At 74.6% G+C, this 56,750-nt stretch carries 48 protein-coding genes and 6 pseudogenes (2 of these 54 cut by a window edge); 34 read left to right on the top strand and 20 right to left on the bottom strand.

The features are described 5' to 3' along the window. A protein-coding gene (locus JKP76_RS17250; protein WP_200492071.1) for a DUF1801 domain-containing protein crosses the window boundary here: on the bottom strand, window positions 1-14 show its 5' portion. The gene continues 337 nt to the left of window position 1, outside the view; 14 of the gene's 351 nt are visible here — the first part of the coding sequence; the start codon lies at window positions 12-14; the stop codon falls past the left edge of the window. Between the two features lie 76 nt (window positions 15-90). Between JKP76_RS17250 and JKP76_RS17245 the strand changes: the two genes are divergently transcribed. The 7 genes from JKP76_RS17245 (at window position 91) to JKP76_RS21585 (ending at window position 7,980) form a co-directional block, all read left to right on the top strand. Continuing rightward, window positions 91-768, top strand: coding sequence for an A24 family peptidase (locus JKP76_RS17245; RefSeq protein WP_309229581.1), 678 nt, complete (start codon window positions 91-93; stop codon window positions 766-768). A gap of 238 nt (window positions 769-1,006) precedes the next feature. Further along, complete coding sequence (locus tag JKP76_RS17240; RefSeq protein ID WP_309229582.1) at window positions 1,007-1,231, top strand: Flp family type IVb pilin; 225 nt, start codon at window positions 1,007-1,009, stop codon at window positions 1,229-1,231. Window positions 1,232-1,432: 201 nt separating this feature from the next. Further along, complete coding sequence (locus tag JKP76_RS17235) at window positions 1,433-1,816, top strand: TadE/TadG family type IV pilus assembly protein (protein ID WP_200492613.1); 384 nt, start codon at window positions 1,433-1,435, stop codon at window positions 1,814-1,816. Then, the gene (locus JKP76_RS17230; RefSeq protein WP_200492069.1) at window positions 1,804-2,820 is read left to right on the top strand and encodes a TadE/TadG family type IV pilus assembly protein; all 1,017 of its coding nucleotides are present in this window, start codon (window positions 1,804-1,806) and stop codon (window positions 2,818-2,820) included. Before JKP76_RS17235 ends, JKP76_RS17230 begins: the two co-directional genes overlap by 13 nt. Window positions 2,821-2,825: 5 nt before the next feature. Continuing rightward, window positions 2,826-3,488 carry a Flp pilus assembly protein CpaB gene (locus JKP76_RS17225; protein ID WP_200492068.1) on the top strand — a complete coding sequence of 221 codons (663 nt, stop codon included), beginning with the start codon at window positions 2,826-2,828 and terminating at the stop codon, window positions 3,486-3,488. Next, window positions 3,485-6,157 carry an ATPase, T2SS/T4P/T4SS family gene (locus JKP76_RS21590; protein WP_309233032.1) on the top strand — a complete coding sequence of 891 codons (2,673 nt, stop codon included), beginning with the start codon at window positions 3,485-3,487 and terminating at the stop codon, window positions 6,155-6,157. The genes JKP76_RS17225 and JKP76_RS21590 overlap by 4 nt, the downstream gene beginning before the upstream one ends. Beyond that, complete coding sequence (locus JKP76_RS21585) at window positions 6,157-7,980, top strand: type II secretion system F family protein (protein WP_242471991.1); 1,824 nt, start codon at window positions 6,157-6,159, stop codon at window positions 7,978-7,980. The genes JKP76_RS21590 and JKP76_RS21585 overlap by 1 nt, the downstream gene beginning before the upstream one ends. A 3-nt stretch (window positions 7,981-7,983) precedes the next feature. On the opposite strand, the gene JKP76_RS17200 is transcribed toward JKP76_RS21585, so the two are convergent. Then, a complete protein-coding gene (locus tag JKP76_RS17200; protein WP_200492065.1) occupies window positions 7,984-8,319 on the bottom strand; it encodes a hypothetical protein in 336 nt (111 codons plus the stop codon). A gap of 191 nt (window positions 8,320-8,510) precedes the next feature. On the opposite strand from JKP76_RS17200, the gene JKP76_RS17195 reads away from it, so the two are divergent. The 4 genes and pseudogenes from JKP76_RS17195 (at window position 8,511) to JKP76_RS17185 (ending at window position 9,998) form a co-directional block, all read left to right on the top strand. Continuing rightward, entirely contained in the window at window positions 8,511-8,741 is a 231-nt protein-coding gene (locus tag JKP76_RS17195; RefSeq protein WP_200492064.1) for a hypothetical protein, read from the top strand. An 86-nt stretch (window positions 8,742-8,827) separates the two neighbouring features. Next, window positions 8,828-8,992 (top strand): annotated as a pseudogene (locus tag JKP76_RS21580) (alpha/beta fold hydrolase); the annotation flags it as partial. Between the two features lie 170 nt (window positions 8,993-9,162). Beyond that, window positions 9,163-9,501 carry an alpha/beta fold hydrolase gene (locus tag JKP76_RS21575; RefSeq protein WP_242472383.1) on the top strand — a complete coding sequence of 113 codons (339 nt, stop codon included), beginning with the start codon at window positions 9,163-9,165 and terminating at the stop codon, window positions 9,499-9,501. Between the two features lie 53 nt (window positions 9,502-9,554). Then, a complete protein-coding gene (locus tag JKP76_RS17185) occupies window positions 9,555-9,998 on the top strand; it encodes a ChaB family protein (RefSeq protein WP_200492063.1) in 444 nt (147 codons plus the stop codon). Window positions 9,999-10,018: 20 nt separating this feature from the next. Here the strand turns inward: JKP76_RS17185 and JKP76_RS17180 are convergent, their stop codons facing one another. Beyond that, window positions 10,019-11,311: a M24 family metallopeptidase gene (locus JKP76_RS17180; protein ID WP_200492062.1), complete on the bottom strand. Its 1,293-nt coding sequence runs from the start codon at window positions 11,309-11,311 to the stop codon at window positions 10,019-10,021. 29 nt (window positions 11,312-11,340) lie between these two features. Next, on the bottom strand, window positions 11,341-11,856 hold the full coding sequence (locus tag JKP76_RS21570) for a GGDEF domain-containing protein (RefSeq protein ID WP_242472253.1): 516 nt from the start codon (window positions 11,854-11,856) through the stop codon (window positions 11,341-11,343). A 775-nt stretch (window positions 11,857-12,631) separates the two neighbouring features. Between JKP76_RS21570 and JKP76_RS17170 the strand changes: the two genes are divergently transcribed. From JKP76_RS17170 to JKP76_RS17160, 3 genes are all read left to right on the top strand, one after another. Beyond that, window positions 12,632-12,814: a hypothetical protein gene (locus JKP76_RS17170; protein WP_200492061.1), complete on the top strand. Its 183-nt coding sequence runs from the start codon at window positions 12,632-12,634 to the stop codon at window positions 12,812-12,814. A gap of 70 nt (window positions 12,815-12,884) precedes the next feature. Then, window positions 12,885-13,580: an NADPH-dependent F420 reductase gene (gene npdG, locus JKP76_RS17165; RefSeq protein WP_309229588.1), complete on the top strand. Its 696-nt coding sequence runs from the start codon at window positions 12,885-12,887 to the stop codon at window positions 13,578-13,580. Between the two features lie 389 nt (window positions 13,581-13,969). After that, window positions 13,970-14,689, top strand: coding sequence for a hypothetical protein (locus JKP76_RS17160; RefSeq protein WP_200492059.1), 720 nt, complete (start codon window positions 13,970-13,972; stop codon window positions 14,687-14,689). Window positions 14,690-14,766: 77 nt separating this feature from the next. On the opposite strand, the gene panB is transcribed toward JKP76_RS17160, so the two are convergent. The 3 genes and pseudogenes from panB to JKP76_RS21560 form a co-directional block, all read right to left on the bottom strand. Then, window positions 14,767-15,597, bottom strand: a complete 831-nt coding sequence (gene panB, locus JKP76_RS17155; protein WP_200492058.1) for a 3-methyl-2-oxobutanoate hydroxymethyltransferase — start codon at window positions 15,595-15,597, stop codon at window positions 14,767-14,769. Next, a complete protein-coding gene (nadE, locus tag JKP76_RS21565; protein ID WP_242472251.1) occupies window positions 15,594-16,403 on the bottom strand; it encodes an NAD(+) synthase in 810 nt (269 codons plus the stop codon). Before nadE ends, panB begins: the two co-directional genes overlap by 4 nt. A 250-nt stretch (window positions 16,404-16,653) precedes the next feature. Beyond that, a pseudogene (locus JKP76_RS21560) lies at window positions 16,654-17,394 on the bottom strand (nitrilase-related carbon-nitrogen hydrolase); the annotation flags it as partial. 190 nt (window positions 17,395-17,584) lie between these two features. Here JKP76_RS21560 and JKP76_RS23045 point away from each other — a divergent pair. Further along, a pseudogene (locus JKP76_RS23045) lies at window positions 17,585-17,827 on the top strand (glutamine synthetase beta-grasp domain-containing protein); the annotation flags it as partial. A 97-nt stretch (window positions 17,828-17,924) separates the two neighbouring features. Then, window positions 17,925-18,935, top strand: a complete 1,011-nt coding sequence (locus tag JKP76_RS17145) for a glutamine synthetase (RefSeq protein ID WP_309233031.1) — start codon at window positions 17,925-17,927, stop codon at window positions 18,933-18,935. Between the two features lie 24 nt (window positions 18,936-18,959). Here JKP76_RS17145 and JKP76_RS17140 read toward each other — a convergent pair whose 3' ends face one another. Continuing rightward, window positions 18,960-20,822, bottom strand: coding sequence for a hypothetical protein (locus JKP76_RS17140; protein ID WP_200492057.1), 1,863 nt, complete (start codon window positions 20,820-20,822; stop codon window positions 18,960-18,962). Window positions 20,823-20,937: 115 nt separating this feature from the next. Between JKP76_RS17140 and JKP76_RS17135 the strand changes: the two genes are divergently transcribed. The 4 genes and pseudogenes from JKP76_RS17135 (at window position 20,938) to JKP76_RS17125 (ending at window position 26,661) form a co-directional block, all read left to right on the top strand. After that, the gene (locus JKP76_RS17135) at window positions 20,938-21,669 is read left to right on the top strand and encodes a type 1 glutamine amidotransferase (RefSeq protein WP_309229590.1); all 732 of its coding nucleotides are present in this window, start codon (window positions 20,938-20,940) and stop codon (window positions 21,667-21,669) included. Between the two features lie 4 nt (window positions 21,670-21,673). After that, a pseudogene (locus JKP76_RS21555) lies at window positions 21,674-23,374 on the top strand (bifunctional [glutamine synthetase] adenylyltransferase/[glutamine synthetase]-adenylyl-L-tyrosine phosphorylase); the annotation flags it as partial. After that, complete coding sequence (locus tag JKP76_RS21550) at window positions 23,313-24,770, top strand: bifunctional [glutamine synthetase] adenylyltransferase/[glutamine synthetase]-adenylyl-L-tyrosine phosphorylase (RefSeq protein ID WP_309233030.1); 1,458 nt, start codon at window positions 23,313-23,315, stop codon at window positions 24,768-24,770. The pseudogene JKP76_RS21555 and the gene JKP76_RS21550, both read left to right, overlap by 62 nt. A 94-nt stretch (window positions 24,771-24,864) precedes the next feature. After that, window positions 24,865-26,661, top strand: a complete 1,797-nt coding sequence (locus tag JKP76_RS17125; protein WP_200492055.1) for a hypothetical protein — start codon at window positions 24,865-24,867, stop codon at window positions 26,659-26,661. Here JKP76_RS17125 and JKP76_RS17120 read toward each other — a convergent pair. Further along, window positions 26,658-27,935 (bottom strand): glycosyltransferase family 4 protein, encoded by a 1,278-nt coding sequence (locus JKP76_RS17120; protein ID WP_200492054.1) that lies wholly within the window; start codon window positions 27,933-27,935, stop codon window positions 26,658-26,660. The genes JKP76_RS17125 and JKP76_RS17120 overlap by 4 nt on opposite strands. A gap of 319 nt (window positions 27,936-28,254) precedes the next feature. On the opposite strand from JKP76_RS17120, the gene JKP76_RS17115 reads away from it, so the two are divergent. From JKP76_RS17115 to JKP76_RS17100, 4 genes are all read left to right on the top strand, one after another. Then, window positions 28,255-29,223 (top strand): porin PorA family protein, encoded by a 969-nt coding sequence (locus tag JKP76_RS17115; protein WP_200492053.1) that lies wholly within the window; start codon window positions 28,255-28,257, stop codon window positions 29,221-29,223. A gap of 17 nt (window positions 29,224-29,240) precedes the next feature. Beyond that, the gene (locus JKP76_RS17110; protein WP_200492052.1) at window positions 29,241-33,563 is read left to right on the top strand and encodes an alpha-(1->3)-arabinofuranosyltransferase family protein; all 4,323 of its coding nucleotides are present in this window, start codon (window positions 29,241-29,243) and stop codon (window positions 33,561-33,563) included. A 95-nt stretch (window positions 33,564-33,658) separates the two neighbouring features. Beyond that, window positions 33,659-34,417 (top strand): aquaporin, encoded by a 759-nt coding sequence (locus JKP76_RS17105; protein WP_309229591.1) that lies wholly within the window; start codon window positions 33,659-33,661, stop codon window positions 34,415-34,417. A gap of 71 nt (window positions 34,418-34,488) precedes the next feature. Next, on the top strand, window positions 34,489-34,803 hold the full coding sequence (locus JKP76_RS17100) for a CDGSH iron-sulfur domain-containing protein (RefSeq protein WP_200492051.1): 315 nt from the start codon (window positions 34,489-34,491) through the stop codon (window positions 34,801-34,803). Here the strand turns inward: JKP76_RS17100 and JKP76_RS17095 are convergent. Continuing rightward, the gene (locus JKP76_RS17095) at window positions 34,691-35,854 is read right to left on the bottom strand and encodes an iron-containing redox enzyme family protein (RefSeq protein WP_242471990.1); all 1,164 of its coding nucleotides are present in this window, start codon (window positions 35,852-35,854) and stop codon (window positions 34,691-34,693) included. The genes JKP76_RS17100 and JKP76_RS17095 overlap by 113 nt on opposite strands. A gap of 75 nt (window positions 35,855-35,929) precedes the next feature. On the opposite strand from JKP76_RS17095, the gene JKP76_RS17090 reads away from it, so the two are divergent. The 3 genes from JKP76_RS17090 to JKP76_RS17080 all read left to right on the top strand — a co-directional run bounded on the left by JKP76_RS17090 (window position 35,930) and on the right by JKP76_RS17080 (window position 37,983). Beyond that, a complete protein-coding gene (locus tag JKP76_RS17090) occupies window positions 35,930-36,775 on the top strand; it encodes an SDR family oxidoreductase (protein ID WP_200492050.1) in 846 nt (281 codons plus the stop codon). A 23-nt stretch (window positions 36,776-36,798) separates the two neighbouring features. Then, complete coding sequence (locus tag JKP76_RS17085) at window positions 36,799-37,527, top strand: glutamine amidotransferase (protein ID WP_200492049.1); 729 nt, start codon at window positions 36,799-36,801, stop codon at window positions 37,525-37,527. 126 nt (window positions 37,528-37,653) lie between these two features. Next, window positions 37,654-37,983 carry a hypothetical protein gene (locus tag JKP76_RS17080; RefSeq protein WP_200492048.1) on the top strand — a complete coding sequence of 110 codons (330 nt, stop codon included), beginning with the start codon at window positions 37,654-37,656 and terminating at the stop codon, window positions 37,981-37,983. Between the two features lie 91 nt (window positions 37,984-38,074). On the opposite strand, the gene JKP76_RS17075 is transcribed toward JKP76_RS17080, so the two are convergent. From JKP76_RS17075 to glnA, 3 genes and pseudogenes are all read right to left on the bottom strand, one after another. After that, window positions 38,075-38,221, bottom strand: a complete 147-nt coding sequence (locus JKP76_RS17075; RefSeq protein WP_200492047.1) for a hypothetical protein — start codon at window positions 38,219-38,221, stop codon at window positions 38,075-38,077. 7 nt (window positions 38,222-38,228) lie between these two features. After that, entirely contained in the window at window positions 38,229-39,260 is a 1,032-nt protein-coding gene (locus tag JKP76_RS17070; protein WP_200492046.1) for a hypothetical protein, read from the bottom strand. Between the two features lie 415 nt (window positions 39,261-39,675). Further along, window positions 39,676-41,110: pseudogene (gene glnA / locus JKP76_RS24215) on the bottom strand (type I glutamate--ammonia ligase). Between the two features lie 161 nt (window positions 41,111-41,271). Between glnA and JKP76_RS17060 the strand changes: the two are divergent. Further along, window positions 41,272-41,697 (top strand): RDD family protein, encoded by a 426-nt coding sequence (locus JKP76_RS17060; RefSeq protein WP_200492045.1) that lies wholly within the window; start codon window positions 41,272-41,274, stop codon window positions 41,695-41,697. 30 nt (window positions 41,698-41,727) lie between these two features. Here JKP76_RS17060 and JKP76_RS17055 read toward each other — a convergent pair whose 3' ends face one another. Then, window positions 41,728-43,071, bottom strand: coding sequence for an ammonium transporter (locus JKP76_RS17055; RefSeq protein WP_200492044.1), 1,344 nt, complete (start codon window positions 43,069-43,071; stop codon window positions 41,728-41,730). A gap of 105 nt (window positions 43,072-43,176) precedes the next feature. After that, entirely contained in the window at window positions 43,177-43,911 is a 735-nt protein-coding gene (locus JKP76_RS17050) for a TetR/AcrR family transcriptional regulator (protein ID WP_200492043.1), read from the bottom strand. Between the two features lie 98 nt (window positions 43,912-44,009). Between JKP76_RS17050 and glnT the strand changes: the two genes are divergently transcribed. Genes glnT through JKP76_RS17035 form a run of 3 tightly spaced genes read left to right on the top strand, consistent with a single transcriptional unit; the run spans window position 44,010 to window position 46,968 of the window. Next, window positions 44,010-45,389, top strand: a complete 1,380-nt coding sequence (glnT, locus tag JKP76_RS17045; protein ID WP_200492042.1) for a type III glutamate--ammonia ligase — start codon at window positions 44,010-44,012, stop codon at window positions 45,387-45,389. Next, a complete protein-coding gene (locus JKP76_RS17040) occupies window positions 45,389-46,381 on the top strand; it encodes an alpha/beta fold hydrolase (RefSeq protein ID WP_200492041.1) in 993 nt (330 codons plus the stop codon). The genes glnT and JKP76_RS17040 overlap by 1 nt, the downstream gene beginning before the upstream one ends. A gap of 50 nt (window positions 46,382-46,431) precedes the next feature. Further along, complete coding sequence (locus JKP76_RS17035; RefSeq protein WP_200492040.1) at window positions 46,432-46,968, top strand: GNAT family N-acetyltransferase; 537 nt, start codon at window positions 46,432-46,434, stop codon at window positions 46,966-46,968. Window positions 46,969-47,051: 83 nt separating this feature from the next. Here the strand turns inward: JKP76_RS17035 and JKP76_RS17030 are convergent, their stop codons facing one another. The 3 genes from JKP76_RS17030 to JKP76_RS17020 all read right to left on the bottom strand — a co-directional run bounded on the left by JKP76_RS17030 (window position 47,052) and on the right by JKP76_RS17020 (window position 50,044). Next, a complete protein-coding gene (locus tag JKP76_RS17030) occupies window positions 47,052-47,813 on the bottom strand; it encodes a DUF4191 domain-containing protein (RefSeq protein ID WP_200492039.1) in 762 nt (253 codons plus the stop codon). 25 nt (window positions 47,814-47,838) lie between these two features. Then, on the bottom strand, window positions 47,839-48,813 hold the full coding sequence (gene lipA / locus JKP76_RS17025) for a lipoyl synthase (RefSeq protein WP_200492038.1): 975 nt from the start codon (window positions 48,811-48,813) through the stop codon (window positions 47,839-47,841). Window positions 48,814-48,895: 82 nt separating this feature from the next. Further along, window positions 48,896-50,044: a hypothetical protein gene (locus JKP76_RS17020; RefSeq protein WP_200492037.1), complete on the bottom strand. Its 1,149-nt coding sequence runs from the start codon at window positions 50,042-50,044 to the stop codon at window positions 48,896-48,898. 116 nt (window positions 50,045-50,160) lie between these two features. Here JKP76_RS17020 and JKP76_RS17015 point away from each other — a divergent pair, with 116 nt between their 5' ends. The 3 genes and pseudogenes from JKP76_RS17015 (at window position 50,161) to JKP76_RS17005 (ending at window position 55,235) form a co-directional block, all read left to right on the top strand. Then, complete coding sequence (locus JKP76_RS17015; RefSeq protein ID WP_200492036.1) at window positions 50,161-51,087, top strand: LLM class F420-dependent oxidoreductase; 927 nt, start codon at window positions 50,161-50,163, stop codon at window positions 51,085-51,087. 170 nt (window positions 51,088-51,257) lie between these two features. After that, window positions 51,258-54,174: pseudogene (gene leuS, locus JKP76_RS22720) on the top strand (leucine--tRNA ligase). A 32-nt stretch (window positions 54,175-54,206) separates the two neighbouring features. Beyond that, complete coding sequence (locus JKP76_RS17005; RefSeq protein ID WP_200492035.1) at window positions 54,207-55,235, top strand: GNAT family N-acetyltransferase; 1,029 nt, start codon at window positions 54,207-54,209, stop codon at window positions 55,233-55,235. Between the two features lie 9 nt (window positions 55,236-55,244). Here the strand turns inward: JKP76_RS17005 and lipB are convergent, their stop codons facing one another. Together lipB and JKP76_RS16995 are read right to left on the bottom strand one after the other, a co-directional pair. Continuing rightward, window positions 55,245-55,904 carry a lipoyl(octanoyl) transferase LipB gene (lipB, locus tag JKP76_RS17000; RefSeq protein WP_200492034.1) on the bottom strand — a complete coding sequence of 220 codons (660 nt, stop codon included), beginning with the start codon at window positions 55,902-55,904 and terminating at the stop codon, window positions 55,245-55,247. A 94-nt stretch (window positions 55,905-55,998) separates the two neighbouring features. Beyond that, window positions 55,999-56,750: the 3' portion of an FAD-dependent oxidoreductase gene (locus tag JKP76_RS16995; RefSeq protein ID WP_309233029.1), read on the bottom strand. The gene runs 391 nt beyond the window's last position; the window shows 752 of its 1,143 coding nt (coding positions 392-1,143); its start codon lies off the right edge, out of view; it ends in the stop codon at window positions 55,999-56,001.

The raw sequence follows: 56,750 nt of genomic DNA, 5'->3' as shown, positions 1-56,750 counted from the left end.
TCGGGGGAGTTCATGCGCCCACTGTGGCGCAGCCGGGGCCGCCGGGGAGCCTCCCGGACGCCGGGCAGCCGCTGTGCCAGGGTGGCCGCCGTGTCCGTGCTCCCCGCCGTCGTCCTCGGCGTCGCCGGCGTCGGGATCGGGACGGCGGTGGACCGCGCTGCGGCGCGCTACCCCTGGCCGAGCCGGCCGAGCGCGGCCGGCCTGCTCGGCCCCGGACCGCGAACCTCCCGCCCGCCGGTCGTGGAGGTCATCGCCGCCGCGCTGCTCGCGGTGATCGGGCTGCGCTTCGGCTGGTCACCGGAGCTGCCGGCCTACGCGTGGTTCGCCGCCGTCGGCCTGCTGCTCGCCCTCGTCGACCTGCGCGTGAAGCTGCTGCCCAACCGCATCCTGCTGCCCGCGACCGTCGTCGCGGTCGCCCTCCTCACCCTCGCGGCCGTGCTCGACGACGCCTGGCCGGACCTGTGGCGCGCCCTGCTCGCAGGCGCTGCGAGCTTCGCAGTCCTGCTCGTCATGGCGCTGCTCGCGCCGACCGGGCTGGGCATGGGCGACGTCAAGCTCGCGGGCCTGCTCGGGCTGGTGCTCGGCTGGTTCGGCTGGCCGGCCGTGCTCCTCGGATTCCTGCTCGGCTTCCTGGTCCAGGCGGTGCTCGGCCTGGCCCTCCTCGCCGTGCGGCGGGCCGACCGCGGCACCGAGCTGCCCTTCGGCCCCGCCCTGCTCGCCGGCACCGTCGTGGCGGTACTCCTGTCGGGGGACTGGGCCGGCCTGTAGGCGTTTCCGCACGCTCAGTGATCACGTTCGGTCACCGGAACGGGCGACGCAGTGTCACCGGTTCGGGCTCCTCGGTGGGGCCGCGACGGCCCCGAGCGCCCGTTCGGTGGTCCCCCCTCCGAGTGACGACGTCGGCCCAACCCCTCGTCGTGCGGCCGGCGGCCCCCGATCTTGGGGAAGCCGCGACCCCGGTCACCACGGCCCGACAAGTCGACGGCGGACCTCCTAGGAGATCACCGTGATCAACCCGTTCATCGCTCTGCAGCTGCTCGCCTCGATGGCCGAGGACCGCATCGCCGAGTTCAAGGCGAACGAGAAGGGCGCGACCGCGGTCGAGTACGCGCTGATCGTCGGCGCCGTCGCCGCCGTCATCGTCACCGCGATGGTCGCGTTCAAGGGCAAGCTCGAGGGCCTGTTCAACAGCATCAACGTCGGTGGCTCCGGCTCCACCACCGCGCCCTGACGTAGCGCCCTCGGGTCGTGGTCGGCGGCGTGCCCGCCCCCGTGCGAGCACGCCGCCCCACGCCCCCGCGCCGCCGCCCCCTGTCCCCGGGCCGGCGCAGCCCCCTCCGCCCCGCACCCCACCCAGCACAGGAAGGAGCCCGCGAGGTGTCCAGCCAGAACCGCACGCACGTGCCCCGGCCGGCGCCGGGTCGCCGCCCGCCTGCTCGGCGAGCGCGGTGCCGCCGCGGTCGAGTTCGCGCTCGTCGCGCCGGTGCTCCTGCTGCTGCTCTTCGGCATCATCGAGTTCAGCAAGGCCTTCAACAACCAGGCGACGCTCTCGTCGGCCGCCCGCGAGGGCGCCCGGTCGATGGCGCTCGGCCACACCGTGGCCGAGGCCCGTGCCGCCGTCCGAGCGACGCTGCCGGCCGGGTTCACCCTGCCCGACTCGCAGATCACCATGTCGCTGCCGTCGTGCACCACCGCCACCGGGACCAACCCGACCGTGACGGTGACCGTCCGCTATCGCCAGAACGTCGTCGCGGGTCTCGTCCGCGGCGCCGGCTTCGACCTCACCGGCAAGGCGGCCATGCGATGCGGCGGCTGACCCTGCGCACCCGCCTGGGCGACGAGCGCGGCGCCGTCGGCGTCATGGTCGCCCTCCTGCTCGTCCCGCTCCTCGGCTTCGCCGCCATCGCCGTCGACCTGTCGGCCGTCCAGTCCGAGCGCGCCCAGCTGCGCAACGGCACCGACGCCGCCGCCCTGGCCGTCGCCACCGACTGCGCCTGGCGGCCCGACTGCGGCGACGAGCTCGGCACCGCGACCGCGCTCGTCTCCGGCAACTCCGGCCAGGCCGGCGCGACCGTGTCGACGCCGACCGTGCAGCTCGGCCCCGTCGGCTCTCAGGGGCAGTCGGTCACGGTGACGGCGACCGCCCAGCAGAAGCACTGGTTCGCGCCGGTGCTGGGTCGCAACGCCTCCACGGTCTCCGCCGCTTCCACGGCGGCGTGGAGCGGTACGAGCCGGGCCACGGCGAAGCTCCCCCTGGCCATCGGGCGGTGCGAGTACGACAAGCACCGCTCGCGGCCCAGCGTGTCGATGGAGGCGAGCAACTCCGGCTGCACCGGCGCGGGGCAGGCGAACATGCGGTTCGTCTGGCTGGCCACCGACTCCGGCTCCGTGTGCCAGACCACTGCCAGCGTCGGCGCTCAGGTTGCTCGGTCGGCCGGCGGCGCCACGAGCATGCCCAGCGCCTGCGCGAACCAGAGCCAGTACCTGTTCGACCTCGTCGGCACCACGGTCCTCCTGCCGGTCGTCGACGACAGCCAGGGGTCGGCGACCAGCTATCGGGTGTACGGCTTCGCCGCCTTCAAGGTGTCCGGCTACGACCTCGGCACCGGCAAGAGCTGGGCGCAGATGAGCTGGTTCGAGCGGCTTCTCGCCATCATCGACTTCCTCATCCGGCTCTTCACGGGTCAGGGCGGCGGCAGCGAGAAGGGCCTCGTCGTCGAGGGCTCCCTCACCACCCACGTCCAGCTCTCGGACGCACGAATCCAGACATCGGCTCCCGACCTGGGTGCCCGGTCCGTCTTCCTCACGGAACAACGGTGATTGCCATGCAACGTCGAGTCCTCGCCGCGATCGCGGCCTTCGCGCTGGCCCTGGTCGGTGCGTTCCTGCTCATCAGCTACGTCAGCAGCGCCGACGACCGGGCCCGGGCCGACGAGCAGACCATCCAGGTCCTCGTCGCCCAGGCGCCGATCCCCAAGGGCACGCCGGCCAACCAGCTCGAGGCCAAGGTGGCGCTCCTGGACGTGCCGGTCCGGCTCGTGCCGGACGCCGAAGGCGCGATCACCGACCTCGCCGAGCTGGGTGACACCCCGTCCGCGACCGCGATGCTGCCGGGCGACCAGCTGACGAAGGCCCGGTTCGCCGGCGACGACGCCGTGGGGCAGACGAGGGACGACGGCCGCGAGGCGGTCAGCGTGACCCTCGACGTCCAGCGGGCCGTCGGCGGCAGCCTCGACGAGGGCGACCGCGTCGCGGTCTACCTGACCCGCACCGCCCCGGACGGCGTGAGCACCAGCGAGCGCCTCTACGAGGACGTCGAGGTGACCCGCGTGAGCGAGGTCGAGGCCTCGGGCGTCAACGGCGGCGCCGTGACGGTCACCCTCGCCCTCACCCCCGAGCAGGCCGGCGCCGTCGTCGCCGGCATGTACGACAACGCCCTGTGGCTGTCGATGGTCGACGCCACCTCCACCTCCGGGAGCGACAAGTGAGCCAGGTCCTGATCATCGGCGCGGACACCGCGCTCGAGCAGCAGTTCGCCCGGGCCACCGACGGCGACCTGGTCCAGCTCACCGTCGAGCACCTCGACGTCCACGGCGGGCTGCTGGCCCGCATGGAGGAGGCCGGCTTCCCCAACGTCGTCGTCCTCGGCTCCGACGTGGCGCTGGAGCGGGCCCTCGAGCTCGCCCAGGCGGTCGACCTGAGCCGCCCGGCGACCAGCGTCGTCATCGTCGCCCGGGCCGACGCCGACCTGTGGGTGACGGCGATGCGTGCCGGCGTGCGCGACGTCCTCGCCCCCGACGCGGGCCTGCCGGAGGTCACCGCCGTCCTGGAGCGCGCCGACGAGCGCGCCCAGACCCGGCTGCAGGCGACCCTGCAGGAGACCTCGCGGGTGCCCGACCACCGGCTGATCGTCGTCGCCTCGCCCAAGGGCGGGGTCGGCAAGACCACCGTCTCGACCAACCTGTCCGTGGGTCTGGCGCAGTCGGGCCTGGGCTCGACCGTGCTGGTCGACCTGGACATGCAGTTCGGCGACGTCGCCAGCGCCCTGGCGCTCGCCCCGGACTACACCCTGCCGGACACCGTGCACGGCGCGGCCAGCACCGACCCGCTGGTGCTCAAGACCTTCCTCAGCCGGCACCCCAGCGGGCTGTACGTCGTGGCCGGCAGTGACTCGCCGGCCTCCGGCGACGCGGTCTCCGCCGAGCAGGTCGCCCGGCTGCTGGAGACGCTGAGCCACGAGTTCCGGCACGTCGTCGTGGACACCGCCCCCGGCCTGTCCGACCACACGCTCGTCGCCCTCGAGCGCGCCACCGACCTGGTGCTCATGAGCAGCATGGACGTCCCCGGCGTGCGCGGGCTGCGCAAGGAGCTCGACGTGCTGCGCGAGCTGGACCTGGTGCCGGACCCAGCTGCACCTGCTGCTCAACATGTCCGACCCGGCCGGCGGCCTCTCGCTGGCCGACGTCGAGAAGGCCGTCGGCGCGCCGCTGGACGTCGTGCTGCCGCGCAACTCGGCGGTCACGCTGTCCACGAACACCGGCGTCCCGCTGCTCCAGGAGAGCAACCGCGACCCGGTCAGCCGCGGGCTGCGCCAGCTGCTGGGCCGCTTCCTGCCCGCCACCGAGGAGCGCGCCACCGGGCTGCTCGGCCGGCTGCCCTTCCGGGCGGGCTCGCGGTGAGCCTCACCGAGCGCCTCGCCGAGGCGCGCGGGGAGCAGGCGCTGGGTGCCGACCCGGTCCGGCTGGCCCGCGAGGCGGCGGCCGAGGAGGCGCGCAGCCTGGCGGCCCGCGTCGAGACGACCGCGAAGAAGCGCGGCGACGGCGACGTCGTCCGCCCGGCGACCGAGGTCGGCTCGCCGGGGGAGGGGCTCAACCGGCTCCGCGAGCGCGCCACCGTGGCGCTGTTCAACCGGCTGGGCGCCAAGCTCAACGACCCGGACCTGCCCGAGGAGCAGCTGCACGGCCTCGTGCGCGCCGAGCTGCAGCGGGTGCTCGCCAACGAGCAGACGCCGCTCTCGGCCGAGGACCGCACCCGGCTCACCGCCGACGTCACCGCCGAGGTGCTCGGGCACGGGCCGCTTCAGCCGCTGCTGGACGACCCGACGGTCAGCGAGATCATGGTCAACGGACCGGACATGGTCTACGTCGAGCGGGCCGGCAAGCTCACCCGCTCGACGGTCACCTTCGCCTCCGAGGACCACCTGCGCCGGGTCATCGAGCGGATCGTCTCCCGCGTGGGGCGCCGCATCGACGAGTCCTCGCCCCTGGTGGACGCCCGCCTGGCCGACGGCTCGCGCGTCAACGCGATCATCCCGCCGCTGGCGTTCGGCGGCTCGTCGCTGACCATCCGGAAGTTCGCCCGCAAGCCCTTCCAGGTCAGCGACCTGGTCGCCTTCGGGACGATGTCGCCGGAGATGGCCGAGCTGCTGCGCGCCTGCGTCGAGGCCCGCCTCAACATCATCGTGTCCGGTGGTACCGGCACCGGTAAGACCACGCTGCTCAACGTGCTGTCCTCGTTCATCCCCGCCAACGAGCGGATCATCACGATCGAGGACGCCGTCGAGCTGCAGCTGCAGCAGGAGCACGTGGTCCGGCTGGAGTCCCGCCCGGCCAACATCGAGGGCAAGGGCGCCGTCGGCATCCGCGACCTGGTGCGCAACTCGCTGCGCATGCGGCCCGACCGCATCGTCGTCGGCGAGGTCCGCGGCGGCGAGAGCCTGGACATGCTGCAGGCGATGAACACCGGCCACGACGGCTCGCTGTCCACGGTGCACGCCAACTCGCCGCGCGACGCGGTGTCCCGCCTGGAGACCCTCGTGCTGATGGCGGGCATGGACCTGCCGCTGCGCGCGGTCCGGGAGCAGGTCGCCTCGGCCGTGGACGTGATCGTCCAGATCAGCCGGCTGCGCGACGGCACCCGCCGGGTCACCCACGTGACCGAGGTGCAGGGCCTGGAGGGGGAGACGGTGACCCTCCAGGACGCCTTCCTCTTCGACTACTCGGCCGGCACCGACCTCAACGGCCGGTTCCTCGGCAAGGCCGTCCCCACCGGCGTGCGGCCCCGCTTCGCGGAGAAGTTCGCCGACCTCGGGATCTCCCTGTCGCCGCGCGTCTTCGGCGCCGGCACGGAGCGGCCGCGGGTGCGGGGGAACGCCTGATGGACCCCGTCGTGCTCCTCGGGGTGACCGCCCTGGTCGCGGCCCTGACCCTCTCGGTCGGGCTCGTGGCCGGGGGTGGTCGCGCCCGCGTGCCGCTGGTCCGCCTGGACCCGGCCGCTGCGCCCGCCTCCACCCGGCTGGCCGGTGCGCTCGACGACGCCACCGCGGTGGCCGACCGGCTGCTCAAGCGGCTCGGTCGCCAGCACCTGCTGGAGACGGCGCTGGAGCGGGCCGGCATCACCCGCCGGCCGGCGGAGGTCGTCGTCCTCACCGCCGTCGGCAGCCTCGTGGCCATGATGGTCGGCGGCGTGCTGGGCGGCCCGGCGCTCGCCGTGCTGCTCGCGCTGCTCGCGCCGCTGGTCGCCAAGGTCGTCGTCGGCCGCTACCGCAGCCGCCGGCAGGCCGCGTTCGTCGACCAGCTCGACGACACGTTGCACCTCATGTCCAGCAGCCTGCGGGCCGGGCACAGCGTGCTGCGCGCGGTGGACGCCGTCTCCCGGGACGCGCAGTCGCCCACGGCGGAGGAGTTCGCCCGCGTGGTCAACGAGACCCGCGTCGGGCGCGACATCAACCTCGCCCTGGAGGAGGTCGCCGAGCGCACCGGCAGCGAGGACTTCGCCTGGGTCGTGCAGGCCATCGCCATCCACCGCGAGGTCGGCGGCAACCTGGCCGAGGTGCTGGACCGCGTGAGCACCACCATCCGCGAGCGCAACCAGATCCGCCGCCACGCCGAGGCGCTGTCGGCCGAGGGGCCGGCTCTCCGGCATCGTCCTCATGTCGATGCCGTTCGCGCTGTTCCTGCTGCTCAGCCTCGTCTCGCCGGACTACACCGCGGTGCTCACCGGCACCGGCTCCGGCCGGGTGCTGCTCGTCGCGGCCATCTCCCTGCTGACCATCGGCGCCCTGTGGCTCCGCAAGACGGTGAAGGTGACGTTCTGATGCCCACCACGGTGCTCGTCGGCGTGCTGCTCGTCGTGGCGCCCGCCGGCTACCTGCTGTCGGTCGCGTTCGGCACCTCGGGCCGCACCCTGGCCATCGCCCGCCGCAACCTCACCCGCGGCCTCGGCGCCCGGGTCATCGAGGTCGGCTCGCTGGAGTCCCGCGGCACCGGCCTGGACGCGCTGCTGCGCGTGCTGACTCCGGACCGTGCGGCGGCGCGCATGCGCCGGCTCATCGAGCTGGCCGGCTTCGCCGGCGGCCGCAGCATGAGCCGCGCCCTGTGGGCCAAGCTGGTCGGCGGCGCGACCGGCGCCGTCGTCGGGTTGCTGCTGCTGGCGGCCTCGCCCGGCCTCTTCTCCCTCGTGGTCACGGCCGGCCTGGCCGCCGGCGGGTACCTCGTGCCCGACGCGATCGTGTGGGGCCGCGGCAAGGAGCGCCAGGAGGCGATCCGCAACGAGCTGCCCGACACCCTGGACCAGATGACGATCGCCGTGGAGGCCGGGCTCGGCTTCGACGCCGCGCTGGCCCGCGCCGCTGCCAACGGCAAGGGCGCGCTGGCCGAGGAGCTCAGCCGCACGCTGCACGACGTCACCGTCGGCCGCCCGCGCCGGGAGGCCTACAACGCCCTCGCCCGGCGCACCGACGTGGAGGACCTGCGCCGCTTCGTCGCCGCGGTCAACCAGGCCGACTCCTACGGCATCGCCATCTCCGACGTGCTGCGGGCGCAGGCGGAGGACCTCCGCGACAAGCGCAAGCAGCGGGCCGAGAAGAAGGCCATGGAGATCCCGGTCAAGGTGGTCTTCCCGCTGATGGTCTGCATCCTCCCGGCGCTGATGATCGTCGTCGTCGGGCCCGCGGTCATGGACCTCGTCCGCGTGCTCTGACGGTCAGCTGCGGGGTTGGGCGGGGTTGGTCGGGTCGCCGTGCGACGGCGGGTTGACCGGCGGGCCGGAGGTCGCCTCGGAGGCCTTGGACCCGCCCTCGGGCGCGGCCGGCGCGTCGGCACCGCTGGCCGACGGATCGCCGCCGGAGGGCTGCGCCCCGTTCCTCAGGCTGCTCAGCCGGCTCTCCATGACGCGGACGACCTGGAACCGGTTCCCGTGCGCCTTCTCGTAGTCGAGCAGCGTGGTCAGGTCCTCGACGCCCAGGCTCCGGATGCGGGTGGTCAGCGAACCCACGGGCAGGTGGTCGTAGTCCTTCAGCGGCAGATCGCGCTCGGGCACGTCTCGTCCTCTCGGCAGGTGCTCGTCCTCGGTCCCGGTCGGCCTACCCCCGGGCCCGGGATCCGACACGGGTGTGGGCCGGCGGCCGGTGGGTAGGCGGCTCCCAGGCGTCCCCGACGCACCCGCACCGGAGGAGGAGTCCCCGTGACCGACCCGCACCAGCCCGCGCCCACCGAGCAGCAGCGGTTCTGATGGCCACGCAGAAGCAGCCCAGCGCCGAGGCCCTCGACAACGTCACCGAGGGCAACATCGCCAGCCGTGCCGAGCTCCTCCCCGAGGAGGCACCGCTGCAGGGCAGCGGCATGGAGCAGGTCGCCGCCGAGCTCATCCTCGCCGAGTCGGAGGAGCGCACGGTCCACGCCGACCCCGACGACGCCCAGGGCGGCCACCGCCAGTCGTCCGACACCGCCGACCTGCCCTGACCTTCTTCGCCGGCTTCGCGGAGTCGCGGGTCGACGTCGGCGACGGCGTCGTCCTCCGGCTCCGCGCCGGCGGATCCGGCCCGCCGGTGGTGCTCCTGCGCGGACACCCGCGGACGCACACCACCTGGCACCGGGTCGCGCCGCTCCTGGTCGCGGCGGGGCGCACCGTCGTCTGCCCCGATCTCCGCGGCTACGGCCGTTCCTCCAGGCCGGCGACCAGCCCGGACCACGCGCCCTACTCGAAGCGCGCCATGGCCCGCGACGTCGTCGCGCTCATGCGCGCGCTCGGGCACGAGCGGTTCGCCGTCGTGCCGCTTGGTGGCACTGGTTCTTCTACGCCCAGCCGGGCAAGCCGGAGCGGGCCATCTGCGCCGATCCCGAGGCCTGGGACGGCTCGCTGGCGCCCGGGCGGGCCGCGGCGATGGGGGAGGAGAACCACGCCGACCACCTGGCCGCGATCCGCGACCCGGCCACCGTCCACGCGATGGTCGAGGACTACCGGGCCGGGCTCGGCGTCGACCGCGCCGCCGAGGAGGCCGACCGGGCGGCGGGGCGCCGGGTCGGTTGCCCCACGCTGGTGCTCTGGTCGGCGCGCGACGACCTCGCGGACCTGCACGGCGACCCGCGGGAGATCTGGGCGGGCTGGACGAGCGACCTGCGCGGGGGAGGCCCCATCGACAGCGGCCACCACATGGCGGAGGAGGCCCCCGACCGGCTGGCCGCGGAACTGATCCCGTTCCTGTCGGCTGAGCCGATGTGATCTTGGGCCCGTCCCGGGGTAGGGGGAGGCCCAGCACGCGAGGAGGAGAGGTCATGCCGAAGACCACCACGAAGGGCGACGCCAAGAAGTCGGAGCTGCCCAGCACGCTGCAGCGCTCGCCGAAGAAGGCGCAGCGCACGTTCGCCAAGGCGCACGACTCCGCGGTCGACGAGTACGGCGACGAGCGGAGGGCCAACCAGGTCGCCTGGGCGGCGGTCAAGCACTCCTTCGAGAAGGTGGGTGACCGCTGGGCGCCCAAGGAGGGCGGCAAGAAGGGCCCCTCCGACGAGCAGGCCAAGGGCGGCCGGAACACGCGCAAGGCGACCAAGGGCGGCGTCGACGCGAACGCGACGAAGGACCACCTCAAGGCGATCGCGAAGAAGCTGGACATCTCCGGGCGCTCGACGATGAAGAAGAAGGAGCTCGTCGACGCCATCCAGAAGGCCAGCACGAAGAAGACCGCGGACGCGCGGAAGAAGAAGAGCGCGAAGAAGTAGCGGCGCGGTCCCGGCCGGTCTCAGCCGGCCGGGACCAGCACCAGCGCGGTCTGCCGCGGGCCGAGGTACCGCACGCCGGCACCGGTGAGCGCGATGCCCTGCTCGAGGCCCATGCGGACGCACTGCCCGCCCCACTCGGGCACCGGGCCGCGGACGGCGAGCTCGAGCGCGTAGGCGGTGTCGGGGTGCACGCGGTGCTCGCCCGGCCCGGGGACGCCGCCCTGCTCGTCCCACTGCCCGATCGCGGGCCCCGCGCCGTGCCCGTGGACACCGACCGGGTGGGAGTAGACGTCGACATCGATGCCCGCCCGGGTCGCCGCAGCGCGGGCCGCCGAGAGCACCTCGTTGCCGGTGCGGCCGGGCCGCAGCTCGGCGACGGTGAGGTCCTGCATCCGGTTGCCGGCGGCGAGCAGCGCGCGCAGCCCCTCCGGTGCGGCGTCCTCGCCCGGCTGCAGCACGTAGGCGTTGTGCTGGGTGTCGGTGCGCAGCCCCAGGCTGCTCAGCCCGACGTCGCAGTGCACGAGGTCGCCCGGCTCGACGACGGCGTCGAACGGGACCGCCGGCAGCAGCGCCCCGCCCTGGTCGACCAGCGGCACCCCCGCGCGCTGCAGGGTGACCGACGGGTGGAACCACGGCTCGACGCCGAGGTCGTGCAGCCGCTGGCGCAGCCACCAGGCGACGTCGACAGCGGTCGAGACGCCGGGGGTGACGGCGGTGGCGAACGCCTCGGCGACGACCTCGGCGATGAGCCCATGGAGCGCGTGCAGCGCCTCGATCTCCTCCGGGAGGCGGGTCTCGAGCCAGGCGACCACGAGCGCCTCGGCCGGCACGAGGCGGTCGGCGTACGGGCCCAGCGCGGCGACCAGCCGGCCGTGCTCGCCGTGCGACAGGCCGTCGGCCAGCGCGAAGTCGGCGGAGACGTCGATGCCGATGCGCGCCGGTCGGGCCTGCTCGACGAAGCGGCGGACGACGTCCCACTCGCTGCCCGCCGGACCCTCGCCGGGCTCGGCGGGGAGGAACTGCCCCACGGGGTAGCGGGACACGGCGACGGGGGTCACGCCGTCGTCGCTGCGGTGCAGCAGGAGGACGGTGCGGCGGCGCGCCGACAGCCAGGTTGCCGGCAGCAGGGTCGCGAGGACCGGGTCCTCGTTGTACTCGCGGCCGGCCACGATCCACAGGTCGATGCCGGTGCGGTCCATGAGCTCGGGCAGCAGGTCGCGCAGCCGCTCGCTCAGCCACCGGTCGCGCACGCCGGCCTGGGCGCGCAACGGCAGGGGCGCCGTCCGCGTCGGGTCGGGCGCGAGGAGCGACATGCCCCTAGCGAAACAGAAGTTGGTGGAACCTACCGGTCGAGCACCCGGTCGCCGCCCCCGTCGTCGGGCAGGAGGGCGGCACGGGGGAGCGGAACGGCGGCGGCCACCCGGTCACGGCCGGCGCGCTTGGCGGCGTACATCGCGGTGTCCGCGCGCGCGACCAGCCGCCACAGCGCCGCCGCCGGGTCGTCGGGGACCTCCGGAGCGGCCACCGCCAGGCCGACGGAGGCGGTCGCGGCGTGCCCGCCGGTGCCGCGCGCCCGGGCGACCGCGAGGCGTAGCCGCTCGGCCAGCCCCTGCGCCTCGTCCGGCGCCCCGACCGTGCCCAGGACGACGAGCTCCTCGCCGCCGGTGCGCGCGAGCACGTCGGTGGGCCGGACCGTGGCGGTCAGGGCCCGGGCCACCGCGCCGAGGACGTCGTCGCCGGCGGCGTGGCCGAACTCGTCGTTGAGCCGCTTGAAGTGGTCGAGGTCGAGCACGACGGCGCACAGCAGGCCGCTCTCGCGGCGGGCGTGCGCCCACAGCCGCGACGCCTCCTCGTCCAGGTACCGGCGGTTGAACAGGCCGGTGAGCGGGTCCTGCCGGCTGAGCGTCTTCGGTGGCCTCGAGCAGCCGCTGCACCCGCCGGCGGAGCAGGAAGATCGCCGCGGAGGCGGCGTTCAGCATGGCGGCGCTGACCCCGACCTGGAGCAGGAGGCCGGCGGCGCTGTCGTAGCTCGGCCACAGCGCGGCCAGGCACACGGCGACGATCACGACCATGTGCACGGCCAGGGGGCGCGGGCGCAGGAACCACGCGGCGGCCAGCGCCGGGAACAGCAGCATCAGCGGGGTGGCGTAGCGCAGCGGGTCCTCGATGCAGAGGACGACGACCAGGTGCATCAGGTCGCCCAGCAGCACCAGGCCGAGGGTGTACCGCTGGCCCACCCGGCCGCGGACGGCGAGGTGCCCCGCCCGCGCGAGCAGCAGCAGCATCGTCGACCCGTAGGCCCAGCGCGCGGCGCCGTCGTGCAGCACGCCCTCGACGAGCAGGTTGACCGAGCCCATGACCGCGCCCAGCGACAGCAGCGCGGCGAGGGAGAGAGCGGCGACCCGACGGTCGAGGCCGGACGGCGTGGACCGCGCCGGCAGGCCCGTGCCGGGCAGGGGAGGCGGAGGGGCGACGCCGGTCACAGCTGCAGGATGCCTCATCCCGGTGACATTCCGAACACGGAGCGACACGGCACCGCGGCGGCCGCCCGATCGGGCCGCCGCGCAGGCGGCCCGAGCGGGGCGCGCCGCTCGGTGCCAGCATGGGGGCCCGACGAGCACGAGGAGGCACGCATGGCCGGGGGGCCCTGGTTCTACTGCCTGAAGCACGACACCGTCGAACCGCGCGACGGGTGCGCCGAGCGGCACCGGCTCGGCCCGTACGAGACCCGCGAGCAGGCCGAGCACGCGCTGAGCTCGGTGGCCGAGCGGGAGAAGCAGATCACCGAGGAGGACCGCGCCTGGGAGGGCGACTGACAGGGACGCACGTCGTCCCTGGATGATCGGTGCAGGAGCCGGGCCGTCCGGTGCCGCGGAAGGGGCTGACGTGACCGAAGGTCGTGCGGTGGAGGAACTGGTCGTCGGGATCATCGGGGGCACCGGGCCGCAGGGCCGCGGGCTCGGCGTTCGCCTGGCCGCCGCCGGGCAGCGCATCCTGCTCGGTTCGCGGGACGCCGAGCGCGCCGCGGAGGTGGCCTCCGACGTCGCCGCCCGCGCGACCACCGCGTCCGCCGGCGCCGAGGTGTCGGTGCAGGGCGGGTCGAACGCCGACGTCGCCGGCGCCGCCGACCTGGTGATCATCGCCGTCCCGTTCGACGGGCACGCCGCGACGGTCGCCGAGCTGGCCGCGCCGCTGGCCGGGAAGATCGTCGTCGACTGCGTCGTCCCCATGGGCTTCGACGAGCTGGGCGCCTACGTGCTCGACGTCCCGGAGGGCAGCGTCGCGCAGCAGGCGGCCACGCTGCTGCCCGACTCGCACGTGGTCGGCGCGTTCCACCACCTCTCGGCCCGGCTGCTGGAGGACCTCTCCAAGCCGACCATCGACGGCGACGTCATGGTCGTGGGCGATGACCGCACCTCCATGGACACCGTGCAGGCGCTCGCCGGCCGGCTGCCCGGCATGCGCGGCGTCTACGCCGGCCGGCTGCGCAACGCCCGCCAGGTCGAGGCGCTGACGGTCAACCTGGTCTCGGTCAACCGCCGCTACAAGGTGCACGCCGGCATCCGCGTCACCGACGTCTGACCCGGGTCGCCCCGCTCACTCTGCGGGCGCATTCCGGACGGTGCCGACGCGATCGCGCCCGCACCGTCCGGAACCCGCCCGCAGAGTGGCCGCACGGTCCTGTCCACAGGGCGAGCCGCCGTCCACCGATGACGCCGGCACCTCCGACGCGGGGCGACCGGCACCCACGCTGACGGCATGCAGACGTGGGACGTGCCGGACCTGCTCCTCCGCGGTGCCGCGCTCGAGGCCGGCTGGAGCGACGACGAGCTGCAGCGCGAGGTCGGCCGCGGGCAGCTGGCCCGGCTGCGACCCGGGGCCTACCTGCCCGTCGACCAGCCACCCGATGTCCGGCCGGACGGCACCGGCGGCTGGTCGCGGCCACTCTCGCCGCGCTGCGCCGTCCCGCGGTGGTCAGCCACCAGTCCGCCGCGGTGCTGCACGGGTTGCCCCTCTGGGGCGTCCGGCTCGACCGCGTGCACGTGACCCGCCGTCCGCCCGCCTCGGCGCACGTCGGCCGGCACCTGCACTGCCACGTCGCCCGCCTCCCCGACGACGACGTCGTCCTGGTGGGTGGGGTGGCGGTCACGAGCCCGCTGCGCACCGTGCTCGACCTCGCCCGGTCGCTCCCGTTCGAGCCGGCGGTCGTGCTGCTCGACGCGGCGCTGCACGAGCACGTGGTCGGGCCCACCGAGCTGGAGCAGGGGGTGGCCGGGCTCGGGCGTGCGCCGGGGACGCGGGCGGCGACCCGGGCGGTCCGGTTCGCCGACGCCCGCAGCGACAGCGTGGGGGAGAGCCGCAGCCGGGTGGTGCTGCACCGGGTGGGGCTCGGCCCGTCGACGCTGCAGCTCGAGGTGCGGACACCGCGCGGCGCCCTGGTGGGCCGGAGCGACTTCGGCTGGGAGAAGGAGGGCGTGCTCGGGGAGTTCGACGGGCGGGTCAAGTACGGCCGGCTCCTGCGCCCGGGGCAGTCGCCGGGCGACGCCGTCTTCGAGGAGAAGCGCCGCGAGGACGCGCTGCGGGACGAGGGCTGGGGCGTCGTCCGGTGGACGTGGGACGAACTGGTGCCCGGCGTCCTGGGGCCGCGGGTCCGGCGCGCCCTGGAGCGCGGCCGCCGCCGTCCGGGCTGACTCTGCGGGCGGATTCCGGACGGTGCCGACGCGATCGCGCCCGCACCGTCCGGAACGTGCCCGCAGAGTGGGGAGGGCTACTCGAAGGAGTGCTCCGGGCCGGGGAAGACGCCGCCGCGCACCTCGTCGGCGTACTCCCGGGCGGCGCGCAGCAGCTCACCGCGCAGGTCGGCGTACTTCTTCACGAACTTCGGCACCCGCCCGCTGTTGAGCCCGGCCATGTCCGGCCACACGAGCACCTGGGCGTCGCAGTCCACGCCGGCGCCGATGCCGACGGTCGGGATGGCCAGCTCGCGCGTCACCTCGGCGGCGAGCGCGGCCGGCACCATCTCCAGGACGACGGCGAAGGCGCCCGCCTCCTGCACGGCCCGGGCGTCGGCGAGCAGCTGCTCGGCACCCGCCCCGCGGCCCTGCACCCGGAACCCGCCGAGGGCGTGCTCGCTCTGCGGCGTGAACCCGATGTGCGCCATGACCGGGATCCCCGAGTCGTGCAGCAGCTTGATCTGCGGTGCGACCCGGACGCCGCCCTCGAGCTTGACGGCCTGCGCGCCGCCCTCCTTCATCAGCCGCACGGCGGTCTCGAAGGCCTGCTGCGGGCCGGACTCGTAGGAGCCGAAGGGCAGGTCGGCCACGATCAGCGACCGCTTCGTCGACCGGGTCACGGCCTTGGTGAGCAGCAGCATGTCCTCGACGGTCACCTGCACCGTGCTGGTGTGCCCGAGGACGACGTTCCCGGCGGAGTCACCGACGAGCATCACCGGGATGCCGGCCTCCTCGAAGATGGCCGCGCTGTAGGTGTCGTAGGCGGTGAGCATGGCCCACTTCTCGCCACGCTCCTTGGCCTGCTGCAGGTGGTGCACCCGCACCCGGGCCGTGGTCTTCCCGCCGTACAGCGGCGACTCCGTCATGCCTGAGCTCCTTCGCGCACGGTGGGCAGCGTCTCCCGCCACCGGTTGGTCACGGGCAGCCGCCGGTCGCGGCCGAACGCCTTGAGGCTGATCTTGGTGCCGGGGGCCGACTGCCGGCGCTTGAACTCGGCGGTGTCGACGAGCCGGAGCACCCGCGCCACCACCTCGGGGTCGTGGCCACGCTCGAGCAGCTCGGCCATGCCGAGGTCGCGGTCGACGTAGTCGGCGATGACGGCGTCGAGCACCTCGTAGGAGGGCAGCGAGTCGCTGTCCTGCTGGCCGGGTGCGAGCTCGGCCGACGGCGGCTTGTCGATGGAGTTCTGCGGGATGGGCTCGGTCTCGCCCCGCTCCCGCGCGGAGGCGTTGCGCCAGCGGGCGAGGTCCCACACCAGGGTCTTCGGCACGTCCTTGATCGGGGCGAACCCGCCGGCGGCGTCCCCGTAGAGCGTGGAGTAGCCGACGGCCACCTCGCTCTTGTTCGACGTCGCCAGCAGCAGGTGCCCGTGCTGGTTGGACAGCCCCATGAGCAGCGTCCCGCGAACCCGGGCCTGCAGGTTCTCCGCGGCGACGCCGGACAGCTCCACCGACGCCTCGTACGCGTCGACCATCGGCGCGATCGGGACGACGGAGTAGTGCATGCCCAGCCGGCGTGCGGAGTCCTCGGCGTCGGACAGCGAGTGCTCGCTGGACCACTTCGACGGCAGCCCGACCCCGTGCACCCGGTCGGCGCCCAGCGCGTCGACCGCCAGGGCCGCGACCAGGGCCGAGTCGATGCCGCCGGACATGCCGAGCACGACCGAGGGCATGCCGGTTCTTGTCGATGAAGTCGCGCAGCCCCAGGACGAGTGCCCGCCACACCTCCTCGGCGTCGCTGAGCGGCTCGACGACGGTCGCGTGCCGCCGCTCGAACGCGGCGACCGGCTCCTCGGAGACGACGTGCCGGGTGACCGTCATCGGGCCGATCCGGCCCTCGCGCCGCTCGGGCACCGACGAAGGGTCGAGGTCCAGGTCGATCGTCGCCAGGTGCTCGACGAACTGGGGGGAGCGGGCCAGCAGCGTGCCGTCGGCGGCGACCGCCATCGAATCGCCGTCGAAGACCAGCTCGTCCTGCCCGCCGACCTGGTTGCAGTACAGGACGGTCGCCCGCGCCTCGGCCGCGCGCCGGCGGACCAGCGGCAGCCGCAGGTCGTCCTTGGCCCGTTCGTAGGGGGAGGCGTTGGGGGAGACGACCAGGTCGACGCCGGCCTGGCCGGCGACCCCGCACGGCCCGCCCTCGACCCAGAGGTCCTCGCAGATCGTCAGCGCGACGTCGACACCGTGCAGCCGCACGACCGGCAGCTCGGTGCCGGGCACGAAGTAGCGCGCCTCGTCGAAGACGCCGTAGTTGGGCAGGTGCCGCTTGTAGTAGCGGACGACGACCTCGCCCCCGAACAGCAGCGCGGCGGCGTTGCGGGGCGCACCGCGGCGCGGGTTGGCATCGCCGGGCCGGTCGTCGTCGGTCGGCGGCTGGTCGACCGGTGCCGGCCCGCTGCCCTCGGTGTGCGCGAGGTAGCCGACGACGACGGCGATGCCGCCGAGGCCCCGGTCGGCCAGCGCGGCGGCCAGCTCCACCAGCCCGCGCTCGCTGGCGCGGGCGAAGGACTCGCGCAGGACGAGGTCCTCGGGCGGGTAGCCGGTCAGCGTCATCTCGGGGAACACCACGAGGTGCGCGTTCTCGGCGGCCGCCCGCGCGGTCCACCGCACCACGAGCTCGCTGTTGCCCTCGAGGTCACCGACGCGGGTGTCCACCTGCGCCATCGCCACCCGGAGCTGCACCGGTCCTTGATCGCTCACGGCGCACAGTCTGGTCTCGGACGTGCGACGGGGGCCAGGCGGGCCGTCCGCCGGGTGGGGAAGCGCGGGCCCGCGTGGCGTGCCGGGTGTCCTACGCCCCCCGTTGGGGGCAGGGTGGCGGCACGTCACATCCCGGAAACGAGCGGACGAGAGCATGGCGAGCATGGATCGACAGCAGGAGTTCGTCCTGCGCACCCTGGAAGAGCGCGACATCCGGTTCGTCCGGCTGTGGTTCACCGACGTCTCGGGCTACCTCAAGGCCGTCGCGGTGGCGCCGGCCGAGATCGAGGCGGCGTTCGCCGAGGGCATCGGCTTCGACGGGTCGGCGATCGAGGGCTTCGCCCGCGTCTACGAATCCGACATGCTCGCCAAGCCCGACCCGGGCACCTTCCAGGTGATGCCCGGGCGCGACGGCCGGCCCAGCGACACCGCGCGGATGTTCTGCGACATCACGCTGCCCGACGGCTCGCCGTCCTGGTGCCGACCCCCGGCACGTGCTGCGCCGGGCGCTGGCCAAGGCCGCGGACATGGGGTTCACCTTCTACACGCACCCCGAGATCGAGTTCTTCCTGCTCAAGGACCTGCCGACCGACGGCACGGCCCCCGAGCCGGCCGACACCGGCGGCTACTTCGACCTCTCCACGCACAACGTGGCCCACGACTTCCGCCGCGAGGCGGTGTTCGCGCTCGAGGCGATGGGCATCTCGGTCGAGTTCAGCCACCACGAGGTCGCTCCCGGCCAGCAGGAGATCGACCTGCGCTACGCCGACGCGCTGTCGATGGCGGACAACATCATGACGCTGCGGCACGTCGTCCGGGAGGTGGCGCTGGGTCAGGGCGTGCACGCCACGTTCATGCCCAAGCCGTTCACCGAGCTCGCGGGCTCCGCGATGCACACGCACTTCTCGCTCTTCGAGGGCGACCGCAACGCCTTCTACGACGCCGCCGACCCGATCCGGCTGTCGACGACGGCCAAGCAGTTCATCGCCGGCCTGCTCACCCACGCGCGCGAGGTCACCGCCGTCACCAACCAGACGGTCAACTCCTACCGGCGGCTGCTGGCCGGCACCGAGGCGCCGACGGCGGCCACCTGGGGCCGGGCCAACCGCTCGGCGCTGGTGCGGCTGCCCGAGTACAAGCCGAGCAAGGCGCAGTCGGCCCGCGTGGAGGTCCGGTCGCCGGACTCCGCCTGCAACCCGTACCTGACCTTCGCGGTCCTGCTCGCCGCCGGGCTCAAGGGCATCGAGAAGGGCTACGAGCTGCCGCCCGAGGCCGAGGACGACGTCTGGTCGCTCACCGACACCGAGCGCCGCGCGGCCGGCTACGAGGACCTGCCGGTCTCCCTCGGCGAGGCGCTGACCGCCATGCAGAGCAGCGAGCTGGTCGCCGAGACCCTCGGCGAGCACGTCTTCGAGTTCTTCCTGCGCAACAAGTGGGAGGAGTTCAACTCCTACCGGCGCAACGTGACGCCGTTCGAGCTGCAGCGCTACCTGCCGGGTCTCTGAGCGGGCCGGCGCCGTCGGGGCCGGTCAGCGGACCGCGACCTCCCCGACGGCGCCGAAGGTCAGGCACGCGCCGAACCCGTCGGTCCCGCTGGCCACCCGCACCGCGGGCACCGGCCCCTCCAGCCGGACGAACACCCGGCCGAAGCCGGCCGTCACCGGCGCCCGTACGACCGCGCCACCGCCCTCGGCGGCGACCTCGAGGACGCCGTCCTGGTTGGCGATGTAGTCCAGCTGCACCGTCCACACCCAGCCCGGCAGCGCGGCCCCGAGCGGCAGCGTCGCCGGTGCCCCCGGCAGCATCGGGTGGCCGCAGAGCGGGTCCGGTCCGGGCAGCACCGGGACGGCGGGCACGAGGACGGCGGGCACGAGGCGGCCGGCGCCGTCGAGCAGCTGCAGCTCGGTCGTCCAGGCGGCGAACGGCGGGCGGTCGGGCAGCGCGGCCAGCAGGCCGTGCAGCGAGTGGGCCGGCGGGGCCATGCCCGCCGTGACGAGCAGCGGGAGCGCCTGGTCCAGCAGAGGGGTGCGGCCGGCCGCGGCGAGCGAGGCCCGGGCGGTGGACAGGTACTCCCCGGTGCGGTTGCCCTGCCAGGCCTCGGCGTGGTCCACCGTCGAGCGCACCCCGCTCGCGACGAACGCCGCGGTCAGCACCCCGGTCAGCACGGCCGCGGTCACCGCGGGCCGGCGGATCCGGGGCGGCCGGTCGAACCGGCCCGGCGCGAACACGTCGCGGAGCGGCAGGGTGAGCAGCAGCGCACCGGCGATCGGCAGCACGACGGCATCGGCGGCGAAGTAGCGGTAGGCCAGCGGCACGACCTCCCCCAGGCCCAGGGAGGCCCGGCCGATCGCCGCCATCAGCAGCCCGGCGAGGACGGCGCCGGCGGTCATGGACCAGACCGTCACGGCGCCGCGCAGCCGCACGGCGGTCCAGGCGAAGGCCCCGGCGAGGACCACGCAGCCGGCCACCGTCGCCCGGTGCGGAGGGTTGGAGAGGGGGGAGCCGGCGTCCAGGAGGACCCAGTCCCAGGGCCCGCCGACCACCGCGGGCGCGATCGCGCGCAGACCGGTCGTGAGCGTGGCGACGACGTCGTCGGTGCTGCCGGCGCTCACGGGCGAGTGCTCGCGCGTGAGCAGGTAGGTCACCGCCCACACCAGGACGACGACGGCGGTGCCCGCCCACAGCGCCCGGGCCTGGCGCACCGCGGCCGCCACGGGATGGCGCGCGCCGTCGCGCAGGAGCACCACGACCACGACGACGAACGCGATGGGCGGCAGCAGCACCGCCTTGAGGTAGAACGCGAACGCGAAGGCGAGCGCCGCGGTGCCGCTCACGGCGTGCCGCCGCCGTCCGGTCTGCGCGTACCGCACGGCGGCCGCGACGTACCAGGCCAGCCCGATCTGCAGCGGGAGCGAGTTCAGCGCCGCCGCCCACCAGGTGGCCGCGCCCAGCGCCACCGGCGTGAACAACCCGAAGGTCAGGGGCACCAGCAGCACCGGCCGGTCCCCGACCAGCACCCACAGCACGCGCAGCAGGGCGAGGGAGGCCAGCGCCTGCAGCAGCACGAGGGAGACCGCGGCCGGCCACCACTCCAGCGGCGCGGCCCGCTCGGCGAGGCCGGCGACGAGGAAGCTGCCCGGCATGAGGTGGCCGTCGTAGTCCTGGAGCAGGAGCTCGCGCGAGAACAGCGGGAGCCGGTCGGAGAGCAGCTGCAGGTGCAGGTCGTCGCCGTAGAAGCTCCGCTGCGCGAACACCCACGTGCGCAGTCCCAGCTGGGCGGCGACCAGCAGCAGCGCGACCGGCAGCACCGACCGGGCGCGCCGCGGCATGACCGCGGCCGACGGCGGCCGTGCGACGGAGCCCGGGACCGCCCGGACCGGCATGGTGTCCACGGTGCCCCTCCCCGCCGGCGGCTTCCGGAGTTTAGGCCCGCCGCGGTGCCGGAGGGGGTCGGGAACGCACCCGTCCGAGCGGGGCCCGAGGGGATGCGCCGCTAATCTCGACCGCGTGGCCAGCCTCCTCGTCGTCGTCCCGAGCGAGACCGACCCGCCCGCCCGGCTGGGGGAGTGGCTGGCCGCGGCCGGCCTGACCCTCGACGAGCGGTACCTCGACCGCGGGGACGCGCTGCCCGGCACGCTGGACGGGCACGACGGGCTGCTCGTCCTGGGCGGCCCGCAGTCGGCGACCGACGACGAGGCCACCAGCCCCGAGCTCGTCGGACTGCGCGCGCTCCTGCGGCAGGCGATCGACGACGACACGCCCAGCCTCGCGGTCTGCCTGGGTGCCCAGCTGCTCGCCGACGTCGGTGGGGGCGCGGTCCGGCGCGGCACCGAGGGCCCCGAGGTCGGCGCGGCCCTGGTCGCCAAGCGGGACGCCGCCTACGCCGACCCGGTCTTCGGGCCGCTGCCGCTCACCCCCGACGTCGTCGAGTGGCACCACGACGAGATCGCCGCGCTGCCGCCGGGCGCCACGCTGCTGGCCAGCAACGCGCACTACGAGAACCAGGCCTTCCGCGTGGGCGAGGCGGTCTACGGCCTGCAGTTCCACATCGAGACGACGCCGGACATGGTGCGGGCCTGGGCGGCGGCCGACCGCTCCGGGGTGGCGGCGGCACCGGTGGACGCCGAGACGCTCTGCGCCCGCTCCGACGCCGTGCACGACGACCTCGCCGAGACGTGGGCACCGTTCGCCGCGCGCTTCGCCGACCTGGTGCGGGCGCACGCCCCGCAGGCGGGCTGAGCCCGTGGGACCCGAGCTGGAGATCCCGCGTCGCGCCGTCGTCCGGCTGGTGCGGTTCGGCTTCGAGGACGGCGAGCGGGCCGCCCGCGTGCTCTCCCACCCCGACCTGGGGCTGTGGGACCTGGAGCGCAACGAGCCCGCCGACCCCGAGGCCGGTCCCGTCGTCGCGGCGCTGGCCCGCGCCGGCGACCCCGACCTCGCCGCCCGCTCGCTGCACCGCCTGGTGGAGGCGCTCGACGAGGCCGACCCGCACGGGGAGTCGGCCGCGTCCCTGCTGGCCCGGCTGCGCGGCTCGGGGCTGCTGCGCAGCCGGCTGCTCGCGGTGCTGGGCGCCAGCTCCGGTCTCGCCGACCACCTCGCCGCGCACCCCGACGACTGGACGGTCCTCGACGCCGACGACTCCGGGCAGGCGCGGCCGACGCCCGCCGCGCTGGAGCAGCAGATGCTCACCGCGGTCGGCGCGGACCCCGACGACCCGCCGTGGGGCGTGCGGCTGGGGAAGGGCGCGCCCGACGCCGACCCCGCCCGGGTGGCCGCGCTGCGGCTGGCCTACCGGCGGGCGATCCTCTCCCTGGCCGGCCGCGACCTGGGCGACAACCTGGCTGCCGAGGAGGTCGCCGCCGAGCTCGCCGACATCGCCGCGGCGGTGCTCACCGCGGGGCTGGCGCTCGCCGTCGCCGAGCAGCCGGCCGACGCCGCGGCCTGCCGGCTCTCGGTCATCGCGCTGGGCAAGACCGGCGGCCGCGAGCTCAACTACGTGAGCGACGTCGACGTCGTCTTCGTCGGCGAGCCGGTGGACCCCGAGGACTCCGAGAGCGCCGCCCTGGGCAGCGCCACCCGGGTGGCCGCTGCCCTCATGCGGATCTGCCGCGAGGCGGCCTGGGAGGTCGACGCCGCGCTGCGCCCCGAGGGCAAGGCCGGGGTGCTGGTGCGCACGGTCGCCGGGCACTCGGCCTACTACGAGCAGTGGGCCAGCACGTGGGAGTTCCAGGCGCTGCTCAAGATGCGCCCGGTGGCCGGCGACCCCGACCTCGGGCGGGCCTACGTCGACGCGCTGTGGCCCATGGTGTGGCGCGCCGGTGACCGCCCCGGGTTCGTCGGCGAGGTGCAGGCCATGCGCCGCCGGGTGGAGGAGAACATCCCGCCCGCGCAGGCCGACCGCGAGCTGAAGCTGGGCCGCGGCGGGCTGCGCGACGTCGAGTTCGCCGTCCAGCTGCTCCAGCTGGTGCACGGCCGGGCCGACGCCTCGCTGCGGGCGGGCGGCACCCTGCCGGCGCTCATGGCGCTGTCGTCGGGGGGCTACGTCGGGCGGGACGACGCGGTCACCCTCATCGCCTCCTACCGGTTCCTGCGCACCGTCGAGCACCGGCTCCAGCTGCTCCGGCTGCGGCGCACCCACCTGCTGCCCACCGACGAGCAGCAGCTGCGCTGGCTGGCCCGGTCGCTGGGCTACAAGCCGGACGCGCGCGGCGGGGCGGTCGACGTCCTGCAGGCCGAGCTGAACCTGCACACCCGCGAGGTCCGCCGGCTGCACGAGAAGCTCTTCTACCGCCCGCTGCTGTCGGCGGTGGCCCGCGTCCCCGGCGAGCGGCTGCAGCTGGGCTCGAAGGCCGCCGGCGACTGGCTGCGCGCGCTCGGCTTCGGTGACCCCGACGCCGCGCTGCGGCACCTCGCGGCGCTCACCGGCGGGGTCTCCCGCTCGGCGTCCATGCAGAAGTACCTGCTGCCGGTGCTGCTGCAAGACCTTCGCCTCCTGCCCGAACCCGGACGCCGGGCTGCTCGCCTACCGGCAGGTCAGCGAGGCGCTGGGTGGCAACCAGTGGTTCCTGCGGCTGCTGCGCGACGAGGGCCAGGTCGCCGAGCGGCTGGCCCACCTGCTGGGGTCCAGCCAGTACGTCGCCGGCCTGCTGACCCGCACGCCCGAGGCGCTGCGGCTGCTCGCCGACGACGCCGAGCTCGAGCCGCGCGGGGTCGCCGCGCTGACCAGGGCGTGGGGCCTGGCCGCCGCGCGCGCCGGTGATCCGCAGGGCGGCATCCGGGTGCTGCGCGGGCTGCGCCGCCAGGAGCTGCTGCGGATCGCCTGCGCGGACCTCCTGGGCCGGCTCGACGTGCTGCGGGTGGGGGAGGCGCTGACCGACGTCGCCGTCGCCACCCTGCGGACCGGTCTGGACGTCGCCCTGCGCGCGCACGCCCTCGAGAGCGGCACCTCGGTCGACCAGCTGCCCGTGGACGTCGCGGTCATCGGCATGGGCCGGCTCGGCGGCGGCGAGATGGGCTACGGCTCGGACGCCGACGTCCTCTTCGTGCACCGCCCGCGGGCGGGTGCGGAGGAGGCCGCCGCGACGGCGACGGCCAACGCCGTGGCGCACACCCTGCGGAGGCTGCTCGGCGAGCCCGGACCGGACCCCGCGTTCGAGATCGACGCGGACCTGCGGCCCGAGGGCCGGCAGGGCGCGATGGCCCGCAGCCTGTCGGCGTTCCGCGAGTACTACGAGCGCTGGGTGTCGCTGTGGGAGGTGCAGGCGCTGCTGCGGGCGACGCCGGTCGCCGGCGACGAGGAGCTGGGTGCGGCGTTCGTCGAGCTCATCGACCCGATCCGCTACCCCGAGGGCGGCCTGGCCGCCGACCAGGTGGCCGAGATCCGCCGGATCAAGGCCCGCGTGGAGCGCGAGCGGCTGCCGCGCGGCGCCGACCCCGCGACGCACACCAAGCTGGGCCGCGGCGGGCTGGCCGACGTCGAGTGGACCGTGCAGCTGCTGCAGCTGCAGCACGGCGGCGAGCTGCCGGGCCTGCGCGTCCGGTCGACCGTGGAGGGGCTGGCCGCGGCCTCGGACGCGGAACTGGTGACCGCCGAGGACGCCGAGGCGCTGCGCGCGGCGTGGGAGCTGGCGACGCGAGCGCGCAACGCGGTCTTCCTCGTCCGCGGGCGGCCCAGCGACCAGCTGCCGCGGCCGGGGCTCGAGCTGGAAGGCGTGGCGCGGGCGTGCGGCTACGGCGCCGAGACCCAGCCCGGGCAGTTCCTCGACGAGTACCACCGGACCACCCGGCGCGCCCGCACCGTGGTCGAGCACGTCTTCTACGGGCAGGCCGGCGAGGGCTGACCGCGCCGGCTCCCGGTGTCCCCCGGTCAGGTGACCGCGAACCCGGAGCTCGCGACGAGGGCCACGCGGCCGTTCCGCGTGGCACGCTCCCGGGATGCGCGACGGGGTGGCGACGGAGGACCGGCGTGCCCGGCAGGCGGACCCGCTGCTCGTCGGCGGCCTCGTCCTCGTCGCGCTGCAGACCGTCGTGCGCGCGGTCCTGGTCCTGGGCTCGAGCCTGTGGCAGGACGACCTGTTCCACCTGAGCATGTTCCAGCGGTGGGGGTTGTCACGCGAGTTCCTGGTGCGGGAGCACAACGGCCACCTGGAGATCGGGCCGAACCTCGTCTACGCCGTCCTCGGCAGTGACCCCGGGCTCTCCTTCGTCCCGGCGGCGCTGCTCCTGCTGGCACTCCAGCTGACCGCGTCCTGCCTGCTGCTGGTGGTGCTGCGGCTCCTGTTCGGCCGGTCCCCGTGGGTCCTCGTGCCGTTCACCGTCTACCTCTTCACGCCCCTGGCGCTGCCGTCGGCGACCTGGCTGGCGGCGGGGCTGGAGGCGCTGCCGCTGCAGATCGCCCTGTTCACGGTGCTGATCGGCGGCGTCCGGGCCTACCGTGAGCGCTCCTGGCGCTGGGCCGCGCTCTCGGCCGTCGGCACGGCGACGGGGCTGCTGTTCTGGGAGAAGGCGGTGCTCGTCCTGCCCGCCCTCGTCGCCGTCCTGGTGCTCGTCGAGGAGGCCGGCACCCCGTGGTGGGAGAGCCTGCGCCGGGTCGCGCGCTCCTGGCCCTACCTCCTGCCGCACGCGCTCCTGGTCGCCGGCTACGTGCCGTTCTACCTGTCCGTCGTGGGCCGGTCCGAGCTGGCACCCGAGCCGGGAGCCGTGCTCTCCACGACCGCCGAGACGGTCTTCTCCATGCTGCTGCCCGGGCTGGTCGGTGGCCCGTGGACGGCGGAGGGCGCCGACGACACCGTGGCGGCGGACGCCGGCACGGTCCGGGCGGTGCTCGTCGCCGTGCTCGTGGCCGTCGTCGTCGCGGTCAGCATCTGGTTGCGGAGGGGGCGCGCGGTCAAGGCGTGGCTGCTGGTCGCCGGCTACCTGGCGGTGGACATCGCGCTGGTCCAGCTCACCCGCGCATCCGACCTGGCCATCGCCGCGCGCGACCCCCGGTACATCACCGACGCCATCCCGGTGGTCGTCCTGGGCTGCTGCGCGGCGTTCAGCGGGCCGCGGCGGGCGTCCACCGCACCGGCGTGGACCGGTCGGCTCGCCGGACGGGCGCTCCCGGCCGTGGCGGTGAGCGCGCTGCTCGTCGTCAGCTCGCTGGGCAGCAGCGCGCTGATCGTCGACGAGTTGCAGCACACCCGCGCGGCCACCTTCGTGTCCGACGTGCTGGAGACGATGGACGCCCGGCCGGAGGTGTCGGTGGTGAGCACGCTCCCGCCGGTGCACGTCACGATCTTCGAGTCCTTCGACCTCGACGCGACCCTCCGCACCGTCGGCGAGCCACGCCCCTTCGACCGGCCGGCGACCGAGATGGGGATGTTCGACCAGGACGCCGTCCTGCGCCCGATCACGCTGCTGGAGCCGATCCTGGAGGCGTCGGGACCGGTTCCGGGCTGCGGCTGGCCGCTGCCCGCCGGTGGCCAGGTGCTCGGCGACGTCCCGATCTGGTTCGGCCTCCAGGTGCTCCGGTTCGGCTACGACAGCCCGGCGGAGGTCACGGTGCACCTGGCGGTGGGGGACGACCGGCAGGACGTGACGGTCCCCGCCGGCACCGGCCGGGTCATGTTCGTCGTCACGGGTCAGCAGGGGCCGGTCGCGGTCCGGGCGTCGGGTGCCCCGGCCGGCACCGTCTGCGTCGACGACGTCGTCGTCGGCACGCCGTGGCCCGAGGGGCTGAGCGGGAACTAGTCCGTGCGCCGGGCCGCGAGCTCCTCGAGCGCCCGCGGGCCCCGGGCCAGCCGCGCCAGGCGCACGCGGCCGGTCACGGAGGCCGGTCCGGCGGCGTCGCCGGTCGCGATGCGGTCGAGGGCCGCGGCCAGGGGACCGAGGGCGGTGCGCGCGCCCGCGGCGGACGCGGAGCGGGCCGAGGCGGCCAGGACCGCGGCGAACGCCCGCGCGCTCGCCCCCCAGGCCAGCGAGGCGGCGTGCCGGGCAGCGGCGGCGCCCATCGCCTCCCGCGTGCTGCGGTCCTCGAGCAGCTGCGCGGTGGCGGTCACCATCTCCTCGAGGTCGTCGACCAGGACGCCGCTGACGCCGTCCACGACCGATTCGCGCAGACCGCCGGCGGACCGGTAGCCGACGGTCGGCACCCGGTGCCCGCCGGCCTCGTTGACCACCAGGCACCACCCCTCCTTGACCGAGGGGACCAGGTGCACCCAGGCCGAGGCGAGCCGCTCGTGCTTGGTCTGCTCGTCGACGAACCCGGCGAAGGTCACCCGGTCGGTCACCCCGAGGCGCTCGGCCTCGGCGCGCAGCTCCGGCTCGCACCAGCCCTCACCGACCACGGTGAGGGTCAGGTCCGGCCAGCGGTCGGCGAGCCGGGCGAGCACCGCCAGCGCGTGCTCGACCCGTTTGTGCGGCACGAGCCGGGCGACGACGAGCAGTTCCGGTGCGGGCGAGCGCGCGGACCGGACGGCGGGGGTCGGTTCGACACCGACCGGGACGATGTCGATCCGGGCGGCGTCGATCCCGAGCTCGACGAGCTCGGTGCGGGTGGCCTCGGAGACGGTGACGTACCGGGCCCGGCGGTAGAGGCGTGGTGCGAGGACCGACTCGATCCACCAGCCGAGCCGGCCGCCGACGCGGCCGAAGACGATCGGCCACTGCTCGCGGTGCACGTGGTGCACCAGCACCGTCACGGGCGCCCGGGTGACCAGCGTGCTGCCGAACGGGATGCCGTTCTGCACGTCCACCACCAGCCGCGGGCGGTGGCGCAGGACGTGGGACAGGGCCCGGGGGTAGACGGTCAGCCGGCCGCCGCGACGCACGATCCGGACGCCGTTCACGACCTCCTCGGCCGGAGCGCGCCCGTGCGCGGCGCAGAGCAGCGACACGCGCAGGCCGGCCGCGGCGAGGCCCTCCGCGATGCGGTGGACGTACCGCTCGGAGCCACCGCCCTCCGGATGGCTGAGGTCGCGCCAGTTCACGAAGAGCACGTCGGTGTCCTCGGAGGCCCTGAGCATTCGCGGCACGGTAATGGAAGAGAGCGCGTTGTCGAGCCGACGGTTATGTCTTTTCTCGGTACGGAATCCCGCATCCCCGAATGGGTGGCGCATCCATTGACTGAGAGCAATTGTGCGCTCACGCGGGGTGCACATTTCGCCCGCCTTCCGAGCTGCCGGGAATGCGCGCTGGTCAGGAGGGTGACGAAGGGTTCCCGCGCGCAGCGCCGCGTGATACGAACCCGACGTCGATGCGTCACGGGACCGGTCGGAATGGCTGCCGGGGTCCGGACAATTGCCGGACGGGCGCCCACGTGACCGTTCCACCAAGGGGAGCCGCATGGGGGCACGGGGAGCCGGGCGGGCCGTCGCCGTGCTCGGTGGCGTCGTGCTCGCCGTGGGTCTGCCGGCGTCGGCGGCGTCGGGGTCGCGGATGCCGCTGCTCCCCGTGGAGGAGGCGTACGAGACGGTCGTCGAGGGCTCCGACGTCACGCTGCTGGACCCCGTGACCTTCGAGCAGCGCACCGGCGTGGACGTGTCGGTGGAGGTCCGGGTCCACGACGACGCCGAGGCCGGGCAGGTGGACGACGACACCGCCGTGCGGGTGTCGGAGACGACGGCCCGCACCGCGGAGGGGACGCTGCTCTCGACGACGACCACGACGGCCTGCCTCGACCGGCGCACGCGGGAGGCCGTCGACTGCCCGGTGGAGGCGGTGGACGGCCGGCGCGTGGACGTGCGGGGGCTGACCCTCGCCTTCCCGCCCGGGGCCGCCGCCCAGGACCGGATGATGTGGGACGACACGGCGGAGGCCTCCTTCCCCGTCCGGCTGCTCGGCACCGAGCGCTTCCACGGGCTCGAGGTCCAGCGGTTCGAGCACCGCGTCCCCGAGCAGGTGCTCCGCGCGGTCACCGTGCCCGGGTTGCTCGTCGGCTCCCCGGAGGCGACGGCGCCGGCCGACGTCCTGTACGGGACGACTCGGTTCCTGCTCGTCGAACCGGTCAGCGGGGTCGTCGTGGCGAGCGAGGACATCCGGCTGACCCGGCTGCGGGGAGCCGACGGCACCCCCGGCGCGGTGCTGCTCGGCGGGGCGTTCGCCTCGTCGGAGGAGAGCGACGCCGACGCCGTGGCCCGCGCGCGGGCGGCGATCGGGCAGCAGGACGGCGCTGACGGGGTCCTCTCCTGGGCGGCGGCGGGCACGGGGGTGGCGCTGCTGGGCCTGGGCGGGCTGCTCGTCGCCCGCGGGCGTGCACTGCCGGCCGGACAGGTACCGGGCGGGGCCCTCGGGCACCCCGTCCCGGTGTCCTGAGCGGCGGCTCCCGCGACATGGCGACGATCCCCCTCGACGAGGTCACCGCACCGGCCGTGCCGGTCCCCGCCCCTCCGGCGGATCGGGCCGGGCGGGTGCGCCCGGGGGCGGGGGCGCTGCTCGTCCGGTTCCGGTCGGCGCTGGTCTGCCTCGGCTTCGTGGTCCTGGCGGTGCTGCAGGAGCCGGGGCAGGTGGTCGGCGACACCAAGCTCGACCTGGCGGTGGACCCCGTCGACTTCCTCCACCGCGCGTTGACGCTGTGGGAGCCGGAGGGCGCGGCCGGGCAGCTGCAGAACCAGGCCTACGGCTACTTCTTCCCGATGGGCCCCTTCTTCGCCGCCGGTCGGCTGATCGGCCTGCCGCCCTGGCTGGTCCAGCGGCTCTGGCTGGCGCTGCTGCTGAGCGTCGCCTACCTGGGCGTGGTCGTCCTGGCCCGCCGGTTGAGGATCGGGACGCCGGCGACCGCGGTGCTCGCCGGCGTCGCGTACGCCTGCGCCCCCCGGATGATCACGTCGCTGGGGGCCCACTCGGTCGAGATGGTGCCGATGGCGCTGGCGCCGTGGGTGGTGGTGCCGCTGGCCGGGATCGCCCTGCACGGCTCGGCCCGGCGCGCCGCGCTGCGATCGGGCCTGGCGGTGTTCTGCATCGGCGGGGTGAACGCCGTCGCCACGGCCGCCGCGCTGCCGCTGGCCGCGCTGTTCGTCCTGACCCGGCCGGCGGGGCCGCTGCGGCGCCGGCTGATGGCCTGGTGGGTCGTGGCGGTGGGCCTGGCGACCGCCTGGTGGGTCGGGCCGTTGCTGCTCCTGGGCCGGTACAGCCCGCGCTTCCTGGACTACATCGAGACAGCTGCGTCGACCACCGCGCCGACCGACGTCCTCAGCGTGCTGCGTGGCACCTCGCACTGGCTGGCGCCGCTGCGCACCTCGGCCGGGCCGGTCTGGCCGGCGGGGTGGTCGCTGGTGGGCGACGCGATCCCGGCCGGGGCCACGGTGGTCCTGGCCGCGGCGGGGCTGGTCGCGCTGTGCCGGCGTGACCTGCCCGAGCGCCGCTGGCTGGTGCTGGCGGTGGTGGCGGGGACGGCCCTGGTGTCGATGGGCCACCTGGCCTCGGTCGACGGGGCGGCGGCGGGGTGGCTGCACGAGGCCCTGGACGGACCGCTGGCCCCGCTGCGGAACGTGCACAAGTTCGACCCGCTGCTGCGGCTGCCCCTGGTGCTCGGCCTGGCGCACCTCGCGGCGGTGCTGGTGCGGTGGCCGGGCCGGGGCGCCGGGCCGGGATTGGGCGCCCGCTCGGCGGCCGCCGCGAGGTGGACGTCGCGGGCGCTCGTGGCCGGGCTCGTGCTGGCCCTGGTGGCCACCGTGTCACCCGCTCTCGCCGGACGTCTGGTCCCGCCGACGGGCTTCGAGGACGTGCCCGACCACTGGCGCGAGGCGGCGGAGTTCCTGGCCGCCGAGCAGCCCAGCGGCCGGGCGCTGCTGGTGCCCGGCTCCTCGTTCCCCACCTACGCGTGGGGGTCGGCCACCGACGAGCCGATCCAGGCCCTCGCGGAGTCGCCGTGGGACGTCCGCAACCAGATCCCGCTGACACCCGCGGGGCACATCCGGGTGCTCGACGCGGTCGAGGCGAGGCTGTCCCGGGGGGAGGGGTCGGCCGGACTGGCGCCCTACCTCGCCCGCGCCGGCTTCTCCCACCTGGTGCTGCGCAACGACCTCGATCCCGGTTCGTCGGGTGCGACGCGTCCCCTGCTGGTCCGGCAGGCGCTGGCCAACTCGCCGGGCATCACCGAGGTCGCCGAGTTCGGGCCGGTCCAGGGCGAGGAGGTGTCCGACCGGGGGGTCGTGGTCGACGCCGGGCTGGTCGAGCCGGCGCCCGCGATCCAGGTCTACGCGGTGGCCGACGTGGCGCCACCGGCCTGGACGGCACCGCTGTCCTCGGTGGTCGGCGTCCACGGCGGTCCCGACGCGGTGCTCGCGCTGGAGGACCGCGGCCTGGTGACCGACCGCCCGACGGTGACCGCGGGGGAGCTGGACGTGCCGGCGGGCCCGGTGATGCTCAGCGACGCGTGGGTCCGCCGGGAACGCAACTTCGGCCGCATCTCCGGCGCGACCTCGGCCGGCCTGGGCGTGTGGGACCCGCTGCGGCTGGACGCACCGGCGCGCGACTACACGGTGCCCGGGCTGAGCGGCGCCGAGTCCACCGTCGCCTACTTCAACGGGCACATCAGCGCCTCCAGCTCGGCGTCGGACGCGGACGGCTTCCAGGCCCCCCAGCTCGACGCCCAGCCGTGGTCGGCGCTGGACCGCAACCTGCTCACGGCCTGGCAGCCGGCGCCGTGGGCCGGTGCCTCCGCGCCGTCGTGGTGGCGGCTGACCACGACGGAGCCGTTCACCGCCACGGGCATCATCGTCCGGCTCGGCCGGCCGCTGGACGGTGCCCGCCCCGACCGGTTGCGGCTGACCACGGACGCCGGCGAGGTGACCGTGCCGGTGGCCGACACCGGGGAGGCCCAGATCCTCCCGCTGCCGGGCGGGGCGACCCGCTCGCTGACCATCAGCACGGTCGTCGACGAGGCGGACGGCACCCACGGCGCCGGCCTCTCGCTCGCCGAGGTGGCCATCCCCGGGGTCACCATCCAGCGGACCGTCGTCGCCCCCGGCATCGAGGAGCCGGTGCAGGTCTACGCCTTCGACGTCTCGGCGGGCACCTCCGGCTGCGTCGTCGACACCGGGGGCGCGCCCCGGTGCGCCGCCACCCTGGCCGACGCGGCCGAGGAGAGCCTGATCCTGGACCGGGTGTTCGAGACCGCCGGCGCCTCCGACCACTCGGTCGCCGTGACCGGGCTGCCCCGGCTGGGGCCGGAGCTGGATGCGCTGCTCGCCCAGGTGCGCGGCGGCCCACGCGCGGAGTCCGGCAGCGCGGTGTGGGACCCGCGGGCCAGCCCCGGGGCCGCCGTCGACGGCGACCCGCGGACCACGTGGCTGGGCGGGGTCGACGGCAGCCGGCCCACGCTGACGCTGACCTTCCCCGAGCCCCGCACGGTGGACCGGCTGCGCGTCGTCACCGACCCCGGCGCCCCGGTCTCGGTCGCGCGGGCGGTGACCGTCGACATCGGTGGCCTGCGCCGCACCCTCGAGCTGGACGCCGACGGCAGCACGCGGTTCGCGCCGGTGGTGACCGACCGCGTGTCGGTGACCCTCGAGATGCCCGACGTCCGGACGACGTACGACCCGCGCAACCGGTGGGACGTCGAGCTGGGGATCGGGGTCAGCGAGCTCGAGGTCGGCGGGCCCAACCCGGCGGCGGCCGCGGACGCGCCGGTCGAGTTCCCGTGCGGGACCGGGCCCGACGTGCAGCTGGACGGGGTGGTGCTGCAGACGGCCGCGACCACGACGCTCGGCGCGCTGCTGGCGGTCCGCCCCATCCCGCTGCGGATCTGCGGGGACGCCCCTGACGTGGTCGCCCTCGACGACGGGGAGCACCGGCTCCAGGCCCGCGCCGGCCGGCTGCTCACGGCGCAGTCGGTCACGGTCACGCGGGCCGACGGCGCGGACGAACCGGCGCCCGACGGCCGGACGGCTGTCGAGCGGACCCGCTGGGACGCCGAGCACCGCGAGGTGCGGGTCGGCGACCGGAGCGAACCGGAGCTGCTGGTGGTCCCGGAGAACGCCAATCCGGGCTGGGTGGCCCGGCTGTCGGGCACCGAGCTCCGCGCCGTGACGGTCGACGGGTGGATGCAGGGCTACCTGCTGCCGGAGGGCCCCGGCGGAACCGTCCGGTTGGACTTCGCGCCCGCCGCGGACTACGACCGGGCGCTGCTCGTCGGCGCCGTGGCGGTGCTGCTGCTCGTGCTGCTCTGCCTCCTCCCGGCCCGCCCGGTGGTCGTCCCTGCCGGCGGACGGCGCCGGTCGAGCGTCTCGACGGCGTGGACCGGTGCCACGCTGGTGGCCCTGGTCGCGCTGGGGATGGCGCTGGTCGGGGGCGCGGTCGGCGTCGTCCTGCTCGCCCTCCTCTGGGCGGTGGGCCGGAGAGCCGGGGCGCGCGCGGCCGCCGTCCTCGGCGCCGTGGCCGCGGGCGCACTCCTCACCGCCGGCCTCCTGCTCCTGGTCGTGCCCGACGGCACCGGAACGGCCCGGCAGGTGCTGGCGATCACGGCGCTGGCCGCCGCGGCGGCGGGCGTGCTCCCGGTCCGCGGACTGCGGCGGCTGGGGCAGGGCCGGGTCGGGACGGCGGTACGCCGGGTGGGCCGGCTCGGGGCGGGAGCGCTGCGCCGGGTGGGCCGGCTCGGGGCGGTCGCGCGGCGCCGGGTGGCGCGGCTCCTCCCCGCCAGATCGAGGACCTGAGAAACCTGCCGGAACCGGGCAGCAACTCCTGTCCTCGTGGGCTCCGCGGGGCCATCCTGGGCGCGCCCGCAGAGGCCGACCCCGGAGGTCCCGCCGTGCCACCGACGCTTCCCCGTTCGCTGGTCGCCGAGTTCCTCGGCACCGCCCTGCTCGTGTTCCTCGCCGTCGGTGCGGCGGTGGGCGGCATCGACAGCATCGGCGCCCTCGGCGTGGCGCTGGCCTTCGGCCTCACCCTGCTCGCGCTCGCCTATGCGATCGGGCCGGTCTCCGGCTGCCACATCAACCCGGCGGTCACCCTCGGCGTGCTGCTGTCCGGCGGGATGACCGCGGCCGAGGCCGGGGCCTACTGGGTCGTCCAGTTCGCCGGCGGCATCGCCGGCGCCGCGCTGCTCCAGCTGCTCACCAGCGACTTCGGCGAGGTCACCGACCAGACCGGCGTGCTCGGCGCCAACGACTGGGGCGCCACCATCAGCGGCGGCGGGGCGTTCCTGCTCGAGGTGCTGCTGACCTTCGTGCTCGTCGCGGTGGTCCTGCTGGTGACCGGCAAGGCCGCGGCGCCGGGCTTCGCCGGGCTGGCCATCGGCCTCACCCTCGCCGCCGTGCACCTGATCGGCATCCCGCTGGACGGCACCTCGGTCAACCCGGCGCGGTCGCTCGGCCCGGCGCTGTTCGCCGGCGGCGACCCGCTGGCCCACGTCTGGCTGTTCATCGTCGCCCCGCTGGTCGGCGCGGTGATCGCCGTCGGCGCCGTCCGCTTCCTGGCGCCCCCGACGCTCACCCCCGCCCAGGCCGAGGCCGGTACCGACGAGACCGGCGTCCAGCTGCCCGAGGAGCAGACCGGCCGGCGGAGCTGAGCCGTCCCCCGTGCGGGTCGCGCCGCCCGCCCGGGCGTGTGACCGCCGCGGGGGCGGGGCAGAGTGGGGGAGTGCCGAGCCCCCAGTCCGCCGAGTCCGACCTGCCCGACGACGTCGAACCGGGCGCCGACGACGCCGAGGGCGCGACGATCACTCCCTACCGCGACGGGCCGCTGATCGTGCGCGGCGACTTCCGGCTGCTCGACCAGGACGGCGGGGAGATCGACCCGGGGCGCCGCACGATCGCGCTGTGCCGGTGCGGCAAGTCCGGGATCAAGCCGTTCTGCGACGGCACGCACAAGCGGGCCGGCTTCTCCGCGCCCAGCGCACCGAGCCGACCCCGCCCCGCCGCCCAGCTCCGGGCGGAGCCGGACGTCCCGGCCTGACCGGACGTCCCGGCCTGACCGGGCGGCCCGGCCGGCTCAGGCGGCCAGCGAGGGCTCGCGGCGGAGGGCCGACCGGCCCGCCTCCCACGCGCCGAGCAGGTGACAGGGCGGCGACGCCGTCCATCGCCAGGGAGCAGCGCGCCCCGAACAGCACGTCCTCGGTGAGGGCGGGGTTCTCCGCGACGAAGGACCCGCACATGTCCACCGAGGCGATCTGCTCGTGCACCGCGTCGGCCTCGACGTGCTCGTCGTAGAAGACCGACGTCGACGGGCCGTAGCCCAGCCGGCGCAGCCCCGCGGCGTAGCGGCGGCTGGGCTCCGACGAGGTCATCTCGACCGTGGCCAGGTGACCGAGCGCCGCGCCGCGCCACCGCCGGTGCAGGCCGAACAGCGACATCGTGTTGACGTTGGCGAAGGCGACGGCGGGTGCGTCCTCCCACAGCGCGCCGTAGCCGGCGTCCAGGTCGAGGTCGCGCATCAGGCCGGCGAACAGCTCGCTGTGCATGCGGGCGGCCGATCCGCCGCCGTACTCGTCGGCCTGGATCTCGACCATCGCGGCCTTCGTCCGGCCGGAGAGCCGCGGCACGGCGAACGTGTGCGGGTCGGCCTCCTTGAGGTGGTAGACCGACCGCAGCACCAGGTACTCCCGCCACTGCTCGAGGCTGCCCTCGCGGGCCATGAACCTCGACAGCGACGGGCCGTCGTCCTCGGTGATGGCCCGGGTCAGCTGCACGTCGATCGGCTCGTCGGTGACCGGCACCGGCCCGACCAGGTGCCGCAGCGCGGCCAGGTGCCGGCGCTCCAGCCCGGCACGGAGCCCCAACAGCTGCGGATCCCACTCCCACGCGTCGTCGACCTCGTCGAAACCGCGGTAGTGCAGCTCGTAGCAGACCGCCAGCGACAGCTGCAGGTCCTCGTCGGCGAACGCGCCGGCCGGGTCGTCGGCCAGCCGGTCGGCGGCCGTCACGGTCCCGGCGGAGAGCGCGGAGCCGGAGGCCAGGTCGCGGACGAGGGACTCGCTGAGGGGACCGCGGGCAGCAGGCAGGTGCATGAGGTCGACCATGCCCAGGACCAGCGCGATCGAAGCCTTGCTGCATGTGATGTCCCCCGTGGGTAGGACCCCGCCATGCCTGAGCTCAGCGCGCGCGTCGTCGTCGTCACCGGAGGGAGCGCCGGCATCGGCCGCGCCACCGTGGAGCGGCTGGTCCTCGGTGGTGCGCGGGTGGTGACCTGCGCCCGGGACGGCGACCGGCTCGCGGACGCCGTCGGTGCCCTGCCCGGCGTGACCTCCGTGACCGCAGACGTGGCCGACGCCGCCGACCGGGTCCGACTGGTCGAGGCGGTGCTCTCCGAGCACGGCCGGCTCGACGGCGTCGTCCTCAACGCGGGGCTGGGCTGGGCCGGGCTGGTCGAGGAGATGCCGGGGGAGGTGGTCGAAGGCATCGTCGCGCTCAACCTCACCGGCGCCGTCGAGCTGACCCGGCTGGCGTTGCCGCACCTGCTCGCCGCCGCGCGCGAGCGGGGGAGGGCCGACGTCGTCGCGGTCTCCTCGGTCGCCGCCTGGGCGCAGGTGCCTCCGCTGACCGTCTACTCGGCGACGAAGGCCGGGCTCGCGGGGTTCGTGAAGGGGCTGCGCCGCGAGGTGACCGCCCGCGGTGTGCGGGTGCACACGGTGAACCCGTTCTTCGTCGAGACCGAGTGGCTCGCCCGCGGCCACGGGCACGCGCCGGTCTCCGACACCGACGCCGAGGGCCGGCTGTCCCGTGGCATCGCGCCCGGGCGGGTGGCGGACCGGATCGCGGACTGCCTCACCGCGCCGCGGTCGCGCACGATCTCGGTGCCGCGGTGGGCCGGCGCCGCCCGGCTGGGCGAGGTGACGCCGGTCAACCGGGTGCTCGACGCGGTGCTCTCCCGGCAGGCGGGCCGCATCCGCGCCGCCGCCCGGTCCGCGGTCGAGCGGCGCACCGGCTGAGCCGCCCCACCTACGATCCGGGCGTGCGGCCCTTCCTCCTGCTCTCCACCCGGCCCGAGGACGACGCCGCCGACGACGAGTACGCGGGCTTCCTGCGCGCGACCGGTCTGGCCGAGCACCGGCTGCACCGCATCCGCGTCGAGGCCGGGCCGCTGCCCGAGCTCGACCTGGACGGGTACGCCGGCCTCCTGCTCGGCGGCAGCCCGTTCAACGCCAGCGACCCGGAGCCGGCGAAGAGCGACGTCCAGCGCCGGGTGGAGCGCGACCTGGCCCGGCTGCTGGACGACGTCGTCGCCCGGGACGTCCCGTTCCTCGGCGCCTGCTACGGCATCGGGACCCTCGGCGTCCACCAGGGCGGCGTCGTCGACCGCACCTACGGGGAGCCGATCTCCGCCGTGCGGGTGCAGCTCACCGGCGCCGGCCGCGCCGATCCGCTGCTCGCCGGCATGCCCGCGTCGTTCGACGCCTTCGTCGGGCACAAGGAGGCGTGCCGCGTGCTGCCGCCGTCCGCGACGCTGCTGGCCGGCTCCGCTGGCTGCCCGGTGCAGATGTTCCGCGTCGGGCGCAACGTCTACGCCACCCAGTTCCACCCGGAGCTCGACGTCGCGGGGCTGGTCACCCGCATCCACGTCTACCGCGACGCCGGCTACTTCCCGCCGTCCGAGCTCGAGGAGCTCGTCGCCCGCGTCACCCCTGCCGTCGTCACCGAGCCGGCCCGCATCCTCGCCGCCTTCGCCGACCGCTACGCCTGACGGTTCGTGCACTCACCGTCGTCCGGGCGCCGGGATGACCGCGGTTCGTGCACACACCGCGGCCGGTCCGGCGGCCCTGCGAAATCGGCGCGAGATCGGATCGGTCCCGGTCTAGGGTGCCTCCTCATGCCCGAGACCGACGACGTCCTGACCTGCGATCTCTGCGGGGGCGCTCTCGACGCCGAGGACTGGGCCGCGACTGAGCTCCGCGTGGAGGTGTCCCGCGAGGAGGATGGCGAACTCCGCTACTGGGTAGCCGACTTCTGCACCCAGGAGCACGCGGCGGAGTGGTTCCGTCGTCCGCTGCCGTCGCCGCAGCCCCCGGCGCCGATCGAGCAGTCACCCTGGCGAGACCGGGCGGAGGCCGCCGGCTGCTTCGGAGCGTTGACGGCGGTCCTGCTGCTCGTCGTCGTGGGCGCCTGGAACGTGGTCGAGTGGGCGCTCGACCTCCTCTGAGCCGCCGATGGTTCGTGCACGAACCGTCGTCCGGACGGCGGGATGACCGCGGTTCGTGCACGAACCGCGTGCCCCGATCGGGCGGGGCGGGCTAGTCCAGAGCCAGCTGGACGTCGGTGTAGCTCGCGCTGACGTACACGTCGACCACGTCCTCCGGGGCCATGCTCCGCAGCGCGAACAGCTGCGACCCCTTCGCGCGGGGCTTCAGGTCGCCGAGCTGGGCATCGCTCAACTGCATGTTCAGGTCACCACCGGTCGCGCTGTACGCGTCGGGGTCGACGTCGTCGGTCTCGTTGAGCAGCCCGACGAGGTCCTCGAGCTCGACCTGCGTCCCGTCCTTCCCGACCACCGTCACGCCTCCGAGGTAGGTCTCCTCGGTGCTGTTGTTCGTCAGCTCCACCTGGACGAGCGTGACGTCGGCAAAGCGGCCCGCCGACGGCCTGGAGATAGGCCGCTACGTCGCTCGCGAGCGGAGCAGTGGCCGGCGCCGGCAGAGCCAGCGCGATCTCGACACCGTCCTCCGTCGTCCCGCTGTAGGCGCCCGGGCCACCCGTGTTGAGCGAGCTCGACGGCGAGTCGGCGGGGGTCTCCGAGGCGACCGGCGCGTCCTTCGCGACCAGGTGCGCCTTCTCGAGCTTCTCGAAGCCGGCGTCCATCGCCGCGCGGAGCGCCGGGACGTCGGCCTCCCCGAGGCCGCCGACGAAGACGCTGTGCATGTTGTGGCCCAGACGGTTGAAGCCGAGGGCGAACTCGATCGGGAACGCCGAGACCTGCCCCCTCATGCGGATGCCCAGGGTGTCGTCACCGTGCTCGGGCACGTCCAGCGTGCTGATCGAGAGCGTCACCGGGACCCCGTCGGCGGAGAACGTCAGCTCGTCGCAGTCGTCGATGATGCCCTTGAGCTCGTCGAGCGCGTCGGCAAGGGCGTCCTCGTCCTCGTTCGAGCTCACGGACTGGCTCAGGGAGGAGATGGCCTCCTCGCCGGCGTCGAAGCTCCGCTCCACCTCGGCGACGACGTCGCTGTCGTCGTCGTCGCCGATGCCGGCCTCGAGCGCGGCGGCGCACTCGGACGTGCCGAAGTCGGTGTCGTCCTCCTCCTCGTCATCGGTGGAGGAGCTGAGCACGTACCCCTCGGGGAGGTCGGCCGGGCTGAGGAGCACGGTCGACAGCTGCCCCGCCGTCAGGACGTCGCCGGGGCTGGACTCCTGTCCGGCGGCTCCTGATTCCGTGGTCGTACCGCCGTCGGAGCTGGAACCGCCGCAGGCGGTCAGGGTCACGGCCAGGACCACTGCCGCGGCTGCGCGACCACTGTGGACGGACAGCGCAGCGCTCGATCCGAGCGACAGGCGTCGGACGCCGCGAGGCCGCCCGACGGAGTTCGGCGAAGCCGCCACGCGCTTGCTCAGTGTTCGCATGCGCCTAGGTTCGGCAGTGCCGACCGACGGGTTCACCTGAGAGCCGCTTGCGAAACGGGACTGGCCCCATCCGCATCAGTCGCCCCGGGGTCGATGGGCACGTCCGGGCCTTCGCGCAACCACTGGGCGAGCGTGCACTTGTCGGGGCCTCGACAGCGGGATGACCCCGGCAACTGCACGATCGGGAGCCGCGGCAGAGCCTGGGCGCACCGCGGCCCCCGTCCTGGCGGGCAGGACGGGGGCCGCGGCGTGCGACGGGACGCAGATGCCAGGCGACTCAGATGTCGTAGTACATCGCGAACTCGTGCGGGTGCGGGCGCAGGCGGATCGGGTCGATCTCGTTGGCCCGCTTGTAGTCGATCCACGTCTCGATCAGGTCGGGCGTGAAGACCCCGCCGTCGATCAGGTACTCGTGGTCGGCCTCGAGGTTGTCCAGCGCGGCGTCCAGCGACGCGGGGACCTTCTCGATGCCCAGGGCCTCCTCGGGCGGCAGCTCGTAGAGGTCCTTGTCGACCGGCGCCGGCGGCTCGATCTTGTTCTTCACGCCGTCGAGGCCGGCCATCAGCATCGCCGAGAAGGCGAGGTAGGGGTTGGCCGACGGGTCGGGCACGCGGAACTCGATGCGCTTGGCCTTCGGGCTGTCACCGGAGATCGGGATGCGCAGGCACGCCGAGCGGTTGCGGGCCGAGTAGACCAGGTTGATCGGGGCCTCGTAGCCCGGCACCAGGCGGTGGTAGCTGTTGACCGTCGGGTTGGTGAAGGCCAGCAGCGACGGGGCGTGCGCGAGCAGGCCGCCGATGTAGTGGCGGGCCATGTCGGACAGACCCGCGTAGCCGGTCTCGGCGTGGAAGAGCGGCTGCCCGTCCTTCCAGAGGCTCTGGTGGCAGTGCATGCCCGAGCCGTTGTCGCCGAACAGCGGCTTGGGCATGAAGGTCGCGGTCTTGCCGGCGGCCCAGGCGGTGTTCTTGATGATGTACTTGAACAGCATCAGGCTGTCGGCCGAGCGCAGCATGGGTGTCGAACTTGTAGTTGATCTCGGCCTGCCCGCCGGTGCCCACCTCGTGGTGGCCGCGCTCGAGCTGGAGGCCCGCCTTGGTCAGGTTGACCATCATGTCCGAGCGCAGATCGCTCTGCTGGTCGTAGGGCTCGACCGGGAAGTAGCCGCCCTTGGGGCGGGCCTTGTAGCCGCGGTTCGGGCTGCCGTCGAGCTCGGTGGCCGCACCCGAGCGCCAGGAGCCCTCCTCGGACTCGATGTGGTAGTAGCCCTCGTTGATCGAGGTGTCGTACCGGACCGAGTCGAAGACGTAGAACTCGGCCTCGGGCCCGAAGTAGGCGGTGTCGGCGATGCCGCTGGAGGCGAGGTACGCCTCGGCCTTCTTCGCGACGTTGCGCGGGTCGCGGCTGTAGGCCTCGCGCGTGATCGGGTCGTGGATGAAGAAGTTGACGTTCAGCGTCTTGTGCTTGCGGAACGGGTCCACGAAGGCGCTGTTGGCGTCGGGCAGCAGCAGCATGTCCGACTCGTTGATCGCCTGGAACCCGCGGATCGACGACCCGTCGAAGCCCAGACCGTCGGAGAACGTGTCCTCACCGAAGGTCGACGCCGGGATGGTGAAGTGCTGCATGACGCCGGGCAGGTCGCAGAAGCGCACGTCGACGAACTCGACGTCGTTGTCGCGGATGTAGCTGGCGACCTCGTCGGGACTGTTGAACATCGATCCTCCGGGTTTGTGGACGGCCGAACGAGAAGCTACGAGGGCGGAGTTGCCCCGCCGTGTCCCGAGTGTTTCGGGGCGGTAACAACGCGGCCCGGCGTGTCGGGCTCCCGTCCGGCGCGTTCCAGGGGTGCTTCGAGCCAGGTTCTAGGCTGGCAGTCATGGGCAGGGACGTGCAGCCACCTTCTCAGGAGCGACGGCGGGGCGCCTCCCTGGGGCTCCCGGCCGACGGCGCCGGCTCGCTGGCGGCGTTCAGCACGCGGATCGGCGCCTTCCTGATCGACTCGCTGGCCGCGGCCCTGGTGGCGGGGCTGTTCACCGCTCCCGAGCTGCCCGGCAACTGGAGCCTGGTGTCGTTCGCGGCGCTCACCGTCGTGTTCCTCGTGGTCGCGGGCCAGACCCCCGGCATGCGGCTGCTCGGCCTGCGGCTGGCCCACCCGCGGCCCGGGCAGCGGCTCGACCTGTGGCGCGCCGTCGTCCGCACCGCGCTGCTCGTGCTGCTGGTGCCTGCCCTGCTCGTCGACGCCGACGGCCGCGGCCTGCACGACCGGCTCACCGGCACGGCCGTCGTCCGCGACCGGGCGTAGCACCCGGCCGCGGACGACGGCGGCCCCGCGTCAGGGCTGCTGCGCCGGCTCCAGCTCCGCCCCGAGGTGGAGGTGGTGCTCCTGCTCGGCGTGCCCACGCGGCTGGTGCGCCAGCGCCGAGGGGTTCTCGTAGGCGCTCTCCGCGTGCAGCGCGGTGTCCAGGCCCTGGCGCTCCTGCTCCGGGGTGACCCGGATGCCCACGGTCCGGTCGAGGACCTTGGCCAGCAGGAAGGTCAGCGTGAACGTCCACGCGCAGGTGGCCAGCAGCGCGAGGGCCTGCTTGCCGAGGAGCCCGGCGCCGCCGCCGTAGAGGAGGCCGGCCACGCCGGTGGGGGCGTCGGGGTGCGCGATGAGGCCGATGGCCAGCGCGCCGACGATGCCGCCGACCAGGTGCAGCGCGACGACGTCGAGGGCGTCGTCGTAGCCGAAGCGGTGCTTGAGCAGGACGGCGAAGTAGCAGACGACGCCGGCGGCCACGCCGATGGCCATCGCCCCGACCGGGGAGACCGTGCCGCACGACGGGGTGATCGCGACCAGCGCGGCGATCGCGCCGGAGCAGGCGCCCAGCGTGGTGGCGTGCCCGTCGCGGACCTTCTCGACGACCAGCCAGGCGCAGGCGCCGGCGCAGGCGGCGGCGAGGGTGTTGAAGATGGCGACGGCGGCGTCGTTGTCCGCGGCGCCGAGCGCCGAGCCGTCGAAGCCCAGCCAGCCGGTGAGCAGCAGCCCGACGCCGACGACGACGAAGGGCAGGTTGTGCGCCTTGGGCTGCACCGGCCACGTCCGGCGCTTGCCGAGCACGATCGCCAGGGCCAGCGCCGCGATGCCGGAGTTGACGTGGATGGGCGTGGAGCCGGCGTAGTCGACGGCGCCGAGCACGTTGGCCAGCCAGCCGCCGGTGGTGCTGCCGTCCTCGGCGTCGAACGCGAAGGTCCAGTGCGCGACGGGCAGGTAGCAGAGCACGACCCAGAGGCCGGCGAACACCATCCAGGCGCCGAACTTCATCCGGTCGGCCGCCGCGCCGGCGATGATGCCGATGGTCAGCCCGGCGAAGCTCAGGTGGATGGCGGCCAGCCCCAGCGGGGGCAGCCCGTCGGCGTCGTCGGGGGAGAGCAGCTGGCCCAGGCCGGCGAACTCCAGCGGGTTGCCCAGCAGGCCGGCGCCGCCGAGGGAGTCGCCGAAGACGGCGGAGTAGCCGACGGCGACCCAGGTGAACGCGGTCAGGGCGAAGGCGCCGAAGACCATCATCATCATGTTCGTCGTCGTCCGGCGGGAGACCATCCCGCCGTAGAAGAGGACGAGGCCGGGCAGCATGAGGACGACCGCGATGATCGCGGTCAGCAGCCATGCCGTGTTGCCGGTCGTGGTCGGATCCATGTGCGCCTCCAGGGGGACGGCCGGGGCGCACCGACACCTTCGATGCGCTATCGGAAGTCTGCGGAGGCGTCGTTCCGATGCGTTATCGAATTCGTGTCGCGCAGGTTACGGTTCGTCCCCCGCCGCCAGGGCCGCCCGCTCGACCTCGGCCGAGCGGGCCGGATCGGCGAGCAGCGCGCGCACCGCGGTCCGCGCGGCGAGCTGCGCCGCGGCCGCGGGGTCGGGGAGCACCGCACCTCGGCCGGCGTCGTCCGGCGTCGGCGTCCGGAACCGGTGCTGCACCCCCTCGGTCTGCGCGAGGCAGGCCGTCACCGCGGCGCGCGGGTCGCCCGCGAGGAAGTCGCCGGATGTCATCCCGGCCGCGACGATCCGCTCGAGCTCGGCGCGCAGCTGCCCGTAGTCGGCCAGGATCTCGGCGAACGAGTCCGGCTGCGCGTGCGCGGCCCGCTCGAGGTCGTAGAAGTCCAGCGCGCCGCGGCACATCTGCAGCACGTCGGCGTGCAGGACGGCGTACAGGTGCACCGGCGGGGGAGTGGCGGCCGCGGCCAGCCGGCGGGCCACCTCCAGCGACTCGCGGTTGGCGCCGGTCAGCGCCAGCAGCAGGTCCTCCTTGGAGCGGAACCAGTAGTAGACCGACGACTGGCCCAGCCCGACCGACCGGGCGATCTCCGACATGGTCGTCGCCGCGTAGCCGCGGTCGGCGAACAGCCGTGCCGCGGACTCGAGGATCTCCTGCCGCGGGTCGCCGGCGGGGGCGACGCCGGTGCGCCGCGGGCGCCCGAGGGTGCGGGGGCGTTCCGGGGTGCCGGAGCGCGGGGGAGAGGTCGGGGAGTCGGCCATGGGCGGAAGTTAACACGACCGACACCGTTTCGATGCGGCATCGGAATGCGCGGACGGCACCTTTCGACATGACATCGAAAGCCCCGCCAGGAGGAACCATGACCATCACCACCGGCACCAGCACGCAGCGCGACGCGCAGGACGTCGAGGCGGTCCGCGCCCGGCTGGAGGCCGCCGGCGTCCGGTACGCCCTGGCCGGCTTCAGCGACCTGCACGGCCGGCTCAAGGGCAAGGTCGTGCCGCTGGCCCACCTCGGGAACATGGCGGCGGGCTCCGAGCTGTTCACCGGCGCGGCGCTGGACGGCGTCCCGCAGCACATCAACGACGAGGAGGTCTCGGCGCACCCGGACCTGGCGCGCGGCTTCCAGCTGCCGTGGAAGCGCGACGTCGCCTACTTCCCGTCCACCCTCTACACCGGGGGCGAGCCGTTCGAGGCCGGGGCCCGCTGGATCCTGCAGCGCCAGATCGCCGCCGCCGCCGAGCTCGGGTTCACCTTCAACCTCGGCATCGAGACCGAGTTCTTCGTCCTCAAGGACGGCGCGGACGGCCCCGAGGAGGTCTCCGACCGGGACACTGCGGCCAAGCCCTGCTACGACCTGACGACGACGCTGGACAACTTCGGCTGGCTCACCGAGCTGGTCGAGGCGATGGACGAGCTGGGCTGGGGCGTCTACTCCTTCGACCACGAGGACGCCCGCGGCCAGTTCGAGATCGACTTCGGCTACGCCGACGCGCTCACCTCCGCCGACCGGGTCAGCTTCTTCCGCATGATGGCCGGCGAGATCGCCCGCAAGCACGGCTACTTCGCCTCGTTCATGGCCAAGCCGTTCGCCGACCGGACCGGGTCCGGCGCGCACTTCAACATGTCGCTGGCCGACGTCACCACCGGCGTCAACCTGTTCGCGGAGGGCGAGGACCCCAAGGGCGCCGGGGTCACCGAGCTCGGCTACGCGTTCATCGCCGGGATCCTGCGGCACGCCAAGGCCATCAGCGCGGTCATCGCGCCGACGGTCAACAGCTACAAGCGGCTGGTCCGCAAGGGCTCGATGTCCGGCTCCACCTGGGCACCGGTGTTCGTCAGCTACGGCGACAACAACCGCACGAACATGGTGCGCATCCCGCTGGCCGGCGGCCGGGTCGAGTGCCGCGCCGCCGACATCTCCTGCAACCCCTACCTGGGCGCGGCGATGATCCTCGCCGCCGGGCTCGAGGGGGTCCGGGAGCACCTGGACCCGGGCGCGCCGCACCGCGAGAACATGTACGAGTACACCGACGCCCAGATCGCCGAGCTGGGCATCGACCTGCTGCCCCGCGACCTCTCCGGCGCGATCGACGCCTTCGAGGCCGACGCGCTGTCCCGCGAGGTGTTCGGCCCGGCGCTCTACGACTCGTTCATCGATTACAAGCGTGGCGAGTGGGAGTCCTACCAGTCGCACATCTCCGCCTGGGAGACGGAGCGCTACCTGAAGTTCTTCTGATGGCCGCGTCGTTCGACCTCGGCAGGTTCGCGCTGGAGTCCGGCGCGGACCTGCCGGCCCGGCTCGGCTACACCACCCACGGCACGCTGGCGCCGGACGGCGGCAACGCCGTCCTGGTGCCCAGCTACTACACCGGCACCTCGGCCAGCTACGCGCCCTGGATCGGCCCGGGCGGGGTGCTGGACACCGACGAGCTGTTCGTCGTCGCGGTGGACATGCTCGGCAACGGCGTCTCGACCTCGCCGTCGAACGCCCCGCCGGAGGTGGCGGGGCCGGACTTCCCGCTGGTGACGGTGCGCGACCAGGTGCGGGCCCAGCGGCTGCTCCTCGACGCGCTCGGGGTCGGCCGGCTGCGGCTGGTCGTCGGGTGGTCGATGGGGGCGATGCAGGCCTACGAGTGGGCGGTCACGCACCCGGACGACGTCGACGCGCTGCTCCCGATCTGCGGCGCAGCCCGCTGCTCCCCGCACAACGCGGTCTTCCTCGAGGGGGTGCGGGCGGCGCTGCTGGCCGACCCCGAGTTCCGCGGCGGGCGGTACGCCGCACCCCCGCGGGCCGGGCTGGCGGCGTTCGGCCGGGTGTACGCCGGCTGGGCCTACTCGCGGGAGTTCTTCGCCGCGGGCACCCACCGGGAGCTGGGCTACCCGACCGTGCAGTCGGTCCTGGACGGCTGGGCCGACGACCACGCCGCCATGGACGCCAACGACCTGCTGGCGATGATGGCCACCTGGCTCAGCGGGGACGTCGGCCGGGACCGGCCCGGCGGGTACGACGCCGCGCTGCGCTCGGTGCGGGCGCGCACGATCGTGCTGCCGTCGACCACCGACGCGTACTTCACCCTCGCCGACGCGGAGGTGGAGGCATCGCTCGTACCGGGGGCGGAACTGCGGCCGCTGCGCTCGGACCTGGGGCACGTGGCCGGTCGCCCGGGCGTCCGGGCGGCGGAGACCGCGGAGATCGCCCGGGCGGTGCGGGACCTGCTCGCCGGCTGACCTCGGGAATGCGGTGGACCGGCGGTGCGGCCGGCCGCAGACTGCCGGGCGTGATCGTCCGCCGCGAGCTGCCCGCCGACGCCGACGCCGTCCGCGCGGTGCACCGCGCCGCCTTCGCCCGGGACCCGGCCACGGGGGCGGACCGCGCCCCGGCCGACGTCGTCGAGCCGGGGCTGGTCGACGAGCTCCGCCTCGACACCGGCTTCCTGCCCGCGCTCTCGCTCGTCGCCGAGGTGGACGGCGTCGTCGTCGGGCACGTGATCGCCACCCGTGGGCACCTGGACCCCGGCGACGCGCCGGCTCTCGGGCTCGGCCCGCTCGGGGTGCTGCCGGGGATGCAGGGGCGCGGTGTCGGCACCGTGCTGGTGCACGCCCTGCTCGCCGTCGCGGAGGCCGCGGGGGAACAGCTGGTCGCGCTGCTGGGCGAGCCGGCCTACTACCGCCGGTTCGGCTTCCGGCCGGCCGCGGAGTTCGGCGTCACCGCGCCGGAGCCGGCGTGGGGCGGCTACTTCCAGGCCCGGCTGCTCGGTGGTTCGGCGACGGTCGGGGGTGCCTTCCGCTACGCGGCCCCCTTCGACCGGCTCTGAACGCGGGGCCCTGAACGCGGGGCCCCGAACACGCAGGAGGCCCCGTCCGGAACCGGACGGGGCCTCCTGCGGGAGCGAATGGATCAGCGGCGGCGCACCTGGCGCTGGCTGATCGACATCTGCCGGCCGCCGGGCAGCGGACCGCCGGGCACGGGCATCTTCGGGCCGCCGAGCGCGCTCAGCCGGCGGCCGAGGGTGTTGAGCTCGCCGGCGCTGAGGTTGCGCGGCAGCTTCATGACGTGGGCGCTGAGCTTCGGCAGCGGCACCTGACCCTCCCCGTCGCCGACGAGGATGTCGTAGATCGGGGTGTCGCCGACGAGGCGCGCGACCTTCTTCTTCTCCTGCGCGAGCAGGTTGCGCACGCGGGCGGGGGAGCCCTCGGCGACCAGGATCACCCCGGGCCGGCCCAGCACGCGGTGGACGGCGTCCAGCTGCGTGGTCCCGGCGACGCCGGAGGTCACCCGCCAGTCACCGCGCAGGCCCTCGAGCACCCAGGCGGCAGCGCCGGGCTGGCCCTCCACCTGGCGGTACGCCGACCCCTGCGCGCGCCGGCCGAAGACGATGAGCGCGGCGAGCAGGCCGAAGAGCACGGCCAGCGGGATGAAGACCAACGGCAGGCCGATCAGGATGCCGATCAGCTCGATGACGGCGCCGACCGCCACGAAGGTGATGAGCAGGATCCACGGCAGCTTCGGGTCGTTCTTCGCGGTCATCGAGTACGCCTGCTTGATCATGCGGGCGTTCGTGCCGAGCTTCTTCAGCCGGCCGACCTTGGGGTTGCCCTTCTTGTCCAGCTTCGGCGCCGTGGCGGCGGTCGAACCGGACGAGGGCTTGCTGCGTGCCATGCCCCCAGGATAGGGGCCGGGGAGATCAGACCTGGGGAGCGAGCCCGCGGGCGGCCACGGCCTGCTGGTAGAGCCGCCCGGCGCGGTACGAGCTGCGCACCAGCGGGCCGGCGAGCACGCCCGGGAAGCCGATCGCCTCGGCGTCGGCCTGCAACTGCACGAACTCGTCGGGCTTGACCCAGCGGACGACGGGGTGGTGCCGCGGCGACGGGCGGAGGTACTGGGTGATCGTGAGCAGGTCGCACCCGGCGTCGTGCAGCGCCTGCATCGTCTCCACGACCTCCTCGGGCTCCTCGCCCATGCCGAGGATGAGGTTGGACTTGGTCACCAGGCCGGCCTCGCGGGCCGCGGTGATGACGGCGAGCGACCGCTCGAAGCGGAAGCCCGGGCGGATGCGCTTGAAGATCCGCGGCACCGTCTCGACGTTGTGCGCGAGCACCTCGGGGCGGGAGGAGAAGACCTCGGCCAGCTGCGCCGGGTCGGCGTTGAAGTCGGGGATGAGCAGCTCGACGCCGCAGCCGGGGAGCTGGGCGTGGATCTGGCGGACGGTCTCGGCGTACAGCCACGCGCCGCCGTCGGGCAGGTCGTCGCGGGCGACGCCGGTGACCGTGGCGTACCTCAGGCCCATGGTGGCGACGCTCTCGGCGACCCGGCGGGGCTCGTCGGCGTCGAAGTCCGCGGGCTTGCCCGTGTCGATCTGGCAGAAGTCGCAACGCCGGGTGCACTGGTCGCCACCGATGAGGAAGGTGGCCTCGCGGTCCTCCCAGCACTCGTAGATGTTGGGGCAGCCCGCCTCCTCGCACACCGTGTGCAGGCCCTCGCGGCGGACCAGCGACTTCAGCTCGGTGTATTCCGGGCCGGTCTTCAGCCGGGTCTTGATCCACTCGGGCTTGCGCTCGATCGGCACCTGGCTGTTGCGGACCTCGAGCCGCAGCAGCTTGCGGCCGGCCGGCGCGGTGGTGGAGTCCTGGGCGGGGACCGGGGGCGCCGTCTCGCTCATGATCCCCACCGTACGCCGGGAAAGGCCGCAGCCCCCGTCGCGGAGGCGACGGGGGCTGCGACGTGGAGCACGGACGGGCAGGTCAGACGGGGTTGCCCTGCGGACCGGCGGTCGGGCCCTCGTCGGCGTTGCCGCCGCTGGTGAAGGGCTGCGGCGCGTCGGTGCCGTTGACGGTCTCGTCGTCGGGGCCGTCGCCGTCCACGAGCTGCGCGTCCCGGACGCCCATGTCGGACTCGTTCGGGGAGGCGTCGCCGGACTGGTCGGCGGTGGAGACGGTCTTGCCGGAGTTCTCGGAGCTGGGCACGGGGTCCTCTCGGTAGCTGGGAACCGGGCCGTCGCCGGCGGGCGCGGGGGTCCAGTCGTCGTCCTTCCTGCGGCGGAGGGCGACGAAGGCCGCGGTACCCAGCAGGAGCGCGCCGAACACCCAGGTCCAGCGGCGGCGCGGCTCGGGCTCGACGCCGGCCTTCCGCTTGACCGTCTTCGCGGTGGCGAGCGCGGCCTTCTCGAACTCGCGGTGCTTGCGTCCGGCGTTCTTGCGGGCCTTCTTCGCGACCTTGCGCGCCTTGCGGCCGGAGGACTCCGCCGCGGCGGCGAGCTCGGCCCGGCGTGCGTCGAGCTCGCTGCGCGCGCTGTCCACGCCGGCGACCAGCGTCTCGCGGGCGCTCTCCAGAGCCGGGGCCACCGCACCGCGGGCCGCGGCCACCTTGGGGGTGGCGTAGGCGAGTGCGGCGACCTGGGCGGCCTCGAGCCGCGGGACGACGTCGTCCTTGAGCGTCTTCTGCGCCGCCTCGACGCGGGGGGCGAGGTCGGCGGCGGCCCTGGCCGCGGCGACCTGGGCGGCGCTCACCGCCGAGGCGACCCGGGGCGCGGCGGCCTCGCGGGCCGCCTCCACCCGGGGTGCGAGGTCGGCGGCGGCCTTCGCGGCGGCCGCCTGGGCGGCGTCGAGCCGCGGGGCCAGCGCGGTGCGGGCGGCCTCGACCCTGGGCGCGAGGGTGTCACGGGCGGTGGCCACGGCCGGGGCGGCGGCGGCGACCGCGGCCGCCACCTTGGGGACGACGGCCTCGCGGGCCGCCTCGTATGCGGGTGCGGCGGCCTCGCGGGCAGCCGCCACCCGGGGGCTCACCTGCTCTGCGGCGAGCCGGCCTGCCTGGGTGGCCGCCACACCGAGGTGGGTGAAGCCCTCCTGCAGTTCGGCGCCGATGACCTGACCGCGCGTCTTCTTGCGGAACACGAGCTGCACCTCCGAGTTGATCGCTTGGCGATCATCCTGCCCGGTCGGGCCGCTGCGCACACCCCCAGCGGCGAGGTGGGGGCGCGGAGCACGGCGGGTGTGGCTAGCGTCGCACCGTGCAGCTCCGCATCTTCACCGAACCGCAGATGGGCGCCACCTACGACGACCTGCTCGCCGTGGCGCGGCGCACCGAGGAGACCGGTTTCGACGCCTTCTTCCGGTCCGACCACTACCTGACCATGGGTGGGGACGGGCTCCCCGGTCCGACCGATGCGTGGCTGACCCTCGCCGGGCTGGCCCGCGAGACCAGCCGCATCCGGCTCGGCACGCTCATGACGGCGGGCACCTTCCGGCTGCCCGGGCCGCTGGCGATCTCCGTGGCGCAGGTCGACCAGATGAGCGGTGGCCGCGTGGAGCTGGGCATCGGCGCGGGCTGGTTCGAGCGCGAGCACACCGCCTACGGCATCCCGTTCCCGTCGCTGGGCGAGCGGTTCGACCGGTTCGAGGAGCAGCTGGCGATCATCAGCGGGCTGTGGGGCACCCCGCCGGGGGAGACGTTCGACTTCACCGGTCAGCACTACCGGGTGAGCGGCTCGCCGGCGCTGCCCAAGCCGGTGCAGGACGGCGGCATCCCGATCCTCGTCGGCGGCGGCGGGAAGAAGCGCACGCCCCGGCTGGCCGCGCGCTACGCCGCCGAGTTCAACGTGCCGTTCATGTCGGCCGAGGACAACGCGCGGCTGTTCGGCGGCGTGCGGGAGGCCTGCGACGAGGCCGGCCGCGACCCGTCGTCCCTGGTGTGCAGCTCGGCCCTCGTGCTGTGCGTGGGGAAGGACGAGGCGGAGATCGCCCGCCGGGCGGCCGCGATCGGGCGCGAGGTCGACGAGCTGCGGGCCCACGGCGTGGCCGGGACACCCGCCGAGGCGGTCGACGTCCTGGGCCGCTACGCCGAGGCGGGCGCCCAGCGGGTCTACCTGCAGGTGCTCGACCTGGCCGACCTCGACCACTTGGACCTGGTGGCCTCGGAGGTCGCGCCGCAGCTCTGAGTCCGGCGCTCCGCTTCGAGGCAGGGGCCGCGCGGTAGCATCGGCGCCGTGACCGGCGGGCTCCTGCTTCCCCTGCCGTGCTGATCTGACGACAGCGGACAGCACGGCGGCCCCTCCTGCGTGAGGGGCTTTTTCATGCCCGTCGGCGAACGAGACCAGGAGCACGAACGATGAGCCAGACGGCCGACCAGCCCAACGTCGAGCAGGCGGCGGGGGACATCCCCCCGCACCGCTACACGCCCGCGCTGGCCCAGCAGATCGAGCTCTCGTGGCAGGACCGCTGGGAGGCCGAGGGCACCTTCCACACGCCCAACCCCACCGGCCGGCTGAGCGAGGGCTTCGAGCGGGTCGCCGATCGCCCGAAGTTCTTCGCGATGGACATGTTCCCGTACCCCTCGGGCGCGGGCCTGCACGTCGGACACCCGCTGGGCTACCTGGGCACCGACGTCACCAGCCGGTTCCGCCGGATGGACGGCGACAACGTGCTGCACCCGATGGGCTACGACGCCTTCGGCCTGCCCGCCGAGCAGTACGCCGTGCAGACCGGGCAGCACCCCCGGGTCACCACCGAGGCCAACATCGCCGCGATCAGCGCGCAGCTGCGGCGGCTGGGCGTGGACCACGACCAGCGGCGCACCTTCGCCACGATCGACCCGGGCTACTACAAGTGGACCCAGTGGATCTTCCTGCAGATCTTCGGGTCCTGGTTCGATGAGGACGCCGGCAAGGCCCGCCCGATCGAGGATCTGGTCGCCGAGCTCGACGCCGGCACCCGGGAGCCCGCCGCCGGCACCAACCCGACCGGCCGCCCGTGGGCGGAGCTGGACGCGCGCGAGAAGAAGGTCGTCGTCGACGGCCACCGGCTGGCCTACCTGAACGAGGCCCCGGTGAACTGGTGCCCCGGCCTGGGCACCGTGCTCTCCAACGAGGAGGTCACCGCCGACGGGCGCTCCGAGCGCGGCAACTTCCCGGTGTTCCGGCGCCCCCTCAAGCAGTGGATGATGCGGATCACCGCCTACGCCGACCGGTTGCTGGCCGACCTGGACCGGCTGGACTGGTCGGAGTCGCTGAAGCTGATGCAGCGCAACTGGATCGGCCGCTCGACCGGGGCGAGGATCCGGTTCGCCGGTGGGGCGGGTGGGGGCGACACGGCCTCGGGCGAGACCATCGAGGTCTTCACCACCCGGCCGGACACGCTGTTCGGCGCGACCTACGTGGTGCTGGCGCCCGAGCACCCGCTGGTCGAGGCCCTCACTGCGGGCGCGTGGCCCGACGGCACCGACCCGCGGTGGACCGGTGGCGCGGCCACCCCGGCCGAAGCCGATGCGCGAGTACCAGCGGCAGGCCTCCCGCCGTTCCGAGCTGGACCGCCAGGACGCCGGGCGCGAGAAGACCGGCGTCTGGCTGGGCGTACACGCGGTCAACCCGGTGAACGGCCGCGAGCTGCCGGTGTTCATCGCCGACTACGTGCTCACCGGCTACGGCACCGGCGCGATCATGGCGGTGCCCGGCGAGGACACCCGCGACTTCGAGTTCGCCGAGACCTTCGGGCTGCCCGTCGTCCGCACCGTGCAGCCGCCGGCCGGCTTCGAGGGCGGCGCGTACACCGGCGCCGGACCGATGATCAACTCGGCGAACGACGAGATCTCGCTCGACGGGTTGGAGAAGACCGAGGCGATCGAGCGGATCACCGCCTGGCTGGTGGCCCGTGGCGCCGGCGAGGCCACCACCACGTACAAACTGCGGGACTGGCTGTTCAGCCGGCAGCGCTACTGGGGCGAGCCGTTCCCGATCGTCTACGACGAGGACGACCGCCCGGTCGCCGTCCCGACGTCGATGCTGCCGGTGCTGCTGCCCGAGGTCGACGACTACTCGCCCAAGACGTTCGCCGACGACGACGCCGACTCCGCCCCCGAGCCGCCGCTGTCCCGCGCCACCGACTGGACGACGGTCGAGCTGGACCTGGGCGAGGGCCTGAAGAAGTACCGCCGCGAGACCAACACGATGCCCAACTGGGCCGGGTCGTGCTGGTACTACCTGCGCTACCTGGACCCGGGCGACGACGAGCGCATGGTCGACCCCGAGCTGGAGCGGTACTGGATGGGCCCGCGCTCCGAGGGCGACACCGGCGGCGTCGACCTGTACGTCGGCGGCGTCGAGCACGCGGTGCTGCACCTGCTGTACGCCCGCTTCTGGCACAAGGTGCTGCACGACCTCGGCCACGTGTCCAGCGAGGAGCCGTTCCGCCGGCTGGTGAACCAGGGCTACATCTCCGCCTACGCCTACACCGACGAGCGGGGCTTCTACGTGCCCGCCGCCGAGGTCGTGGAGAAGGACGGCCAGTTCCTGTACGAGGGCAAGCCGGTCAACCGCGAGTACGGGAAGATCGGCAAGAGCCTCAAGAACATGGTCACGCCGGACGAGATGATCGGCGCGTACGGCGCCGACACCTTCCGCGTCTACGAGATGTCCACCGGCCCGCTGGAGCAGTCGCGGCCGTGGGAGACCAAGGCCGTGGTCGGCTCGCAGCGGCTGCTGCAGCGGATCTGGCGGGTCGTCGTCGACGAGGTCTCCGGCGCCGTCCGGGCCACCGCCGACGTGGAGCCCGCGGAGGAGACGCTGCGCGCGCTGCACAAGGCGATCGACGGCGTGCGCGACGGCTACGCGACGCTGCGGTTCAACATCGCGATCGCCCGGATCACCGAGCTGACCAACCACCTCACCCAGGCCTACGGCGCGTCGTCGCCGGTGCCGCGGTCGGTGGCCGAGCAGCTGGTGCTCATGGTGGCGCCGCTGGCCCCGCACCTGGGCGAGGAGCTGTGGTCGCGGCTCGGCGGCGAGGGCTCGGTGGCCTGGGCGCCGTTCCCGACCGCCGACCCGCGCTGGCTGGTCGAGGACACCGTGCAGGTCGCCGTCCAGGTCAACGGCAAGGTCCGGTCGCAGGTGACCGTGCCGGCCGACGCCGACGCCGCCGCGCTGGAGGCCGCCGCCCGCGCCGACGAGAAGATCGCCGGCCACCTCGAGGGCGCGACGATCCGCCGCGTCGTCGCCGTCCCCGGCCGGCTGGTCAACTTCGTCCTCGGCTGAAAAGCGGTTGTCGGGGCCGGTAGAACGGTCGGGTGAGCACCTCTCCCGTCCGCCTGGTCGAGGTCGGGCCCGGCGACGCCGCCTTCCCCGCGTGGTGCGCGGTGTGGGCGGCGGCCGAGCTCGCCGACCGCCCGGACGAGGCGCCCCGCCCGGTCAGCGAGCACGTGGTCCTGGGCCGGCAGCTGGCCGAGCCCGGGACGTCGAAGGACGGCACGCACCGCGCCGCCGTCCTGGGGGACGACGTCGTCGGCGCGCTGCGGCTCATCCACCCGGTGCGGGACAACACCACGGTGACCTTCGTCGACCTGGCCGTGCACCCGGACCACCGCCGCCGCGGCGTGGGCCGGGCGCTGCTCGCCGAGGCGCTCGCGCTGGCCGCCGACGCGGGCCGCACCGAGCTGATCACCGAGGTGGACGAGCCCGGTCCGGACGCACCCGGCCGGCTGTTCGCGCAGCGGGCCGGCTGGACCTGCGCCCTGCTGGAGACCCGCCGTGACCTGGTCCTCCCGGCCGACGAGGGCCGGCTGGCCGCGGTGGAGGCGGAGGCGTGGCAGGCTTCGCGCGGCTACGAGGTGGTCACCTGGCGGGACCACGTCCCCGACGCGCTGCTGGCCGACCGGGCGCTGCTCGAGGAGCGGATGAGCACCGACGCCCCGCACGGCGAACTGCCCGTGGAGGAGGAGCGCTGGGACGCCGCGCGGATCCGGGAGACCGAGGAGCTCAACGTGGCCCGCGGCCGCGCGGTGCTCTCCGCCGGGGCGGTGCGCGACGGCCGGCTGGTCGCCTTCACCGACCTGCACGTCTCGCTCGGCCGGGTCGAGCACGCCCGGCAGGGGGCCACGCTGGTGCTACGCGAGCACCGCGGCCACCGGCTCGGCGCGCTGGTCAAGGCGGCAGTGCTCCGCGACCACGCGACGGCGTTCCCGGGCACGCGGCGGATCAGCACCTACAACCTCGAGGGCAACGCGCCGATGGTCGCGGTCAACGAGTCGCTCGGCTTCGTCCCCGCCGGGCAGCTCTCGATGTGGTCGCTGCGCCGTGACGTGCTGGGCGCGCCGTGACCGGGGAGGTCAGGCGGCGGACGCGGGCACGCCGGCCAGCACGGCCCGCATCGCTGCCTCGACCGGGTCGAGCGCCGCGGCCACCGTCACGTCGCGGCCCAGCTCGGCCGACAGCGAGGTGACACCGGCGTCGGGGATGCCGCACGGCACGATCGCCCCGAACGCACCCAGGTCGGGATCGCAGTTGAGTGCGAAGCCGTGCATGGTGACCCCGCGCGCGACCCGGATGCCGATGGCCGCCACCTTGCGCTCCGGCCGGTAGCCCTGGCCGGGCTCGTCGGCGGGTAGCCAGACGCCGCTGCGGCCCTCCACGCGGCCGGCGGTCACGCCGAACCCGGCGCAGACGTCGATGAGCGCGCCCTCCAGCCGGCGGACGTAGGCGACCACGTCCACCGGGTCGGGCAGCGCCACGATCGGGTAGCCGACCAGCTGCCCGGGGCCGTGCCAGGTGATCTTGCCGCCCCGGTCGACGTCGACCACGGGAGTGCCGTCGGCCGGGCGCTCGTGGGCCTCGGTGCGCTTGCCGGCGGTGTAGACCGACGGGTGCTCCAGCAGCAGCAGCGTGTCCGGGCCCTCGCCGGCCACCCGCCGCGCGTGCACCTCGCGCTGCATCTCCCACGCCTGCTCGTACGGGACGACGCCCGCCCGGATCACCTGGAGCTCGGTCACGGGCCCAGCCTAGGCCCGCAGCCGGCGCAGCACCGCCCGCGCGGCACGGGCGCCGCTCGCCAGGGCGCCCTGGATGGAGGGGGTGTCCCGGTGGTCACCGCAGACGAACACGCCGTCGCCCAGGTCGACCGCGCGCCGCAGGTCCAGCGGCGGCACGGCGGCCGGCTGCGCGTGCGGCACGGTCACGCTGGTCAGGTGGTCCAGGTCGGCGGCGGCGACCCCGTGCGCCTGCGCGACCTCCCCGCGGACGTCGGCCTCCCGGGTGGGGGCGAGCGTGGAGCTGGCCACCAGGGCGCGGCCGTCCGGGGCGTACCGCGGCTGGGCGTCGGTGAGGACGACGCTGTTCACCAGCTGCCCGCCGGGCCGGCCGAGGACCAGCAGCGGCTCGTCCCACGGCGAGGCGGGCAGCACGTGCAGGTGCGTGGTGACCTGGCGTGGAGCCGAGGCGGTCACGCCCGGCAGCAGGCCCGCGGCCGCCGTCGGGTCGGTGGCGACGACGACGGCGTACCGCGGCGATCGGCCCGGCCGCGGTGTCGACGGCCCCGCTCCGGACGGCGGTGACCGGGCAGCCCAGGTGCAGCGCCCCCGCCGGCAGCCGTCCGGCCAGCTGCTCGCCCACCGACTGCATCCCGCGGGCGGGCAGCCCGATGCGGCCGCGCACGAAGCTGCGCCACAGCAGGTCCAGGTAGCGGCTCGAGGTGTCCAGCCGGTCCTCGAGCAGGACGCCGGCGAGGAAGGGGCGGAGGAAGCGCTCGAGCACCGCACAGCCCAGGCCGGCCCGCTGCAGCGCCTCGGCGGCGGTGCGTTCCGGCGCGGCGAGCAGCCGCGGCACGGGGAGGTAGCCCG

The organism is Blastococcus sp. TML/C7B, from assembly GCF_016612845.1.
Taxonomy (GTDB): domain Bacteria; phylum Actinomycetota; class Actinomycetes; order Mycobacteriales; family Geodermatophilaceae; genus Blastococcus.
This window is presented reverse-complemented; position numbering and strand designations above follow the sequence as displayed.

Coding starts and splice junctions, on each gene's coding strand:
- JKP76_RS17055 (WP_200492044.1), bottom strand. CDS start 43,071: ATGGATCCGACCACGACCGGCAACACGGCATGGCTGCTGACCGCGATC.
- JKP76_RS17180 (WP_200492062.1), bottom strand. CDS start 11,311: ATGTCGCTCCTCGCGCCCGACCCGACGCGGACGGCGCCCCTGCCGTTG.
- JKP76_RS17030 (WP_200492039.1), bottom strand. CDS start 47,813: ATGGCACGCAGCAAGCCCTCGTCCGGTTCGACCGCCGCCACGGCGCCG.
- JKP76_RS17225 (WP_200492068.1), top strand. CDS start 2,826: ATGCAACGTCGAGTCCTCGCCGCGATCGCGGCCTTCGCGCTGGCCCTG.
- lipA (WP_200492038.1), bottom strand. CDS start 48,813: ATGAGCGAGACGGCGCCCCCGGTCCCCGCCCAGGACTCCACCACCGCG.
- JKP76_RS17110 (WP_200492052.1), top strand. CDS start 29,241: ATGGCGACGATCCCCCTCGACGAGGTCACCGCACCGGCCGTGCCGGTC.
- JKP76_RS17080 (WP_200492048.1), top strand. CDS start 37,654: ATGCCCGAGACCGACGACGTCCTGACCTGCGATCTCTGCGGGGGCGCT.
- JKP76_RS21575 (WP_242472383.1), top strand. CDS start 9,163: ATGGGGGAGGAGAACCACGCCGACCACCTGGCCGCGATCCGCGACCCG.
- JKP76_RS17115 (WP_200492053.1), top strand. CDS start 28,255: ATGGGGGCACGGGGAGCCGGGCGGGCCGTCGCCGTGCTCGGTGGCGTC.
- JKP76_RS17075 (WP_200492047.1), bottom strand. CDS start 38,221: ATGCAGTTGAGCGATGCCCAGCTCGGCGACCTGAAGCCCCGCGCGAAG.
- JKP76_RS21585 (WP_242471991.1), top strand. CDS start 6,157: ATGGACCCCGTCGTGCTCCTCGGGGTGACCGCCCTGGTCGCGGCCCTG.
- JKP76_RS17120 (WP_200492054.1), bottom strand. CDS start 27,935: ATGCTCAGGGCCTCCGAGGACACCGACGTGCTCTTCGTGAACTGGCGC.
- JKP76_RS17095 (WP_242471990.1), bottom strand. CDS start 35,854: ATGCACCTGCCTGCTGCCCGCGGTCCCCTCAGCGAGTCCCTCGTCCGC.
- glnT (WP_200492042.1), top strand. CDS start 44,010: ATGACCATCACCACCGGCACCAGCACGCAGCGCGACGCGCAGGACGTC.
- JKP76_RS17185 (WP_200492063.1), top strand. CDS start 9,555: ATGCCGAAGACCACCACGAAGGGCGACGCCAAGAAGTCGGAGCTGCCC.
- JKP76_RS17040 (WP_200492041.1), top strand. CDS start 45,389: ATGGCCGCGTCGTTCGACCTCGGCAGGTTCGCGCTGGAGTCCGGCGCG.
- nadE (WP_242472251.1), bottom strand. CDS start 16,403: ATGCCCTCGGTCGTGCTCGGCATGTCCGGCGGCATCGACTCGGCCCTG.
- JKP76_RS17090 (WP_200492050.1), top strand. CDS start 35,930: ATGCCTGAGCTCAGCGCGCGCGTCGTCGTCGTCACCGGAGGGAGCGCC.
- panB (WP_200492058.1), bottom strand. CDS start 15,597: ATGACGGAGTCGCCGCTGTACGGCGGGAAGACCACGGCCCGGGTGCGG.
- JKP76_RS17230 (WP_200492069.1), top strand. CDS start 1,804: ATGCGGCGGCTGACCCTGCGCACCCGCCTGGGCGACGAGCGCGGCGCC.
- JKP76_RS17060 (WP_200492045.1), top strand. CDS start 41,272: ATGGGCAGGGACGTGCAGCCACCTTCTCAGGAGCGACGGCGGGGCGCC.
- JKP76_RS17170 (WP_200492061.1), top strand. CDS start 12,632: ATGGCCGGGGGGCCCTGGTTCTACTGCCTGAAGCACGACACCGTCGAA.
- JKP76_RS17050 (WP_200492043.1), bottom strand. CDS start 43,911: ATGGCCGACTCCCCGACCTCTCCCCCGCGCTCCGGCACCCCGGAACGC.
- JKP76_RS17195 (WP_200492064.1), top strand. CDS start 8,511: ATGGCCACGCAGAAGCAGCCCAGCGCCGAGGCCCTCGACAACGTCACC.
- JKP76_RS17125 (WP_200492055.1), top strand. CDS start 24,865: ATGCGCGACGGGGTGGCGACGGAGGACCGGCGTGCCCGGCAGGCGGAC.